This is a genomic window from Methylobacterium sp. E-025 (genome assembly GCF_022829705.1).
Taxonomy (GTDB): domain Bacteria; phylum Pseudomonadota; class Alphaproteobacteria; order Rhizobiales; family Beijerinckiaceae; genus Methylobacterium.
The window spans coordinates 113,387-169,431 of the sequence record NZ_JAKSYR010000071.1 but is presented as its reverse complement, the minus strand read 5'-3'; the positions used below and the strand labels follow the sequence as shown (position 1 = coordinate 169,431).

The 56,045-nt window shown below is 70.7% G+C and carries 53 protein-coding genes and 1 tRNA gene (2 of these 54 running past the window's edge); 17 read left to right on the top strand and 37 right to left on the bottom strand.

Features of this window, described 5'->3' with window-relative positions; genetic code table 11:
• Positions 1-365 carry the 3' end of an RNA polymerase factor sigma-32 gene (locus MKK64_RS08180; RefSeq protein WP_147728544.1) on the top strand. The gene continues 511 nt to the left of window position 1, outside the view, so 365 of the gene's 876 nt are visible here — the last part of the coding sequence; the start codon falls outside the window, past its left edge; the stop codon is at positions 363-365.
• Positions 366-478: 113 nt separating this feature from the next.
• Here the strand turns inward: MKK64_RS08180 and MKK64_RS08175 are convergent, their stop codons facing one another.
• From MKK64_RS08175 to MKK64_RS08165, 3 genes are all read right to left on the bottom strand, one after another.
• Entirely contained in the window at positions 479-1,699 is a 1,221-nt protein-coding gene (locus tag MKK64_RS08175; protein ID WP_243933376.1) for an SMP-30/gluconolactonase/LRE family protein, read from the bottom strand.
• A gap of 98 nt (positions 1,700-1,797) precedes the next feature.
• The gene (locus MKK64_RS08170) at positions 1,798-2,184 is read right to left on the bottom strand and encodes a cell division protein ZapA (protein WP_147728542.1); all 387 of its coding nucleotides are present in this window, start codon (positions 2,182-2,184) and stop codon (positions 1,798-1,800) included.
• Positions 2,185-2,254: 70 nt separating this feature from the next.
• On the bottom strand, positions 2,255-2,563 hold the full coding sequence (locus MKK64_RS08165; protein WP_243933374.1) for a DUF4164 family protein: 309 nt from the start codon (positions 2,561-2,563) through the stop codon (positions 2,255-2,257).
• Between the two features lie 417 nt (positions 2,564-2,980).
• Here MKK64_RS08165 and gap point away from each other — a divergent pair, with 417 nt between their 5' ends.
• The 6 genes from gap to MKK64_RS08135 all read left to right on the top strand — a co-directional run bounded on the left by gap (position 2,981) and on the right by MKK64_RS08135 (position 9,039).
• Entirely contained in the window at positions 2,981-3,988 is a 1,008-nt protein-coding gene (gene gap / locus MKK64_RS08160) for a type I glyceraldehyde-3-phosphate dehydrogenase (protein ID WP_147844621.1), read from the top strand.
• Positions 3,989-4,131: 143 nt separating this feature from the next.
• Positions 4,132-4,674, top strand: coding sequence for a hypothetical protein (locus MKK64_RS08155; RefSeq protein ID WP_243933373.1), 543 nt, complete (start codon positions 4,132-4,134; stop codon positions 4,672-4,674).
• A gap of 26 nt (positions 4,675-4,700) precedes the next feature.
• Entirely contained in the window at positions 4,701-5,903 is a 1,203-nt protein-coding gene (locus MKK64_RS08150) for a phosphoglycerate kinase (RefSeq protein WP_243933371.1), read from the top strand.
• Between the two features lie 98 nt (positions 5,904-6,001).
• Entirely contained in the window at positions 6,002-7,072 is a 1,071-nt protein-coding gene (gene fba, locus MKK64_RS08145; protein ID WP_147860113.1) for a class II fructose-bisphosphate aldolase, read from the top strand.
• A gap of 282 nt (positions 7,073-7,354) precedes the next feature.
• Positions 7,355-8,005 (top strand): thiamine phosphate synthase, encoded by a 651-nt coding sequence (locus MKK64_RS08140; RefSeq protein WP_243933369.1) that lies wholly within the window; start codon positions 7,355-7,357, stop codon positions 8,003-8,005.
• Positions 8,006-8,037: 32 nt separating this feature from the next.
• On the top strand, positions 8,038-9,039 hold the full coding sequence (locus MKK64_RS08135) for a tetratricopeptide repeat protein (protein ID WP_279593092.1): 1,002 nt from the start codon (positions 8,038-8,040) through the stop codon (positions 9,037-9,039).
• Between the two features lie 24 nt (positions 9,040-9,063).
• Here the strand turns inward: MKK64_RS08135 and MKK64_RS08130 are convergent, their stop codons facing one another.
• The 7 genes from MKK64_RS08130 to glgX all read right to left on the bottom strand — a co-directional run bounded on the left by MKK64_RS08130 (position 9,064) and on the right by glgX (position 18,685).
• Complete coding sequence (locus MKK64_RS08130) at positions 9,064-9,486, bottom strand: DUF779 domain-containing protein (protein ID WP_243933366.1); 423 nt, start codon at positions 9,484-9,486, stop codon at positions 9,064-9,066.
• A 206-nt stretch (positions 9,487-9,692) separates the two neighbouring features.
• Positions 9,693-11,216, bottom strand: a complete 1,524-nt coding sequence (gene adh, locus MKK64_RS08125) for an aldehyde dehydrogenase (RefSeq protein ID WP_243933358.1) — start codon at positions 11,214-11,216, stop codon at positions 9,693-9,695.
• Positions 11,217-11,401: 185 nt separating this feature from the next.
• Entirely contained in the window at positions 11,402-11,710 is a 309-nt protein-coding gene (locus MKK64_RS08120) for a plasmid stabilization protein (RefSeq protein ID WP_243933355.1), read from the bottom strand.
• A gap of 50 nt (positions 11,711-11,760) precedes the next feature.
• Positions 11,761-13,383, bottom strand: coding sequence for a hybrid sensor histidine kinase/response regulator (locus MKK64_RS08115; RefSeq protein ID WP_243933353.1), 1,623 nt, complete (start codon positions 13,381-13,383; stop codon positions 11,761-11,763).
• Between the two features lie 357 nt (positions 13,384-13,740).
• On the bottom strand, positions 13,741-15,708 hold the full coding sequence (locus MKK64_RS08110; protein ID WP_243933348.1) for an AI-2E family transporter: 1,968 nt from the start codon (positions 15,706-15,708) through the stop codon (positions 13,741-13,743).
• Between the two features lie 187 nt (positions 15,709-15,895).
• A complete protein-coding gene (locus tag MKK64_RS08105; protein WP_147728597.1) occupies positions 15,896-16,273 on the bottom strand; it encodes a response regulator in 378 nt (125 codons plus the stop codon).
• Positions 16,274-16,414: 141 nt separating this feature from the next.
• Positions 16,415-18,685 carry a glycogen debranching protein GlgX gene (gene glgX, locus MKK64_RS08100; protein WP_147844239.1) on the bottom strand — a complete coding sequence of 757 codons (2,271 nt, stop codon included), beginning with the start codon at positions 18,683-18,685 and terminating at the stop codon, positions 16,415-16,417.
• Positions 18,686-18,992: 307 nt separating this feature from the next.
• Between glgX and MKK64_RS08095 the strand changes: the two genes are divergently transcribed.
• From MKK64_RS08095 to MKK64_RS08085, 3 genes are all read left to right on the top strand, one after another.
• Positions 18,993-19,745 carry an SHOCT domain-containing protein gene (locus MKK64_RS08095; protein WP_243933346.1) on the top strand — a complete coding sequence of 251 codons (753 nt, stop codon included), beginning with the start codon at positions 18,993-18,995 and terminating at the stop codon, positions 19,743-19,745.
• A 52-nt stretch (positions 19,746-19,797) separates the two neighbouring features.
• A complete protein-coding gene (locus tag MKK64_RS08090; RefSeq protein WP_147726083.1) occupies positions 19,798-20,865 on the top strand; it encodes a spore photoproduct lyase family protein in 1,068 nt (355 codons plus the stop codon).
• 65 nt (positions 20,866-20,930) lie between these two features.
• Positions 20,931-21,395 (top strand): nucleoside deaminase, encoded by a 465-nt coding sequence (locus tag MKK64_RS08085; RefSeq protein WP_147726082.1) that lies wholly within the window; start codon positions 20,931-20,933, stop codon positions 21,393-21,395.
• Positions 21,396-21,419: 24 nt separating this feature from the next.
• On the opposite strand, the gene MKK64_RS08080 is transcribed toward MKK64_RS08085, so the two are convergent.
• The 3 genes from MKK64_RS08080 to MKK64_RS08070 form a co-directional block, all read right to left on the bottom strand.
• Positions 21,420-21,731 (bottom strand): ETC complex I subunit, encoded by a 312-nt coding sequence (locus tag MKK64_RS08080; protein ID WP_147841429.1) that lies wholly within the window; start codon positions 21,729-21,731, stop codon positions 21,420-21,422.
• Positions 21,732-21,759: 28 nt separating this feature from the next.
• A tRNA-Pro gene (locus MKK64_RS08075) sits at positions 21,760-21,836 on the bottom strand.
• A gap of 61 nt (positions 21,837-21,897) precedes the next feature.
• Positions 21,898-22,131, bottom strand: coding sequence for a hypothetical protein (locus MKK64_RS08070; protein WP_147841428.1), 234 nt, complete (start codon positions 22,129-22,131; stop codon positions 21,898-21,900).
• A gap of 260 nt (positions 22,132-22,391) precedes the next feature.
• On the opposite strand from MKK64_RS08070, the gene MKK64_RS08065 reads away from it, so the two are divergent.
• Positions 22,392-23,096 (top strand): glutathione S-transferase N-terminal domain-containing protein, encoded by a 705-nt coding sequence (locus MKK64_RS08065; RefSeq protein WP_147726072.1) that lies wholly within the window; start codon positions 22,392-22,394, stop codon positions 23,094-23,096.
• Between the two features lie 42 nt (positions 23,097-23,138).
• On the opposite strand, the gene MKK64_RS08060 is transcribed toward MKK64_RS08065, so the two are convergent.
• The 20 genes from MKK64_RS08060 to MKK64_RS07965 form a co-directional block, all read right to left on the bottom strand.
• On the bottom strand, positions 23,139-24,005 hold the full coding sequence (locus tag MKK64_RS08060) for an MBL fold metallo-hydrolase (protein WP_243933344.1): 867 nt from the start codon (positions 24,003-24,005) through the stop codon (positions 23,139-23,141).
• 67 nt (positions 24,006-24,072) lie between these two features.
• Entirely contained in the window at positions 24,073-25,083 is a 1,011-nt protein-coding gene (locus tag MKK64_RS08055) for an SDR family oxidoreductase (protein WP_243933342.1), read from the bottom strand.
• Between the two features lie 120 nt (positions 25,084-25,203).
• Positions 25,204-28,413: an efflux RND transporter permease subunit gene (locus MKK64_RS08050; protein ID WP_243933334.1), complete on the bottom strand. Its 3,210-nt coding sequence runs from the start codon at positions 28,411-28,413 to the stop codon at positions 25,204-25,206.
• Positions 28,414-28,523: 110 nt separating this feature from the next.
• Positions 28,524-29,657 (bottom strand): efflux RND transporter periplasmic adaptor subunit, encoded by a 1,134-nt coding sequence (locus MKK64_RS08045; RefSeq protein ID WP_147728428.1) that lies wholly within the window; start codon positions 29,655-29,657, stop codon positions 28,524-28,526.
• A 118-nt stretch (positions 29,658-29,775) separates the two neighbouring features.
• Entirely contained in the window at positions 29,776-30,096 is a 321-nt protein-coding gene (locus MKK64_RS08040) for a rhodanese-like domain-containing protein (protein WP_147841424.1), read from the bottom strand.
• Between the two features lie 100 nt (positions 30,097-30,196).
• Complete coding sequence (locus MKK64_RS08035) at positions 30,197-31,474, bottom strand: glycosyltransferase family 4 protein (RefSeq protein WP_243933332.1); 1,278 nt, start codon at positions 31,472-31,474, stop codon at positions 30,197-30,199.
• A 258-nt stretch (positions 31,475-31,732) separates the two neighbouring features.
• Positions 31,733-32,305 carry a GbsR/MarR family transcriptional regulator gene (locus MKK64_RS08030; protein ID WP_147859749.1) on the bottom strand — a complete coding sequence of 191 codons (573 nt, stop codon included), beginning with the start codon at positions 32,303-32,305 and terminating at the stop codon, positions 31,733-31,735.
• Between the two features lie 6 nt (positions 32,306-32,311).
• Positions 32,312-32,419 carry a DUF2474 domain-containing protein gene (locus MKK64_RS08025; RefSeq protein WP_147727815.1) on the bottom strand — a complete coding sequence of 36 codons (108 nt, stop codon included), beginning with the start codon at positions 32,417-32,419 and terminating at the stop codon, positions 32,312-32,314.
• Positions 32,420-32,427: 8 nt separating this feature from the next.
• Positions 32,428-33,435 carry a cytochrome d ubiquinol oxidase subunit II gene (gene cydB, locus MKK64_RS08020; protein WP_243933330.1) on the bottom strand — a complete coding sequence of 336 codons (1,008 nt, stop codon included), beginning with the start codon at positions 33,433-33,435 and terminating at the stop codon, positions 32,428-32,430.
• 5 nt (positions 33,436-33,440) lie between these two features.
• The gene (locus tag MKK64_RS08015) at positions 33,441-34,865 is read right to left on the bottom strand and encodes a cytochrome ubiquinol oxidase subunit I (protein WP_243933328.1); all 1,425 of its coding nucleotides are present in this window, start codon (positions 34,863-34,865) and stop codon (positions 33,441-33,443) included.
• A 290-nt stretch (positions 34,866-35,155) separates the two neighbouring features.
• A complete protein-coding gene (locus tag MKK64_RS08010) occupies positions 35,156-36,046 on the bottom strand; it encodes a LysR family transcriptional regulator (RefSeq protein WP_147727817.1) in 891 nt (296 codons plus the stop codon).
• Positions 36,047-36,334: 288 nt separating this feature from the next.
• Entirely contained in the window at positions 36,335-37,312 is a 978-nt protein-coding gene (gene trxB, locus MKK64_RS08005) for a thioredoxin-disulfide reductase (protein WP_147727818.1), read from the bottom strand.
• A 21-nt stretch (positions 37,313-37,333) separates the two neighbouring features.
• A complete protein-coding gene (locus MKK64_RS08000) occupies positions 37,334-38,371 on the bottom strand; it encodes a mitochondrial fission ELM1 family protein (RefSeq protein ID WP_243933326.1) in 1,038 nt (345 codons plus the stop codon).
• Between the two features lies 1 nt (position 38,372).
• The gene (locus MKK64_RS07995; protein WP_243933324.1) at positions 38,373-38,924 is read right to left on the bottom strand and encodes a hypothetical protein; all 552 of its coding nucleotides are present in this window, start codon (positions 38,922-38,924) and stop codon (positions 38,373-38,375) included.
• Positions 38,925-38,933: 9 nt separating this feature from the next.
• The gene (gene greA / locus MKK64_RS07990; RefSeq protein WP_187274882.1) at positions 38,934-39,410 is read right to left on the bottom strand and encodes a transcription elongation factor GreA; all 477 of its coding nucleotides are present in this window, start codon (positions 39,408-39,410) and stop codon (positions 38,934-38,936) included.
• A 131-nt stretch (positions 39,411-39,541) separates the two neighbouring features.
• On the bottom strand, positions 39,542-43,015 hold the full coding sequence (gene carB / locus MKK64_RS07985; RefSeq protein ID WP_243933322.1) for a carbamoyl-phosphate synthase large subunit: 3,474 nt from the start codon (positions 43,013-43,015) through the stop codon (positions 39,542-39,544).
• Between the two features lie 300 nt (positions 43,016-43,315).
• Positions 43,316-43,693: a hypothetical protein gene (locus tag MKK64_RS07980; protein WP_147727012.1), complete on the bottom strand. Its 378-nt coding sequence runs from the start codon at positions 43,691-43,693 to the stop codon at positions 43,316-43,318.
• A 150-nt stretch (positions 43,694-43,843) separates the two neighbouring features.
• Positions 43,844-44,818: a cysteine synthase A gene (gene cysK / locus MKK64_RS07975; RefSeq protein ID WP_243933315.1), complete on the bottom strand. Its 975-nt coding sequence runs from the start codon at positions 44,816-44,818 to the stop codon at positions 43,844-43,846.
• 243 nt (positions 44,819-45,061) lie between these two features.
• A complete protein-coding gene (locus MKK64_RS07970) occupies positions 45,062-45,217 on the bottom strand; it encodes a hypothetical protein (RefSeq protein WP_243933313.1) in 156 nt (51 codons plus the stop codon).
• Between the two features lie 98 nt (positions 45,218-45,315).
• Positions 45,316-45,822: an META domain-containing protein gene (locus MKK64_RS07965; RefSeq protein ID WP_147727014.1), complete on the bottom strand. Its 507-nt coding sequence runs from the start codon at positions 45,820-45,822 to the stop codon at positions 45,316-45,318.
• Between the two features lie 343 nt (positions 45,823-46,165).
• Here MKK64_RS07965 and MKK64_RS07960 point away from each other — a divergent pair, with 343 nt between their 5' ends.
• The 4 genes from MKK64_RS07960 (at position 46,166) to MKK64_RS07945 (ending at position 49,071) form a co-directional block, all read left to right on the top strand.
• Positions 46,166-46,435, top strand: a complete 270-nt coding sequence (locus MKK64_RS07960) for a multiprotein-bridging factor 1 family protein (protein WP_147841634.1) — start codon at positions 46,166-46,168, stop codon at positions 46,433-46,435.
• Between the two features lie 103 nt (positions 46,436-46,538).
• Positions 46,539-46,793, top strand: coding sequence for a hypothetical protein (locus MKK64_RS07955; RefSeq protein ID WP_147729894.1), 255 nt, complete (start codon positions 46,539-46,541; stop codon positions 46,791-46,793).
• 76 nt (positions 46,794-46,869) lie between these two features.
• On the top strand, positions 46,870-47,469 hold the full coding sequence (locus MKK64_RS07950) for a nitroreductase family protein (protein ID WP_243933311.1): 600 nt from the start codon (positions 46,870-46,872) through the stop codon (positions 47,467-47,469).
• A 6-nt stretch (positions 47,470-47,475) separates the two neighbouring features.
• Entirely contained in the window at positions 47,476-49,071 is a 1,596-nt protein-coding gene (locus MKK64_RS07945) for an AMP-binding protein (protein ID WP_243933303.1), read from the top strand.
• A gap of 192 nt (positions 49,072-49,263) precedes the next feature.
• Here MKK64_RS07945 and msrP read toward each other — a convergent pair whose 3' ends face one another.
• The 4 genes from msrP to MKK64_RS07925 form a co-directional block, all read right to left on the bottom strand.
• Positions 49,264-50,202, bottom strand: a complete 939-nt coding sequence (gene msrP, locus MKK64_RS07940) for a protein-methionine-sulfoxide reductase catalytic subunit MsrP (RefSeq protein ID WP_243933301.1) — start codon at positions 50,200-50,202, stop codon at positions 49,264-49,266.
• Positions 50,203-50,289: 87 nt separating this feature from the next.
• The gene (locus tag MKK64_RS07935; RefSeq protein ID WP_243933288.1) at positions 50,290-52,008 is read right to left on the bottom strand and encodes an AMP-binding protein; all 1,719 of its coding nucleotides are present in this window, start codon (positions 52,006-52,008) and stop codon (positions 50,290-50,292) included.
• A gap of 146 nt (positions 52,009-52,154) precedes the next feature.
• Positions 52,155-52,835: a hypothetical protein gene (locus MKK64_RS07930; RefSeq protein WP_243933286.1), complete on the bottom strand. Its 681-nt coding sequence runs from the start codon at positions 52,833-52,835 to the stop codon at positions 52,155-52,157.
• 30 nt (positions 52,836-52,865) lie between these two features.
• Positions 52,866-54,365, bottom strand: coding sequence for a leucyl aminopeptidase (locus MKK64_RS07925; protein ID WP_243933284.1), 1,500 nt, complete (start codon positions 54,363-54,365; stop codon positions 52,866-52,868).
• 226 nt (positions 54,366-54,591) lie between these two features.
• On the opposite strand from MKK64_RS07925, the gene lptF reads away from it, so the two are divergent.
• Together lptF and lptG are read left to right on the top strand one after the other, a co-directional pair.
• Complete coding sequence (gene lptF / locus MKK64_RS07920) at positions 54,592-55,749, top strand: LPS export ABC transporter permease LptF (RefSeq protein WP_147841627.1); 1,158 nt, start codon at positions 54,592-54,594, stop codon at positions 55,747-55,749.
• Between the two features lie 6 nt (positions 55,750-55,755).
• A protein-coding gene (gene lptG, locus MKK64_RS07915; RefSeq protein WP_243933275.1) for an LPS export ABC transporter permease LptG crosses the window boundary here: on the top strand, positions 55,756-56,045 show its 5' end (the start). The gene runs 799 nt beyond the window's last position; the window shows 290 of its 1,089 coding nt (coding positions 1-290); it begins with the start codon at positions 55,756-55,758; the stop codon falls past the right edge of the window.

The window sequence follows — 56,045 nt, the reverse complement described above, 5'->3', positions numbered from 1 at the left end:
GCCTGTCCGGCCCCGACATGTCGCTCAACGCCTCGGTCGGCGAGGAGAGCGAGGCCTCGTCCGAGCGCATGGACTTCCTCGTCGACGGCGCGGCGCTGCCCGACGAGACCGTGACCGCCACGGTCGACGGCGAGCGCCGCCATCTCTGGCTGCAGCAGGCGCTGACCGTCCTGTCCGAGCGCGAGCTGCGCATCCTGCGCGAGCGCCGTCTCGCCGAGGACCAGGCCACGCTGGAAGCCCTCGGGCATCGCCTCGGCATCTCCAAGGAGCGCGTCCGCCAGATCGAGAACCGCGCCCTGGAGAAGCTCCGCCGGGCCCTGGCCGACCGCTTCCCGCAGACGACCGGTGCCGCCTACGCCGGGTAGGACGCCTCTCCGCATCGGTGACGAGAAAGGCCCGCCCGGATGGTCGGGCCTTTCTCGTTTTCGCGACGTCCCGTCTTCCCTCCCCCTCTGCGGGGGAGGGAGAGCGTCGCCCCCTACTTCGTCGACGTGCCCGTCGAGCCGGTGGCGTCCACCGGGCCCGGCTTGATGCTCCACAGCTCGGTCGGCAGGGCCGCCGGGGCGTCGGGCTTGTAGAAGGCCGAGTCCTGAATGTGCGAGGTCGTGAACAGGATGGTGCCGTCCGGCGCCTCGGCGAAGGTGTCGGGCCAGCGCAGGCGCGGATCCTGGATAAGCACCGTCGGCTTCCCGCCCTTGGCGGACAGGTCGAGGACCTTCACCGCGTTCTCCTCCGGCGCGCTGACGTACATCCGGCCGTCGTGCCGGCTGATGATCAGGCCGTCGGCGGGGCCGTTCTCGCCCACCGTCTCGACCTTGCCCGACAGGCTCTTGTCGGTGAGCGCGCTCGGCACCACCGAAGACGTCAACCACCCGGTCAGCGCGTCGGTCGGGAGGCTGTAGAGCGTCTTGCCCTTGATCGCCTGCCAGTAGAGCGTCTTGCCGTCGGGCGAGAGCGCGATGCCGTCGGCCGCGAACTCGACGCCGCGCCCGTCGGGCCGGCGCAGGGGCTTGCCGTCGTAGGTCACGGTCACGCTCTTGTCGGGCATGGTGGTCGGGTCGCCGTCGAGCAGGCGACGGGCCTTGCCGCTGTCGAGGTCGACCACGACGAGGGCGCCGCTCGCGCCGGAATCGGTGAGGTAGGCGGTCTTGCCGTCGGGCGAGAAGCGCACGTCGTTCAGGTACGAGCCCTGGGGCGCCACCGTCTCGTCGAAGGCGATGGTGCGGGCGGGCTTGTTGGTGCTCAGGTCAATCTCGACGAGCTTCGGCCCGTCCTTGACCACCGCCGCCATCGCGGGGGCGGCCGGATCGAGCACCCAGACGTTGCCCTTCGGATCGGCGACCACGCTCTGAACGCAGATCCAGTGGTTGCGCGCGTCGACCTCGTCCTTCTTCGCGTTGCGCCACGCATTCCACTCGGCATCGGGGAACGGCGTCAGCTTGCCGTCCTTCAGCTCGGCGACCGAGATCGCGGTATCCTCGGTCCAGCGCGGGAAGTTGACGAAGATGCGCCCGTCCTTTCCGACGGTGACGCCGGTGACCTGATGCTCGAAGCTCGCCACCTTGGTCAGCGCCGGCGCGGTGCCGGGCTGGGACGCGACCGATTCCTGCGCCACGGCGGCGCCGGAGAGCGCGGTTCCGGCAAGGAGGGCGCTGCCGAGCACGAGGCCCGCGCGGATGCCGGTGATCGTCATGGTCATGGAGAACCTTTTTTCGGGGCGGCGGACGCGCCGCATCAACCCAATCAACGCAGCCGGAGCCGGCCAAGCTTCATCGGACCGGCATCGTTCCGGCACGATCAGCGATGGTCGGCGCCCGCTGGCCCGGCGGTGGCGGCGAGGGTGCGGGCCATCCGCTCGATCCGCTCGGCGGCCCGCGACACGCCGTCGGAGACGCGGGCCGACCGATCCGCCTCGACCGTCTGCGACGCGGCCACCTCGGCGCGCAGCCGCTCGGCCTCGGCCTCCGCCACCGCGAGCCGGCGCTTCAGCTCCGACACCTCGTCGGAGATGGTCAGCGCCGCCATCACCTGCAGGCGCATGTCGCCGATCTCGCCGAAGGCCTTGCGCATGTCGGCGACCCGCGCGCCGAGGTCGGCGGCGAGCGCCGCCAGATGCGCCTCCTCGCCCTCGCCGCAGGCCATGCGGTAGCTCTTGCCGTCGATGGTGACGCTGATCTGGGGCATGCGTGCTGCAGGTCGGCCGAGGACGAGGAAATCGGGACTTCGGCGGATTGGGCGCGTGCGCGCCGCCCGGTCAAGGGTCCGGGCGGGCGAGCACGGTCTCGACGGTGCCGATCGCCCGATCCAGCCGGCGGCCGACCGTGTCGGCGGCGGCCTCGACCTCGGCGAGGCGCGCGCTCGCGGCGTCGAGCGCCGCGGCGAGGCGGGCCCGGTCCTCGGCCATGATCGCGCGCTCCGCCGCGACGTCGTCGGGGTTGGCCTCGGCCTCGAGCCGGCGGGCGACCGCAGCCTCGAGTTGCAGCAGCGCCGCGTCGAGCCTGCGCAGGGCGTCGCCGGTCGGGTCGCCGGTCGGGTCGGTCGGGGGGCTTTCGGCATCGCTCATGACTGCCGGCAGGTTTCCCCCATGCCGCGATGGATTTCCAGCCGAATCTGCCGCCGACGCCCAGCCAAATCCAGTCCGGTCAGGCCGCCCGGATTGTCAGGACTTCGCACAGGCGGTCCCCGTCCTTCGCTTTGACAGCCCGGGGCACCATGTTAGAGACCCGCCGCACGCGCCTGGCCGGTTCTCGCGCGCGCTTTGTCCGGATACCCGACCCGTGCCAGTCAAGAGGCCCTCGCCCGCATCGTCCGTCTCACGGATGGTCCCCGGCGACCTGTGCCCGGGCCTCGCGTCGGTTCATCCCTGGTTCAATTCGGCGGTTCATAGAGCCGGCCGCAGCACCGGACGGCCGACGCGCCGTTCCGGTACCATCGAACGGCGCCCGCAGGTCGGCGCCTCATCTCGCGAAGGAGTCACGCCGTGACGGTGAAGGTTGCCATCAACGGGTTCGGGCGCATCGGCCGCAACGTTCTGCGCGCGATCCACGAGGCCGGCCGCAAGGACATCGAGGTCGTGGCGATCAACGACCTCGGGCCGGTCGAGACCAACGCGCACCTGCTGCGCTTCGACTCGATCCACGGCCGGTTCAACGCCAAGGTGGTGGTCGACGGCGAGTACATCATCGTCGACGGCAATCGCATCCGCGTCACCGCCGTGCGCAACCCGGCCGAGCTGCCGCACCGCGAGCTCGGCGTCGACATCGCGCTCGAGTGCACCGGCATCTTCACCTCGAAGGACAAGGCTAAGGCCCACCTGGATGCCGGCGCCAAGCGCGTCATCGTCTCGGCGCCCGCCGACGGCGCCGACCTGACGGTGGTCTACGGCGTCAACCACGACAAGCTGACGGCCGATCACCACGTGATCTCGAACGCCTCGTGCACCACCAACTGCCTCGTGCCGGTGGCGAAGGTCCTCAACGACCTCGTCGGGATCGAGCGCGGCTTCATGACCACGATCCACTCCTACACCAACGACCAGCCCTCGCTCGACCAGATGCACAAGGATCTGTACCGGGCCCGCGCCGCCGCGCTCTCGATGATCCCGACCTCGACCGGCGCCGCCAAGGCCGTCGGCCTCGTGCTGCCGGAGCTCAAGGGCAAGCTCGACGGCACCTCGATCCGCGTGCCGACCCCGAACGTCTCGGCGGTCGACCTCGTGTTCACCGCCAAGCGCGCCACCTCCGTCGAGGAGATCAACGCGGCGATCGTGGCGGCGGCCGACGGCCCGCTCAAGGGCGTGCTGGCCTACACCGACCAGCCCAACGTCTCGATCGACTTCAACCACGACCCGCACTCGTCGACCTTCCACCTCGACCAGACCAAGGTCATGGACGGCACCTTCGTGCGCATCCTCGCCTGGTACGACAACGAGTGGGGCTTCTCGAACCGCATGGCCGACACGGCCGTGGCGATGGCCAAGCTGATCTGACGAGCCGATCTGATCCGTCTCCCCCGGCCGGCTCGCGGACACCCCGCGGGCCGGCGGTTTCGCGACCCGGCCCGACCATCCGCGAAAAGCCGCGCCCCGCCGGGCCGCCCTCCGAACCGCAGACGAGAAAGGGTCCGTGACGAATGACCGACGCCCCCAAGACCGCGACCGGGCAGGACTTCATCCCGACGACGACTTCGCCCGTCGACACCCGGCCCGTCGACACCCGGCCTGTCGACACCCGGCCTGTCGAGGCCAAGCCCGTCGAGGCCAAGCCCGCGGCCGCCGGTCCGGCCGGCGCGACGCCGATCGCCGCCAACCAGCTGTTCGACCAGCTCGCGCGGATCGAGGACAAGACCTCGCGGATCGAGGACAAGTACGCCCGCTCGGAGTCGCTGCTGACCCGGGTCGAGGACAAGGTCGAGGGCGCCTCGAACCGCATGAACGAGGCGGCCCGCCAGTCCGACCTCGCGGCGCTCCGCTCGGAGATGCGCGGCCTGACCGAGCGCCTGCGGCGCCTGCCCGGCACCGGCGCCCTCGTGCTCACCGCGATCATCACCGCCGTGCTGACCGTCGTGCTGATGATCGCCGTGCAGCGGCTCAACCTCGACAGCCTGCTGCCGCCGCGCGCGAACGCGACCGCCGCGGCGCCGGCCCCCGCCCCCGCCCCTTCGCCCGCGCGCTGACCGAAAGCCGACCGGAGCCCGACCGCATGACCGCCTTCCGCACCCTCGACGATGCCGGCCCGCTCGCCGGCAAGCGCGTCCTGCTCCGCGTCGACCTCAACGTCCCGATGGAGGCCGGCCGCGTCACCGACGCGACCCGGATCGAGCGCGTGGTGCCGACGATCCGCGAGATCGCGGGCCAGGGCGGCAAGGTCGTGCTGCTCGCCCATTTCGGCCGGCCGAAGGGCAAGCGCGAGGCCAAGGACTCGCTCCGGCCCGTCGTCGCCACCCTGTCGGACAAGCTCGGAAGCCCGGTGGCCTTCGCCGAGGATTGCGTCGGCGAGGCCGCCGCGACCGCCGTCGCCGCGATGCGGGACGGCGACGTGCTGCTGCTGGAGAACACCCGCTACCACGCCGGCGAGGAGAAGAACGACGCGGCCTTCGCCGACGCGCTTGCGACGAACGGCGACGTCTACGTCAACGAGGCGTTCTCGGCCGCCCACCGGGCGCACGCCTCGACGGAAGGCCTCGCCCACCGCCTGCCGGCCTATGCCGGACGCCTGATGCAGGCCGAGCTCGATGCCCTGACCAAGGGTCTCGAGGCGCCCAAGCGCCCGGTGATCGCGCTCGTCGCAGGTGCCAAGGTCTCGTCGAAGATCGACCTGTTGGAGAACCTCGTCACCAAGGTCGACATGCTGGTGATCGGCGGCGGCATGGCCAACACCTTCCTGCACGCGCAGGGCAAGGCGGTCGGCAAGTCGCTGTGCGAGAAGGACCTCGCCGAGACCGCCCTGCGCATCCTGGCCGCGGCCGAGTCCGCGAAATGCCGGATCATCCTGCCGGTCGACGCGGTCGTCGCCTCCGAGTTCAAGGCGAATGCCGCCAACGAGACGGTGCCCGTCGACGCGGTGCCTGAGGGCGGCATGATCCTCGACGCCGGCCCGAGATCGGTCGCCGAGATCGACGCGGCGATCGACGAAGCCGCGACCCTGGTCTGGAACGGCCCGCTCGGCGCCTTCGAGATGACGCCGTTCGATGCCGCCACGGTCGCCGCGGCGCGGCACGCGGCCGAGCGCACCACGGCCGGCAAGCTGGTCTCGGTCGCCGGCGGCGGCGATACCGTGGCCGCCCTGAACCATGCCGGCGTGTCGGAGCGATTCTCCTACATCTCGACCGCCGGCGGCGCCTTCCTCGAATGGCTGGAGGGCAAGACCCTGCCCGGCGTCGAGGCGCTGCGCGCCAAGGACTGAGCCGCGAAACGATTTCGCGCCGCCCCACGCGATCCAGGCGTGCCGTGGCGGCGTTCTTCCCCCACAGACCCGAACAGAGCTTAGACGGAGCACGGACGATGGCGCGGATCACGTTGAGGCAGCTTCTCGATCACGCCGCCGAGTACGGCTACGGCGTGCCGGCCTTCAACATGAACAATATGGAGCAGGGGCTCGCCATCATGGCGGCCGCCGACGCCACCGATTCCCCGGTGATCCTGCAGGCGAGCAAGGGCGCCCGCGCCTACGCCAACGACATCGTCCTGGCCAAGCTCATCGACGGGCTCGTCGAGATCTACCCGCACATCCCCGTCTGCATGCATCTCGACCACGGCAGCGACGAGGCCACCTGCGCCACCGCGATCCAGTACGGCTTCACCTCGGTGATGATGGACGGGTCGCTCAAGGCCGACGGCAAGACCCCGGCCGACTACGCCTACAACGTCGGCATCACCCACAAGGTGTCGGAGATGGCGCACTGGGCCGGCGTCTCGGTGGAGGGCGAGCTCGGCGTGCTCGGCTCCCTCGAGAGCGGCGAGGGCGAGGCCGAGGACGGCCACGGCGCGGAAGGGGTGCTCAGCCACGACCAGCTCCTCACCGACCCGGACGAGGCGGTGAAGTTCGTCGCCGCCACGAAGGTCGACGCGCTCGCGGTCGCGATGGGCACCAGCCACGGCGCCTACAAGTTCACCCGCCAGCCCGACGGCGACGTGCTCGCGATGAACGTCATCGAGGAGATCCACCGCCGCCTGCCGACGACCCACCTCGTGATGCACGGCTCGTCCTCGGTGCCGCAGGAGCTTCAGGACATCATCAACCGGTACGGCGGCCAGATGAAGCCGACCTGGGGCGTGCCGGTCGCCGAGATCCAGCGCGGGATCAAGCACGGCGTGCGCAAGATCAACATCGACACCGACAACCGCATGGCGCTGACCGGCCAGATCCGGAAGGTGCTGGCCGAGAATCCGTCCGAGTTCGATCCGCGCAAGTACCTCAAGCCCGCCATGGAGGCGATGACCAAGCTGTGCAAGCAGCGCTTCGAGGAGTTCGGCACCGCCGGCCAGGGCTCGAAGATCCGCCCGATCTCGGTCTCGGCCATGGCCAAGCGCTACGCCAACGGCTCGCTCGACCCGAAGATCACCGCGAACTGAGGCGACCCGTCTTCGTTCCAGGCGATCGGAGAGACGAGCTCCACCCGATCGCCCCATACCCGTCATTCCGGGGCGCCGAAGGGCGAACCCGGAATCCGGATCCGCCGACGGAGCCGAACCGATGGCGTCCTGTGGTTCTGGATTCCAAGCTCTGCCGCGCAGCCCCGGAATGACGAGCGGGCCTGACAAGGTCTGCGCAGGACGTCGGGATCAATCGCCTTCGCAGCCCCTGAAACGTCCCTCTCCGCTTCCCCGACGCGCTGCGCGGCGGTATCAGGGCGCATGACCGACGCACCCCGCCTCACCCTGCTGACGCCGCATCGCGTCGGGCCCGAGCATGTCGACGCGCTGCTGCCCGCGCTCGAGCGCGCCTGCGGCGCCGGCGACGTGGCCGCGGTGATCCTGCGGCTGGCGCCGTCCGATGAGCGCAGCCTGATCGCCCTGGTCAAGCGCGTCGCCCCCGCCGTGCAGGCGGCTGGGGCGGCCCTGGTCGTCGCCGCGGCGGGCTTCCCGGGCGACCTCGTCAGCGTCTCGGCCCGCGGCGGCGCCGACGGCATCCACGTCGACAAGCCCGAGGACGGCACGCTGCAGGAGCTGCGCGGGCGCCTGCGCGACGGCCGGATCCTCGGCGTTGGCGGGATCGAGACCCGGCACGCGGCGATGGATGCGGGCGAGGCGGGCATCGACTACCTGATGTTCGGCGGCCTCTACCCGGACGGCGTCGCCGCCGAACCCGAGGCTGTGCGTGAGCGCACCGCGTGGTGGGCCGAGATCTTCGAGACCCCATGCATCGGCGTCGCCTGCGCCGAGACCGAGATCGCCGGGCTCGCGCCCACCGGCGCCGAGTTCGTCGGGCTGGAGAGCGGCCTGTGGATGGACGATCCCGCACGCATCGCGACGCTGCAGACGTCGCTGTCGGAGGTCGCCTCGTGAGGCGATTCCGCGCCCTCGGATTCGCGCTGCTCATGGCCGGGGGGGCCGTCTCCACCGGCGGCCCCGCCCTCGCGTCCCCCGGCACGGTCGAGCCGGCCAAGACGCCGGGCACCGATCCGGTGAAGCCGCCGATGCGCGAACTGCCGACCCCCTACACCATCGGCTATTCCGGCGGCGCCCGCCCGCCGCCGACCGACCGCACGCCGGACTTCGCCTACGGCGCCTATCAGCGCGGGCAGTACGTGACCGCGTTCCGGGAGGCGACGAAGCGGATCGAGGCCGACCGCAAGGACGCGGCGGCGATGACGCTGCTCGGCGAGTTGTACAACCAGGGCCTCGGCATCAAGCCGGATCCGGTAAAGGCCGCCGACTGGTACCGCCTCGCCGCGGCGCAGGGCGAGCCCGGGGCGATGTCCTCGCTCGGGCTGATGTCCCTCGACGGGCGCGGCGTGCCCAAGGACCCGAAGGCCGGCCGGCGCTGGCTGGAGCAGGCGGCCGAGCACGGCTCGCCGACCGCGGCCTACAACTTCGCGCTGCTGCTGCTCGGCAGCGGCAGCGAGGCCGACCTGGCACGCGCGGCGACGATGTTCCGCAAGGCCGCCGACGGCGAGATCGGCCCGGCCCAGCACGATCTCGGGGTGCTCTACCTGCAGGGCCGCGGCGTGCCGCAGGACGCGACCAAGGCGGCCGAGCTGTTCCGGCGGGCGGCCGACAACGGCGACCTCGCCGGGGAGGTCGAGTTCGCGATCCTGCTGTTCAACGGCAAGGGCCTTACGAAGGACGAGGGACGCGCCGCCCGCTACTTCCTGCACGCGGCCGCCCGCGGCAACGCCATCGCCCAGAACCGCGTCGCACGGCTCTACGCCACCGGGCGCGGCGTGCCGAAGAACCCGGTCGAGGCCGCGGCCTGGAACCTCACGGCGGCCGGCCAGGGGCTGTCGGATGCCTGGCTCGACCAGGCGCTCGCCGGGCTCACCGCCGACGAGCGCACCCGCGCCGAAAGGCTGGCCGGCGACCGGTCCGAGGCGCGCTGAGCCCGCGCGGACCGGCGGCGGCGCTCAGAGCTTGCAGGCGCCGTCCAGAGCCGCGTTCTCGGCTGCGGTGAACAGGCGCGAGCGGATGTGGAAGCGCTTCTCGCGGCCGTTCTCGAGGGAGAACATGCCGCCGCGCCCGGGCACCACGTCGAGCATGATGTGGGTGTGCTTCCAGACCGCGAATTGCGGGCGGCTGATGTAGAAGTCCGCGCCGCCGACCTGGCCGAGATGGACGTCGCCGTCGCCGGTGATGAAGTCGCCGACGCCGTAGCACATCGGCGAGGAGCCGTCGCAGCATCCGCCCGACTGGTGGAACATCACTGGGCCGTGCTCGGCCCGCAGCTCCGCGATCAGCTCGAGGGCGGCAGGCGTCGCGGTGACCCGCAACGGCGTGCCGTCGACGCCCGCCTGCTCGGCGGTGGTCTCGGTCGTCGCGGTCTCCGTCATGCGTCGCTCCCGTTCGCCGTGATCGCCCGGCTCGATCCTATGTGGATCGCGCCGCGCCGAAATGCAGGGGGCCCGCGCCGGGCGGCGATCGGCGCCGGCAAAAAGCCCCGGCCGTCGCGGGCCGGGGCAAGGTCGTCTCGGGCGACGTCGTCTTGCGGTCGAGACCGAAGCCCCGGCCTTGGCGGCCGGGGCGGTTTCTCTTAGGCCTAGAAGAAGCCGAGCTTCTTGGCCGAGTAGCTCACCAGCATGTTCTTGGTCTGCTGGTAGTGGTCGAGCATCATGCGGTGGTTCTCGCGGCCGATGCCGGACTGCTTGTAGCCGCCGAACGCCGCGTGGGCCGGGTAGGCGTGGTAGCAGTTGGTCCAGACGCGGCCGGCCTGGATCGAGCGGCCGAAGCGGTAGGCGCGGGTGCCGTCGCGGGTCCACACGCCGGCGCCGAGGCCGTAGAGCGTGTCGTTGGCGATGGCGAGCGCGTCGGCGTCGTCCTTGAAGGTCGTCACCGAGAGCACCGGCCCGAAGATCTCCTCCTGGAAGATCCGCATCTTGTTGTGGCCCTGGAGCACCGTCGGCTGCACGTAGAAGCCGTCGGCCAGATCGCCGTCCTTCACGTTGCGCGCGCCGCCGGTGAGCACCTGCGCGCCCTCCTGCCGGCCGATGTCGATGTAGGAGAGGATCTTCTCCATCTGCTCGGACGAGGCCTGCGCGCCGATCATCGTCGTGGGATCGAGGGGCGAGCCCTGGGTGATCGCCTCGACGCGCTTGACCGCGCGCTCCATGAACCGGTCGTAGATCGACTCGTGCACGAGCGCGCGGCTCGGGCAGGTGCAGACCTCGCCCTGGTTGAGGGCGAACATGGTGAAGCCTTCGAGCGCCTTGTCGAGGAAGTCGTCGTCCTCGTTGGCCACGTCCGCGAAGAAGATGTTCGGCGACTTGCCGCCGAGCTCCAGCGTCACCGGGATCAGGTTCTGCGAGGCGTACTGCATGATCAGCCGGCCCGTCGTCGTCTCGCCGGTGAAGGCGATCTTGGCGATGCGGGGCGAGGAGGCGAGCGGCTTGCCGCATTCCAGGCCGAAGCCGTTGATGACGTTGAGCGTGCCCGGCGGCAGCAGGTCGGCGATCAGCTCCAGCACCACGAGGATCGAGGCCGGGGTCTGCTCGGCCGGCTTCAGCACGATGCAGTTGCCGGCGGCGAGCGCCGGGGCGACCTTCCACACCGCCATCAGGATCGGGAAGTTCCACGGGATGATCTGGCCGACGACGCCCAGCGGCTCGTGGAAGTGGTAGGCGACCGTGTCGTGGTCGATCTCGGAGATGCCGCCTTCCTGGGCGCGGATGCAGCCGGCGAAGTAGCGGAAGTGGTCGATGGCGAGCGGGATGTCGGCGTTCACCGTCTCGCGGATCGGCTTGCCGTTGTCCCAGGTCTCGGCCAGCGCGATCAGGTCGAGGTTCTCCTCCATCCGGTCGGCGATCTTGTTGAGGATGCGGGCGCGCTCGCCGGCCGAGGTGCGGCCCCAGGCCTCCTTGGCGGCGTGGGCGGCGTCGAGCGCCTTCTCCACGTCCTGCGCGTCCGAGCGGGCGACCTCGCAGATGACCCGGCCGGTGATCGGCGAGGTGTTCTCGAAGTAGCGGCCGTTCGCCGGCGCGACCCACTGCCCGCCGATGAAGTTGTCGTAGCGGGCCGAGAACGGCGACTTGGTCTTGGCGTCGGCCAGGAATTCCGGCTTGTTCATGGTGCTGTTCCTCCGTGCGGTTCCGGCATGGCGTGCCGGCCTTTTTCGGCTTCTCGCTGGCCGATCGCAGCCAAAGCCAGTTGGGAGGCCTTGGCAAGTTGGACTTTTGGCCAACCAGGTCCGCGAGTGCTCGTCGGAGGGTAGCCGGATCGCCGCCGTTTGGCGACCGCCGCCGGCAGCAGGGGTCAGCCGCCGCGATTCGCCTTGCGGGTGGCGGCCGCCTTCCTGGCGGAGGCGGAGCGCTCTTCCGGCGTGCGCGCGGCCGAGGCCTTGCCGCCCTTCTCCCCGCCCGCATGCGCCGCCGGGTGGCCGGTGGCCTTGCCCCGGCCGGAGCCGCCGGGCTTCTTGCCGCCGCCGTCGTCCTTGTTGACCGTCGCCCAGGCGCGGGCCTCGGCCGCCTCCTCGGACACGCCGCGCTTCTCGTACGAGTCGGCGATGTGCTCGGCCTTCCGCACCTGCTTGTCGGTGTACTTGCCCTTGTCGCCCTGCGGCATGATCGACCTCGCGTCTCCGCCCGATTCACCCGTCCGCCGACGCGACGTCCTCAGCCGGTCCCGGTCGGCCCGTCGAGGACGGCGCGCACGCGACGGATCAGGTCCGTGCGGCGGTAGGGCTTGTTCAACACGTCGAACTCGGATCCCCCCGCGTCGGTTCGCTCCAGGCTCGCCTCGGCGTAGCCGGTGGTGAGCAGCACCTTGAGCCGCGGCTGCCGGCGCCGCGCCTCGCGGGCGAGCATCACCCCGTTCATACCGCCGGGCATGATCAGGTCGGTGAAGATCATGTCGATGCGGTCGTTGCCGTCGAGGATCTCCAGGGCCTCGCGCCCGTTCCCGGCCATCAGCGTGACGTAGCCGAAGTCGCGCAGGATCGTCCGGGCGAGCTCGGCCACGTCCTCGCGGTCGTCGACGATCAGGATGGTCTCGGTGCCCTGGCGCTCGATGGCGCGGGCCGCCGGCTTCGGCGCCTCCTTCACCCCGGTCTCGGTCACCGGGAACGACAGGCGCACGGTGGTGCCCTCCCCCTGGACCGATTCGATCTGGGCCGCGCCGCCCGACTGCTTGGCGAAGCCGTAGACCATCGAGAGGCCGAGCCCGGTGCCCTTGCCCTCCTCCTTGGTGGTGAAGAACGGGTCCATCACCCGCGCCAGCACCGAGGGCGGCATGCCGGTGCCGGTGTCGGTGATCGAGACCCGGACGTAGCGGCCGGCGCGCAAGGGGCCGGTCCCGGTGATGTCGCGCTCGGACACGTCGAGGTTCTCGGTGACGATGCGGATGCGGCCGCCCTCCGGCATCGCGTCGCGGGCGTTAATCATCACGTTGAGCAGCGCGACCTCGGCCTGGGTCGGGTCGACCCGGCAGTTCCACAGGTCCGGCGCCGGGTCGTAGTCGACGGTGATCGCTTCGCCGACGGAGCGGGCGACCATGTCGCGCATGCCCTCGATCAGGGCGTTGAGGTTGACCGCGCGGCCTTCCAGCCGCTGCTTGCGCGAGAAGGCGAGGAGCTGCTGCGTCAGCGTCGTGGCGCGCTGCGCGGCCTGGCGGATGTTGTCGGCGGCACGCCCGAGGCGGCCCTTGTCGGCATCCGGCTTCTCGAGCCCGGCGCTGAGGATGTCGACGTAGCCGACGATGACCTGGAGCAGGTTGTTGAAATCGTGCGCGATGCCGCCGGTGAGCTGGCCGAGCGCCTCCATCTTCTGGGCCTGGCCCAGGGCCTCCTCGGCGTCGCGGCGGCGCGACACGTCGAGCTGCGAGGCGAAGAAGTACAGCAGCTCCCCCGAGGTGTCGTAGAGCGGCGAGACGAACAGCGCGTTCCAGAAGGTCGAGCCGTCCTTGCGGTAGTTCAGGATCTCGGTGCTGTACTCGCGCCGCTCGTCGATCGCCGCGCGTACCTGCGCGACCGCCTCGCGGTCGGTCTCCGGTCCCTGCAGGAAGCGGCAGTTGCGGCCGACGATCTCCTCGCGGCTGTAGCCGGACATCGCGATGAAGGCGTTGTTGGCGAAGATGATCGGGTTGTCGGACTGGCGCGGGTCCGTCACCGTCATCGGCATGCGCGTCGTCTCGACGGCCGCGAAGAAGATCTCGTTGCGCGGGTCCGACATGGCGGAGACGGACCCGGTGCCGACACGGGTGGTGCGGCCGGTCGGCGGTGTCTCGGGCGTCTGGGTCATGTCGACGGGGTCTCATCCTTCGGCATCGGTCGGCCGCTTCACCGCTTCGTTCGACGCCGGCGAGCCGCTGCGCCTGCGCAAAAGCGTTCTGGCGCACGATCCGGATCGACACCACCGCGATAACGCCAGGGGGCGCCCGGGCGATCCCGGCATTCTGGCGAAGGTCAGGCCCGCGCCGAAGCCGAAAGCGCGGATGCCGCCCGGCGAGCCGGTCTCGCGCATCGGCGAAGGCGTGAAAACCCGCTTCGCCGCCCAGCCGTCGCGCCGGCCGGTGCACGACGTCGACCACATCGTCGACCGCGACGCGCACGGAATCGCGATCGAGCAGTCGGGCCGCGCGACGACCGACCGCTGCCGCTACTCGGCGGCCTGCGGCAGGCTGGGCTCGGATCGCGCGGCCGGTTGCGACGGCGCCGCCGCCGGCATCCGCGAGACCGCGATGGCGTTCTCGATCGCGTCGTTGAGCGTCGTGACCAGGAAGTCGGCCGAGGTCGCCCGGCGCAGGCGATCGAGGGTGGCGGGATCGCGCTCGCCCCAGAACCCGACGAGGACGCTGACGCCCGGCACCGCGGCGCGCGCCTGCCGCACGGTGAAGCGAATCTGCGACAGGCTCACCGGCTCGAGATAGGAGAAGCAGATCATCGCCAGGCTGCCGACATCCTTCGGCCGCGCGCCGGCGCGGATCGCGGACATCGCGATCACCTCGGAGCGCAGGCCGTGGCGGTCGAGGGTCTGGCTCAGCATCAGCGTCGCCGCCTCGTCGAACGGGCCGCGGCTCGAGACGCAGAGCACCGGCACCGCGCCGCGCCAGGCCGGCGCGAGGTCCGACGGCTTGAGCACGACGGCGGCGACCTTGCGGTCCGGCCCCGCCGCGGCGACGGCGGCGGCGGCCTCGGAGCTCCCGGTGCGGGCCTTGCCCCTGCCGGGGCGCCGGGCCACCGGCATGGTGCCGAGCCGCGCGACCACGGTGCGGATCGCGGCGCCGACCTCGCCCTGGCGCTCCCGGTCGAGCGTCCCGCGCGACAGGTCCTCCTGCGCCAGCCTGAGGCCGGCGAGCACGACCTCGTCGTAGTAGGTGACGAGCGCCCGCTCCTTGAGGAACTGCCGGCCCTGGTCGATCGCCTCGGCCGGGTCGTTGGCGAGCATGCGCTGGTAGAAGATCTCCGGCGGATCGAGCGCCGGCTGGTCGCCGAGCAGCACGTCGAGATACCAGAGCCGGTCGACGTGGCGGCCGAGCACAACGAGGCAGACGGTGAGCGGGGTGGCGAGCACGAGGCCGATCGGCCCCCACAGGAAGGTCCAGATCGTCGCCGAGAGGATGACCGCGATCGGCGAGAGCCCGGTGGAGTGCCCGTAGAGCAGCGGCTCGATCACGTGGCCGGCGATCGGCTCAACCACGAGGAACAGGGCCGCGGTGGCGATCACCATGGTCCAGCCCGGATCGACCGAGGCCGCCAGCACCAGCGGCAGCAGGGCGCTGATCGCGGCGCCGATATAGGGCACGAAGCGCAGGATCGCCGCGAGCACCCCGAACAAGGTCGGGCTCGGCACGCCGATCAGCCACAGCCCGACGCCGATCACCACGCCGAAGGCGACGTTGAGGGCGAGCTGCGCCAGGAAGAACCGGCTGAGGCGGCGCGCCGCGTCGTCGATCGCCGCGGTGGTGCGGCGCAGGTCGCCCGAGCCGCCGGCCAGCCGGATCATCCGGTTCCGCAGATCCTCGCGCTGGAGCAGGATGAAGATCGTGAAGATCAGGATCAGGCCGGTGGTGGCCAGCGGGTGCAGGATCGGCCCGGCGAAGGTCTGGAGGTTCTCGACGAAGCCGGCCCGCGCCGCGCGGATCTCGACGGTGAGCGGATGCCCGGCGGTGCCCGGATCGCCCTTCAGCTCGGGCGGCGGCGGCGGCGACAGGGTCGCGCTCAGGTCTTGGAACACGTCGACGATTCGCGACAGCGTGCCGGTGTCGGCGGTCGCCCCGCGCAGAGACTTGATCTTGTCCTGCATCACCAGGGAATAGCGCGGCAGGTCGGACACGAGCTGGCCGCCCTCGCGCGCGATCAGGGTTCCGATCCCGAACAGCGCGCCGAACACCACCACGACGACGAGCAGCACCGCCGGCACCCGCGGCACGCGGATATGCCCGAGCAGGCGCACCGCCGGCACCAGGACGAAGCTCAGCAGGATCGCGAGCGTCACCGGCACGAGGATGTCGCGCCCGAAATACAGCGCCGCCATCACCGCGACGACGAGGAGGAACGAGGCCAGCGCGACGAAGACCGGCAGGCCGTTCTTGAGGCGCTGCGCGGTGACGGGATCGTCGCTCATGGGATTACGCTCCGGTTACGCTGAAGTCCGCCGCCGCCTCTTCCCTCCCCCCTGCGGGAGAGGGTGGCCCGCGAAGCGGGTCGGGAGAAGGGAGCGCGTTGTCCGGAGAGGTCGCTCCCCTCTCCCGACCCTCGCCGACGCGAGGCCCACCCTCCCCCGCTCCAGGGGGAGGGAAGAATGGCCCGCCTCAGGCCGACGCCGTCTCGCCCAACGCCGCGCTGATCTGGCTGAGCAGCTTCGAGAAATCGACGGGCTTCGGGTGGTAGTCGTCGCAGCCGGCCTGGATCGCCTTGTCGCGGTCGCCCGACATGGCGTGGGCGGTGAGCGCGATGATCGGGATGCCGCGGGTGTCGCTGCCGGACTTCAGCGCGCGCGCCGCCGACCAGCCGTCGAGGATCGGCAGGTTCATGTCGAGCAGGATCACGTCGGGGCGCCCCGAGCGCGCCTGCTGCACCCCGGCCTCGCCGTCATGGGCCAGGATCACCTCGTACCCGCGACGCTTGAGCCGGCGGGACAGGAAATCCCAGATCTCCTCGTGATCTTCGACCAGCAGTATCTTGGGCATGGATGATGGATCCCTCGACGCATGACCGTCAGACGCGTCGCCGCCGCGCGTCGATACCCAACGCACGGCGGCCCGCGATCGTCCGATTTTTGTATTCAGCCCCTCGTGGCAGATCGTCCACCCGAGGGGAAGACGCCGAAATCAGCGATCGGATTCGTCGAGGTGGAAGTGGACCTCGTGGATATTGGCCCGCTCGAAGGCCTGCATCACGTGCTGGTAGGACCGCTCCATCTCCGTCACCGCGTCGCCGGGCGTGTCGTCCGGCTTCAGCACGAACATCAGCATCGAGCGGCCGGTGACGTCGTAGCGCTCGCCCGAGGCGAAGCTCGCGATTTCCTGGCTGTCGGGCAGGTTGGTGTCGAGCAGGCGCGTCCAGGCCGATCCGCCGACCGATTCCGGCAGGGTGAACTGCACGAGGTCGTGGTAGGCGTTGTACATGATGAGCAGGGTGGCATCGCCGCCGCGGCGGTGAACGCCGGTCGCCTGGGCCCGCCCGTCGAGCAGCACCGCGAGCGAACGCGCGCCACCGTCGGTCCAGTTCTCGGACCCCATCTCGGCCCCGTCCGGGCGCAGCCAAGTCACGTCCTTGACGCCGAACTCCTCGTCGTACCGGCCCGTGAGGAAGCGGCCGCGGCTCAGGATCGGCAGCGCGTTGCGCAGCAGGATCAGGCGTTGGGTGAACTCGGCGAGATCGCGCTCCTCGGCGCCGATCGCCCCCCAGTCGATCCACGACACCTCGTTGTCCTGGCAGTAGGCGTTGTTGTTGCCCTTCTGCGTTCGCGCGAACTCGTCGCCGGCCAGCAGCATCGGCGTGCCGTGCGACAGGAACAGGGTTGCCAGCATGTTGCGCATCTGGCGCAGGCGCACGGCGCGGATCGCTGGGTCGTCGGTCGGTCCCTCGACGCCGTAATTGTACGAGAGGTTGTGAGAATGGCCGTCGCGGTTGTTCTCGCCGTTGGCCTCGTTGTGCTTGTCGTTGTAGGCGACCGTGTCGTGCAGGGTGAAGCCGTCATGCGCGGTGAGGAAGTTCACCGAGGCCCAGGGCTTGCGCCCGCGCTTGTTGAACTTGTCGGCCGAGCCGGTGATGCGGTTGGCGAGATCGGGCAGCAGACCCTCGTCGCCCTTCCAGTAGCCGCGGACGTCGTCGCGGAAGCGGTCGTTCCACTCGGCCCAGCCCGGCGGGAAGCCGCCGACCTGGTAGCCGCCCGGGCCGCAATCCCACGGCTCGGCGATGAGCTTCACGTCGTTCAGCACCGGGTCCTGGCGGCAGGCGTCGAGGAAGCCGCCGCCCTCGTCGAAGCCGTGCGGCTCGCGGCCCAGGATGGTGGCGAGGTCGAAGCGGAAGCCGTCGACGCGCATCTCGGTCGCCCAGTAGCGCAGGCTGTCCATGACGAGTTGCAGCACGCGCGGATGCGAGAGGTTGAAGGTGTTCCCGGTGCCGGTGTCGTTGATGTAGTAGCGCTCCTGCCCCGGCAGCAGCCGGTAGTAGGAGGCGTTGTCGATCCCCTTGAACGACAGGGTCGGGCCCTTCTCGTTGCCCTCGGCGGTGTGGTTGTAGACCACGTCGAGGATCACCTCGAGGCCGGCGCCGTGCAGGCGCGCGACCATCTCCTTGAACTCGGAGAAGGCGAAGTCCGGCACCGCCGCGTAGCGCCGCGCGGGGGTGAAAAACGAGATCGTGTTGTAGCCCCAGTAATTGACCAGGTTCTTTTCCTGCAGGTAGTCGTCCTGCACGAAGGCGTGGACCGGCAGCAGCTCCACCGCGGTGACGCCGAGGCTCTTGATGTAGTCGAGCACGTCGGGGTTGCCGAGGCCCGCATAGGTGCCGCGCAGGCGCTCGGACACCCGCGGATGGTTCTTGGTCAGGCCCTTCACGTGGGCCTCGTAGATGATGGTCTTCTCCCAGGGGATGTTCGGCTTGCGGTAGGCGCCCCAGGTGAAGGCCGGGTCGATGACCTGGCTGCGACGGGTGAACGGCGCGCTGTCGCGCTCGTCGAAGGTCAGGTCGTCGCCGGTCTCCATCTGGTAGCCGAACAGGGCCGGGTTCCAGGTGATCGAGCCGACGAGCCCCTTGGCGTAGGGGTCGATCAGCAGCTTGTTGTGGTTGAAGCGGTGCCCGGCCTTGGGCTCGTAGGGGCCGTGGACGCGGTAGCCGTAGATCGTGCCGGGGCGCGCGTCGGGCAGGTACCCGTGCCAGACCTCGTCGGTGTATTCGGGCAGCGCGATCCGCTCGATCTCCTTCTCGCCGGACTCGTCGAACAGGCAGAGCTCGACCTTGGTCGCATGGGCGGAGAAGACGGCGAAGTTCACGCCGAGGCCGTCCCAGGTCGCGCCGCGGGGATAGGGCTTGCCTTCCTGGATGCGCGAACGAACGGGACGGGTCGAGGCTGCGTAGCGGTTATGGTCGGCCATGTTCACTCCGGCGGCCGGGGCCGCATCACGACGACCGCTGCCTGACGCTCGGCAGCGGGGCCCCCGGGCCATTTTGTGAACGTGCGTCCGTGGGCGAAGCTCCGCCGTGCGCGAAATTTTTGCAGCGCAGCGAGGGGTGCCGAAGGTTCGGGCGGAAACCGTTCGCGGGCCTGGCATTTTTGCGCAGCCCGGGTTCTTCCACCGCTCCGCCGACCGCGGCATAGTGCGGGCTCGCCCCGGGCGCGAGGCCCGGCACACGCGGCCCCCAGCAGCGCCTCGGCGCATCGCGTCCCCCGGAGCAGCCCGCATGACCCTTGAGGCACACAACGACGAGGGCCCCGACCACGCCTCCGGGCTGCAGATCGTGGCGGATCGCCACGGCGTCAGCCTCGAAGCGGTGCGCCATCTGATGCGGGCGCTGGAGGCCGGCAACGGCACGATGGCGCAGTTCGACCACCCGGAGCTCGGCGGCATGGGCCAGTGGTTCTCCGGCGGCATGGTCATGGTCGGGCGGATGTTCGACGCGGAGCTGAAGGCCCGCGTCGCCGGCCTCTGCGCCGAGCTGGCCGACGCCCTGCCCCCGGGCGGCTGGAGCGGGAGCGGCCGGGCCGCGGGCGGCCGCGGCGGCGGCGAGTGGTGGCCGGCGGGCCTCGGCCGGCCGTCGAGCGCGGGCGCCCAGAACGGCCTGCGCTATGCCTACTTCCCGGAGACGCGGCGCCTGGCGATCGAGTCCGACGCCGGGGTCGCGCTCTACGACACCGGCGAGCACCAGATCTCGGGGGTCTCCCAGTCCGACGGTGCCCTGCGCTTCACCGGGCCGCAGGGCAGCATCGCCCTCGATACGCTGCGCCGCCTCGCGCCGGACGCGCCGACGCCCGCGCGCGACGCTTCTCCCGCTTCGGCCCCCGCCCCCGCTTCCATCCCTACCGCGCCGCCGGACTCGTCGGGCGACGGGGACGTGTTCACGAAGATCGAGCGGCTCGCCGAGCTTCACGGCCGCGGGGTGCTGACCGAGGCCGAGTTCGCCGAGAAGAAGGCCGACCTGCTCTCGCGGCTCTGAGCCGGCGCCCCATATCGCAGGGGCGGCCGCGTTCCGGGCCGCCGGACCCCGCATGGCCTCGATCGGCGACCTCCTCGACATCTCCACGATCTATCACGAGCCCGCGGTGGAGACGTTTCCGCGCGGGCGCGAGATCCTGGCGCGCTACCCGGACGCGACGCGCATCCCGGTGCCCTCGCACTGGAACATCCCGGCGCTCCACGGCAACGAGGGCTCGGTCGAGGACTGGGTCCGGATCAAGCGCTCGACGCTGGTGCTCGGGGTGAAGAAGGGGCTGACGATGCGGCCCAACGGCCGCAGCGCCCACTTCATCGCGCCCTCGACCTCGAACGGCTGCGCCATGGCCTGCGCCTACTGCTACGTGCCGCGGCGCAAGGGGTTTTCCAACCCGATCTCGCTGTTCGTGAACGTCGAGGCCGCCTGCGCGGCGATCGCGCGGCATGCCCGGAAGCAGGGCGCGCTGCCGGAGCCCGACACCATCGATCCCGCCGCCTGGGTCTACGACATCGGCGAGAACGGCGACCTCTCGGTCGACGCGGCGATCTGCGACAACGTCCGCGACCTCGTCGCGCTGTTCCGCACCCTGCCCAACGCCAAGGGCTCGTTCGCGACCAAGGCGGTGAACCGCGACCTGCTCGCCTACGACCCGCAGGGGCGCACCCGCATCCGATTCTCGCTGATGCCGGCACGGATCGCCAAGGTGGTCGACGTGCGCACGACGCCGATCGCCGAGCGGATCGCGGCGATCGACGACTTCGTAGCCGCGGGCTACGAGGTCCACGTCAACTTCTCGCCGGTCATTCTCTACGAGGGCTGGGAGGCGGATTGGCGGGCCTTGTTCGCCGAGATCGACGGCACGCTGTCGGACGCCGCCAAGGCCCAGCTCAAGTGCGAGATCATCCTGCTGACCCACAATGCCGGCCTGCACGCGGTCAATCTCGGCTGGCACCCGCGCGCCGAGGAGCTGCTGTGGCGGCCCGACATCCAGGAGGCCAAGGTCTCCGAAGGCGGCGGCGCCAACGTCCGCTACCGCGCCGGCTGGAAGGGCCGCTGGCTCACCCGCTTCAAGGCGGTGCTCGCGGAGACGATGCCGTACTGCACCGTGCGCTACGCGTTCTGAGCGGCGGGATCGAACCGTTCTCCGCCCCTGGGCGTTCCCGACCGCATCCGGGAGGACCGACCATCATGAGCGATCACGCACGGTACCTGAGCGAGGCGGTGCAGCTGGCCGCCGACAACGTCTGCGACGGCGGCACGCCCTACGGCGCCGTCCTCGTGCGCGGCGACGAGGTCCTGGCTCGGGTCGCCAACAACGTCCACACCACCAACGACCCGACCGGGCATGCCGAGATGGTGGCGCTGCGCGAGGCGAGCCGGCGCCTCAACAGCCGCGACCTGTCCGGCAGCGTGATGTACGCCAGCGGCCAGCCCTGCCCGATGTGCCACGCCGCGATGCGGCTGTCGGGCATCCGCGAGGGCTACTTCGCCAACGCCGCCGCCACGGCCGGCGAGTTCGGGCTGCTCGGCGCCGAGATCTACGCCGAGCTGTGCCGCCCGCTCGACGCGCAGCCGATGCGGCTGAAGCACCTCGACGTGCCGGACGCGACCGCGCCCTACGCGGCCTGGAAGGCGCGCAAGGACGAGGCCTGAGCCGATCGGCTCGGCGCGTCCCGGTCAGTGCGTCCAGGGCGCCGTGCGGTTGAACTTGAAATTGTCGGAGTAGGACAGCCCCTTGCGCGGGGGGGCCGTCTTCGGCTCCTCGACGCGGTAGGCGATGCCGGCCTTCTTGGCGTAGGCGACCGCATCCTCGAGGGACTCGAACTTGAGGTGGACCTGCTGCAGCATGTCGCCCGAGCCGGTCCAGCCCATCAGCGGGTCGGTCTCGCGCGGCGCGGTCTGGTCGAACTCGAGGTGCCAGACCTTGGTCCGGGCCGTCCCCGACTGGGACGCGTCCTTCGACGGCTGGAAGATGCGGGCGCTCGACATGGCCTTCAGACACCGCTCCGGAAATCGATGGTCGGGGCGATAGGATTCGAACCTACGACCCCCTGGTCCCAAACCAGGTGCGCTACCAGACTGCGCTACACCCCGACATGCCATCGGTCTTACGGGGTCGCCGGGGCGCGGGCAAGGTTCGATCGGTGTCGCGGCCCTAGACGCGGATGTCGAGGACTGTCCGCTCCATCGCGTCGGACGCGCGCAGGACTGCCGCGTTGGCTGCGAAGGCGGCCTTGTCCTCGATCAGCTGGACGGCCGTGCTCGACAGGTCGACCTGAGCCGCGCTCGGAAGGCTCGTCCCGATCTCGGCCACGCGCGTGGCGGTCGACTCGAACCTCTGCGACGCGGCAGCAAGGCCGGCACTGCTGATCGACGTCGCGCTGATCATGACCCGCCTCCCCGATGACGCGACTCAAACCATGGCGGGCCTGAAGGAAACGGCCGAGGATTGCCGCGCATTTGATCGATGGCGGCGTGAAGACGAAGATACGATTGCGAAAGGCCGACGGCCAACGTGGTCCTTGCGGTATGACCGATGCGCGGGCGGTCCCAGAGGCGCCCCGTGCCGAACGCCGCTTGATCCGCGGCGCATCCGACCCACCTGCGGCATCGAGGGCGCGACGGTCCACGTCACCTGAGGATGTTTCGATGATCGATCTCTACTACTGGCCGACCCCGAACGGTCACAAGGTGACGATGTTCCTCGAGGAGGTCGGCCTCCCCTACACGATCAAGCCGGTCAACATCGGCAAGGGCGAGCAGTTCGATCCCGGCTTCCTGAAGATCGCGCCGAACAACCGCATGCCGGCGATCGTCGACCACGCGCCGGCCGACGGCGGCGCGCCGATCACGCTGTTCGAGTCGGGCGCAATCCTGCTGTACCTCGCCGAGAAGACCGGCCGGTTCCTGGCCACGGACCTCCGCGGCCGGCAGGAGGCGCTGCAATGGCTGTTCTGGCAGATGGGGGGCCTCGGCCCGATGCTCGGCCAGAACCACCACTTCTCGCAATACGCCCCCGAGAAGATCCCCTACGCGATCAACCGCTACGTCAACGAGACCAACCGGCTCTACGGCGTCCTCGACCGACGGCTCGCCGACCGCGACTTCGTCGCCGGCGATTACGGCATCGCCGACATGGCGGCCTATCCCTGGATCGTCCCGTGGGAGAAGCAGGGCCAGACCCTCGACGATCACCCGAACCTGAAGCGCTGGTTCCACGCCATCGCCGAGCGCCCCGCCACCAAGGCCGCCTACGCCCGCGCCCCGGAGGTCAACCCCGACCACGGCAAGACCATGAGCGAGGACGCCAAGAAGGTGATGTTCGGGCAGACGGCGGGGAACACCAAGCGCTGACGCGCACCTCCCTCCCCCCTTTGCGGGGGGAGGAAAGCGGCGTTACCGCCGCAGGCCGTCCAACCGCACCGGCGCCGCGTGCGGCCGCGTCGCCAGCATCTCGTCGATCAGCGCCAGGACCTCGGCACGCCCGCAATTGGCGGCGGGCTCGAACGGGGTCCAGGTCTGGGTGAAGTCGAGGCGGGCGAACACGTCGCGGTAATGGCGAAGTTCGTTCGTCGTCAGCGGCACGCCGCGCACGAAGGCCTTGTGCGCCGAGATCGTCACGGCGCGGCGGAAATCCTCCGGGTCCAGCTCGAACTTCAAAGCGTCGCCGCAGAAGCAGATCTTCCGCCGGCGATCGAACAGCACGGCGTGGCCGTCGAAGTGGCCGGCGGTGCGGTGGAGCTCGAGGCCCGGCAGCGGCTCGAGGAAGTCGTCGTAGGGCCACGAGACCTGCAGCGCGGCGCTCCAGGTGAAGTCGGCGGCGGGCAGGCACAGCTCCGGGTCGAACCGGTCCTGCAGCTGCACCAGCCCCCCGTAGGCGTGCGGGTGCGAGGCCGAGAGCACCTGCATGCCGCCCAAAGCGGCGATGTGGTCGAGCGCCGCCTCGCTGAAGACCGGGCAGCCCTCGAAGCCCATGTTGCCGGCCTCCGTGCAGATCAGGTAGCTCGACGGGCCGATGCCCGAGACCGGCTCGTTCCAGAACCGCCAGACGCCCGGCTCAAGCTCCTGCCAATGGCAGGGAAAGCGCGCCTGCGCCTCGCGCTTCGTCCAGAAGCGCCAGCCGTCCTGCGGCACGACGTGGCGGGCGTCGAGGCACATCGGGCAGGCCGGCGGGGTCTCGAAGTGGCGCTGCCAGAAGCCGCAATTGTCGCAGACGTAGGCCGGCAGATCGAGGGCGCCGGCAAAGGGCAGGTATCCGGGCACGCGTCGCCTCGTGGCAGTGGGGATGGTGCGGGGTTCCTATCAGGCGCCCCGCCGGAACGGGAGCCCGTCAGGGCCGCGGCAGCAGCCGCCGCGGGGAACGCGCCACCGCCGCGGCGCTCGCGAGCCCCGCCAGGGCGATTCCGGCCAGGCCCGCCATCAGCAGGTCGCGCTCCCGGCTGGTCCAGAACGCGGAACGGGTGCGCTTGGTCCGGGCGCCGAAGCGCCCGTCGATGCCGACGTCGCCCGGCACCGGGGCGTCGAGGTTGCCGGCCCGGTACGGCAGGTCCTCGTCGGCCATCTGCTTGGGCCACATCTCGGCGGCCTTCCGGTCGGCATAGCCCGGGACCAGGGCCTGGGCCGCCGCCATCATCACCGTGCTGCGGCCGACCCAGATCTCGCGGCGCGGATGCTCGGCGGCGTAGACGATCGCCTCGGCGCAAAGGCGCGAATCGTAGACCGGGTCCGGCGCATTCTGGTCGCGGCCGGTCCGGTTGCGGGTCCAGCGGTACTGCGGGGTGTTCACCGCCGGCAGGTAGATCACGCTGAGCGAGACCGCGGACTTGTCGTGGAGCAGCTCGCAGCGCAGCGAGTCGGTGAAGCCCGAGACGGCGAACTTCGCCGCGCAGTACGGCGCCTGCAGCGCCGCGGCGCGGTAGCCCAGCCCGGACGAGACCTGGATGATCGCCCCGCGGTCGCGCGGCTTCATGAAGCGCAGGGCGGCGAGCGTGCCGTAGACCTGGCTGAGATAGGTCGTCTCGGTGACGCGGCGGTACTCGGCCGGCGTGATCCGGTCGGCCCGGCTCACCACCGTCGACATAGCATTGTTGACCCAGGCGCGGACCGGCCCGAGCTCGGCTTCGATCCGGGCGGCGGCAGCGTCGACCGCCTCGGCATCCGACACGTCGGCCGAGATCGTCAGCACCGGGCGTCCGTAAGCCGCGAGGGCGGCGGCGGTCGCGCGCAGCCGGCCTTCATCGCGGGCGATCACCGCCACCGACCAGCCGCGGGACGCGAACAGGTGGGCAGTGGCCAGGCCGATCCCGGCGGTGCCCCCTGTGACGACTGCGACCCGTGCCATGCGCGACTTCCCCCGACGTACCGCAGCGACAAGCGGTTGCGGCGCAAACGGTTGCGGCCCGCAGGCCGTGCCCAATGGACACGCCCTGCGGGCCGCGAAGGTCGCCGGCGCCGGGCCGGATCAGGAATGCGCGGGCGCCGCGTGCGCCGGGGCGCCGCCGTGGCCGTCGTCGGTGGTCTTGCCGCGCTTCTTGCCCACCCAGATCACGATGTTCCGGATCATCACGTAGAAGACCGGCGTCAGGAACAGGCCGAAGAAGGTCGCGCCGATCATCCCGAAGAACACCGCGGTGCCCAGCGCCTGGCGCATCTCGGCGCCGGGGCCGGTGGCGATCACCAGCGGCAGCACGCCGAGGATGAAGGCGAAGGCGGTCATCAGGATCGGGCGCAGGCGCAGGCGGCAGGCCTGGATCGCGGCGGCGACGGGGCCCTTGTGCTCCGCCTCCTCGATGTCGTGGGCGAACTCGACGATCAGGATGGCGTTCTTCGCCGCGAGACCGATCAGCACGATCAGGCCGATCTGGGTCAGGATGTTGTTGTCCTGCCCGCGCAGCTGCACGCCGAACAAGGCGGCCAGCACCCCGGTCGGCACCACCATCAGGATCGAGATCGGCAGCGCCCAGCTCTCGTACTGCGCGGCGAGCACCAGGAACACCAGCAGGATGCCCAGCGCGAACACGTAGACCGCCGTGTTTCCGGTGGCCTTCTGCTGGTAGGCGATCTCGGTCCAGTCGTAGGCGTAGCCCTCGGGCAGCGCCTTGGCGGCGATCTCCTCCATGGCGGTGAGCGCCTGTCCGGTCGAGACGCCGGGCTTGGCCACGCCCTGCACCGGCACCGAGTAGTACAGGTTGAACCGCTGCACGATCTGCGGGCCGGCGACGGTGCGCAGCGAGCCCAGGGTCCCCAGCGGCACCAGCGCGCCGGTGGAGGAGCGGACCTTGATCTGCGAGATGTCCTGCTGCGAGGTCCGGTAGGCGGCATCGGATTGCAGGCGCACCTGGTAGATGCGGCCGAGCGTGTTGAAGTCGTTGACGTAGGCGCCGCCCAGGTCCGCCTGCACCGAGGCGAAGACGTTGGCCAGCGGCACGTTCAGCATCCGCGCGATCGTGCGGTCGATGTCGAGGTAGAGCTGCGGCGTGTCGTTGCCGAAGGTGGTGAACACCCGCTGCACGTCGCTGCTCTGGTTGGCCTGGCCGATCAGCTCGCCGGCGGCGGCCAGCAGCGGCCCGGTCTCCGAGGATTGCCGGCTCTCGACCTGCATCTTGAAGCCGCCGCCGTTGCCGAGGCCGCGCACCGGCGGCGGCGGGATGACGATGACCCGCGCCTCCTGGATGTTGGCGGTGGCCTTCAGCACCTCGCCGGTGATCACCGCCGCGCTGCGCCCGTGGGTGGCGCGCTCCTTGGCGCCGGCCAGCGTGATGAACATCACGCCGGAGTTGGTGGTATTGGTGAAGGTCGCGCCGTCGAAGCCGGCGATGATGACGGTGTTGGTCACGCCGTCGATCTTGCGCGCTTCCGCGGCCGCCCGGTTCACCGTCTCGGTGGTGCGGTCGAGCGAGGCGCCGGCCGGCAGCTGGACCACGCCGATGAGGTAGCCCTGGTCCTGGTCGGGGATGAAGCCCGTCGGCGTCGTCTGCACGAGGTGGATCGTGCCGAAGATGACGAAGCCGTAGAACACCATCACGGCGACGATGCCGACGCTGTAGCCGGTGAGCAGGCCGACGACCCGGGCGTAGCCGTTCGAGAGCGCCTCGAAGCCGCGGTTGAACAGGTCGGCGAGCCAGGCGATGAACCGCGTGAGGAAGAACTTCGGCTGCTTGCGGGCGTGGTGGGGCACCAGGAGCAGCTTGCAAAGTGCCGGCGACAGGGTCAGCGAGTTGAAGGCGGAGATGATCGTCGAGGCGGCGATCGTCAGCGCGAACTGCTTGTAGAACTGGCCCGAGATGCCGGGGATGAAGGCGGTCGGGATGAACACCGCGGCCAGCACGAGCGCGATGGCGACGACGGCCGAGCCGACCTCGTCCATGGTCTTGTGCGCGGCCTCGCCCGGCGACAGCCCCTCCTCCATGTTGCGCTCGACGTTCTCGACCACGACGATCGCGTCGTCGACGACGATGCCGATGGCGAGCACCAGCCCGAACAGGGTGAGGTTGTTCAGCGAGAACCCGAAGGCCGACATCGCCGCGAAGGTGCCGACGAGCGAGACGGGGATCGCGATCACCGGGATCAGCGCCGTGCGCCAGCTCTGGAGGAACACCAGGATCACGATCACCACGAGGCCGACGGCCTCGAACAGGGTCTTGTAGACCTCCTGGATCGACTCCTCGATGAACTCGGTCGGGTTGTAGGCGATGCGGTACTCGACGTCGGGCGGGAAGTTCTTCTTCAGGTTCTCCATCACCTTCTTGACGGAGGCCGCGGCGTCGAGCGCGTTGGTGCCCGGGCGCTGGAACGCGCCGATGCCCACCGCCGGCGTCGCGTTCAGGAAGGAGTTGGTGGTGTAGTCCTTCTGGCCCATCTCGGTGCGGGCGACGTCCTTCACCCGCACCAGGCGGCCGTTGGTCGCCTTGACGATGACGTCGGCGAACTCCTCCGGCGTCTGGAAGCGCCCCTGCGACTGCACCACGAGCTGGAACGCCTCGCCGGTCTGGGCGGGCGGCGCGTTGAGCGCGCCGGCGGCGACCTGCACGTTCTGCTCCTGCAGCGCCGTGGTCACGTCGGTGGTGGAGAGCCCGTAGGCGGCGAGCTTGTTCGGGTCGAGCCAGATGCGCTCGGCGTACTCGTTGCCGCCGAAGATCGTGATGTCGCCGACGCCGTCCAGGCGCAGCATCTCGTCACGGATGTTCAGGTAGATGTAGTTGGCTAGGTAGTTCTGGTCGTAGGTCTTGTTCGGCGAGAGCAGGTGCACGACCAGCATCAGGTCGGGCGAGGCCTTGCGCACGGTGACGCCGAGGTTGCGCACGTCCGGCGGCAGGCGCGGCTGCGCCACCGAGAGCCGGTTCTGCACCAGCACGTTGGCGATATCGAGGTTGGTGCCGACCTTGAAGGTGACGGTCAGCAGCATGTTGCCGTCGTTGGTCGACAGCGACGTCATGTAGAGCATGTTGTCGACGCCGTTCACCTCCTGCTCGATCGGCGTCGCGATCGTCGCGGCCACCGTCTCGGCGTTGGCGCCGGGGAAGCTCGCGCGCACGGTGACCGTGGGCGGGACGATCTCGGGATATTGCGAGACCGGCAAGCTCTCGTAGGCGACGAAGCCGAGGAGCAGGAAGATGATCGACGTGACCGACGCGAAGATCGGCCGATCGACGAAGAAGTGGGCAAAACGCATCGGTCAAACCTCTGGGTCGCCGCCCCTCGCGGAGCCGGCGACCGGCGTCGTCGATGGCGCCGCACCGGTCGGGACCGGTGCCGCTCGTACGCTCGAGACCGCGGACGGCCTCAGGTCTTGCTCGGCGGCAGCGTGATCGATTCCGGCGAGACCTTGGCGCCGGGGCGCACGCGGGAGGTGCCGTTGACCACGATGGTCTCGTCGCCCTTCAGGCCGTCGCGGATCACGCGGTAGCCGTCGACCTTGGGGCCGAGCTTCACGTCCTTGGCCGTCACCGTCCCGTCCTCGCCGACGAGGTAGACGATGCGCTTGTCCTGGTTGGCGGCGACCGCCTCGTCCGGGATCATGACGCCCTGGAACGGCTTCGTCGCGGGCATCGAGACGATGCCGAACAGGCCCGGCTTGATGAAGCCGTCGGCGTTCTCGACCGTGGCGCGCAGGAGGATCGTGCCGGTGGAGTTGTCGACGCGGTTGTCGACGAAGTCGAGGGTGCCCTTGCGGGTCGGCTTGGCCTCGCCCGACAGGGCGATCAGGATCGGGACGCCCTTGCCGCGCTGGGTCTGGCCCATGCCGATGCCGAGCGAGCCCTGGTACTTCAGGAACGACTTCTCGTCGACGGTGAAGGAGAAGTAGATCGGATCGAGCGAGACGATCGTGGTCAGCATCGTCTGGTCGGTGATGACGATGTTGCCCTCGGTCACGAGGCGCTGGCTGATCCGCCCGTTGATCGGCGACTTCACTTCCGAGAAGTCGAAGTTCAACTGGGCGTTGCGGAGCGCCGCCTCGGCGCTGTCGACGTCGGCCTGCGCGGTCTGCGAGGCCTGGCGGCGCTGGTCGGTGACCTGCTCGGAGATGTTGCCGCCCTTCGACAGGGTCTGCGCGCGCTCCAGGTCGGTCTGCGAGAACGAGAGGCGGGCCTTGGCCGAGGTCAGCGAGGCCTGCGCCTGCTCCAGGGCCGCCTTGTAGGGCCGCCGGTCGATGACGAAGAGCACGTCGCCCTTCTTCACCGTGGCGCCGTCCGTGAAGTTGATCTTCTCGAGGTAGCCCGTCACCCGCGCGCGGACCTCGACGAACTCGATCGGGTCGAAGCGGCCGGTATACTGGTCCTGCTCGATGATCTCGCGGACCACGGGCTTGGCGACCGTCACCTTCGGCGGCGGGCCGCCCGGCGCCTGGGCACGGGCCTGCGGCGCGGCGAGCGCCGCGGCGATCACGATGAGGCTTGCGAGCCGACGCTTGTACATGGATGGTTCCCCAGCAGCCCGCCACCTATTCCCCGCAGCGCGCACAGGTTGTGCGACACCGCACATGGCTTCGCCGCGACCGACCGGGCGACGCGCATGCGGCCGTGCTTCGACGGGTCTACTCAATCGCTTCACCGGCCGACGACCAGTCGCGATAGCCGCCCTTGTAGTGTTCCGTGAGGCCGAGCCCGGTCTGCTGCATCGCGTTGAGCGCGTGGACCGAGCGCACGCCGGAGCCGCAGGAGAAGACCGCGCGGCGCCCGTCCGCCTCGATCAGAGCGGCCACCGCCGCCGGATCGAAGCTCGAAAGCGGGTGCATCACCGCTCCGGGGATGTGGCCGTTCTCGTATTCGTGCGGCTCGCGCACGTCGATCACCAGCATCGACCCGTCGGCGAGACCCTGCTTGATCGCATCGCGGTCGAGGTCGACAACACGCATCGAACGATTCCCTGGAAGAGAGGCCGGCCGCGCGGGCTGACGCTTTTCCTTATTCGTCAGCCGTCCGCGGTGCAACACGCCGCCGAAGGCGCGCCGCGGATCAGAGCGCATCGAGCAGCGCGTCGGCCTGCTCGAAATGCGCCGCCCAGGTCGGCGCGGCGTAGCCGTCGAGACGCTGGGCCAGCGTCTGGCGAAGCCCGGAGCCCGGCCGGCTCAGATCCTCGACCGCCCGCCCCCAGCCGAGGCCGTCGAGGGGGTCGAGGAAGGCGGCGAAGCCCTCGGCGATCTCGCGGTGGACCGGAATTCCGGAGGCGACCACCGGCACGCCGGACGCCGCCGCCTCCACGATCGGGATGCCGTAGCCTTCGGTGAAGGACGGCATCAGCAGCGCCGTGCAGCTCCGCGTGAGCGCGGCGAGGCCGTGGGTCGAGAGCCCGGAGACCTCGACGACGTGCGGGCGGATCGCCTCGCAGCGCTCCAGCAGGTCGACGACGTTCTCGGCCTCCCAGCCGCGGCGCCCGACCAGCACGAGCCGGGGCGTGGCCGGGCCGTGGCGCTCGGCGAGCTCCCGCCAGAGATGGAGCAGCAGCAGATGGTTCTTGCGCGGCTCGATCGTGCCGCAGACGAGGAAGGTCGGCCGGTCGGGAACGAAGCGCGGGCCGTCGCGCCCGAAGGCCGGCTCGACGCCGAGATGCCCGACCGCGAGCGGCGGACGCCCGAACCCGTCGGCGGCGAGGTGCGCCAGCGTCCGCTCGCCGGTATCGGCGGAATTCACGACGATGGCGGCCGCGTGCCGGCCGATGGTCCGCAGGCGCCGGCGATGGCGCTCGGCCTCGCCGGGCCGGCCGTATTCGGGATGGGTGATCGGGATCAGGTCGTGGACGAAGAACGCCGGCCGCACGTCGGTGCGGGTGTAGAGCCAGTCGAAGCGCTCCGGCTTGTCGAGGCGCAGGTGCGAGGTGTGCAGGTAGAGGCTGGCCTCCGGCAGGGCCGAGATCGGTGCGGCGCGCAGGATCCCGAGCACGGTCTCGGCCTGGATGCGCCGTCGGCGGATCGTGCCGGACCGCTGGTCGCGCCCGGCGACGGCCTCCGCCGGGCGGCCGGTGAGCCGTGCCTCGAGGCGGCGGTAGACCGGATCGGATTCGGCCACCACGTCCTCGGTCCAGCCGTCCGCGACCGCGTCGACGATGCGGGACGCGTGGTCCCGGTCGAGGATGCGCGGCCCGAGGCCGGTCGAGACCAGCCCGAAGCGCGCGCCGGCGCCGTCGAGCACGTGGCGGGCATAGGCGAGGTCGACCCGGTCGATCCCGGACGGGCTCGCATGGCGCAGGCGGGTGACGAGGCGGGTGAGGTCGAAGGCGATCGGCCGTGTCGACATGATGCTCCGGATTGCGGCCCCCATGCGGGCCGGCCGCGTGTTACCGGGCCGAGGCGCGGAGGGCCAGCCGGTGCGATGCCTCGGGTTCGAACCGTTGGCCGATCGGGAACCGGTCGCGGTCGGCATATCGCAAGCCGGACGACGAGGAACGGGAGCCTGCGCCGGGGGCGGCCGCCGCCCGCCGCCGGCGACGGATGAAGGCTCTCGCGGCACGCGACGGACCGACCGCCGGGTTGCGCGCCCGGCTCCGGGCAGCCGTCAGCCGATCGACGCCTTTCCTCGTGCCGCCCGTCCCGGCAGGAAGCGATCCTTCATCTCCAGCACCTTCTGCACCTGGGCCCCGAGCGTCAGAAGCTGCACGAGGCGTTGCGTGTCGAGGCGGCGCACGTCGCCGTACCAGCCGGCGAACAACTCGAAGAGATCGCGCATCTCGGTCAGGCGTTGCTGGGCGTAGCGTTCGTCGTCATCGCTCGGCGCCTCCATCAGCAGCTCGCGCAGCAGCGTCAGCGTCGGGTCGATCTCGCGCTTCTTGCGCTCCTCCACCAGGGTCCGGACGATCTGCCAGATGTCCTCCGGCGTCGAGAAGTAGTCGCGGCGGTCGCCGGGCCTGTGCTGAAGGCGGACGAGGCTCCAGGCCTGGAGCTCCTTGAGCCCCATGCTCACGTTCGAGCGGGACAGGCCGAGCTTGTCCACGATCTCCTCGGCATTGAGCCCCTGCGGCGACACGAACAGCAGCGCGTAGATCTGGCCGACCGTGCGATTGATGCCCCAGCGGGAGCCCATCTCGCCGAAATGCAGCACGAAGGCTTGCACGAGGGGAGGAAGCTGCATCGCCCGCTATGCCTTGAGCCAGAGGCGCAGCACGAAGGCGATCCCGCCGACGACGACGACCCCGCCGATCCAGAGGGCCACGAACCAGCCGAGCCGGCCGGCCCAACGCGGCATCAGCCCGCTCACTGGTAGCCGTCCGCGCCGACCTTGCCCCGGAAGACCCAGTACGCGTAGGCGGTGTAGGCGAGGATGACCGGAATGAGGACGCCCGCGCCGACCAGCATGAAGATCTGCGAGGATCTCGGCGAGGCCGCCTCCCAGATCGTCACCCGGCCGGGGACGATGTCGGGATAGATGCTGATTCCCAGACCGACATACGACAGGCCGAACAGCCCGAGCGCCAGCAGGAACGGCGCCCGCTCGGCCCCGCGCATGAGCGTCCGGAAGAACAGGACGCTGCCGAGCACGACCAGCAACGGCACCTGAGCCGTCAGCAACACGTTCGGCCAGGCGAACCAGCGGGCGGCGAAGGCGGCGTCGAGCAGCGGGGTCGCCGCGCTCACGGCCGCGATGCAGGCGATGGTGGCGATCCCGAACCGGAACGCCATGCGTCGGCCGAGTTCGCGCGTCGTTCCCTCGGTCCGCATCACGAGCCACGTGGCGCCCAAGAGCGCGTAGCCCAGCACGAGGCTGATCCCGGTGAACAGGCTGAACGGCGTCAGCCAGTCCCACCGCCCGCCGCCGTAGCCGCGCCCGGTGACGGCGATGCCCTGGAGGAGAGCGCCCAGGGCGATGCCCTGCGCCAGGGCGGCGACCAGCGAGCCGCCCGCGAAGGCGACGTCCCAGAAGGCGCGATGGCGGGGATCGCGCCAGCGGAATTCGAAGGCCACGCCTCGGAAGACCAGGCCCAGCAGCATGGCGACGATCGGTGCGTAGAGGGCGGGCAGGATGATCGCGTAGGCGAGCGGGAACGCAGCGAAGAGGCCGCCGCCGCCGAGCACCAGCCACGTCTCGTTGCCATCCCAGACGGGCGCGATCGAGTTCATGGCGACGTTGCGTTCCTCCCCGGCCCGGAGGCTGGGAAACAGCAGCCCGACGCCGAGATCGAAGCCGTCCATCACCACGTAGGCGAAGACCGCGAACGCGATCACGAAGGCCCAGACCGTGGAGAGATCGAAGGCGGCGTTCATGGCTCCTACTCCGCTGGCTTCAGATGGCGATCGGGATCGACGGCGGGCGCGGGCGTGAGGCCGGCGGCGCGGATCGGCAGGCCGACCTCGGGGCCTTCCTCGCCGCGATGGGGCGCATGCGCCATCAGCCGCAGGATGTAGAGGATCCCCATGCCGAAGACCGAAAGGTAGATCACGACGAAGGCGAGCAGCGAGCTCGCGACGGCCGGCACCTGCAGCGGAGACGCGGATTGCGCGGTGCGCAGCAGGCCGTAGACCGTGAAGGGCTGGCGGCCCACCTCCGTCGTGATCCAGCCGGCCAGCACCGCCACGAAGCCCGCGGGCCCCATCGTCACCGCGACGCGGTGCAGCCAGGTCGTCTCGTAGAGGCGCCCGCGCCACCGCGCCCACAGGCTCCACAGGCCGACGCCCAGCATCGCGACGCCGAGCCCGACCATGATGCGGAACGACCAGAACACGATCGGCACCGGCGGCCAATTCGCGCGCGGGACGCTGTCGAGCCCGTCGAGGGCTGCGTCGAGCGAATGCTTCAGGATCAGCGACGAGAGCTTGGGCACCTCCAGCGCGTAGCGGACGGTCGCCGCGTCCTGGTCCGGCAGGCCGAACAGGATGAGCGGAGCCCCGTCCGGATGACCGCGGAAGTGGCCCTCCATCGCCATGACCTTGGCCGGTTGATGCGCGAGCGTGTTCAGGCCGTGGGCATCGCCCGCGAGGATCTGGAGCGGCGCGACGCAGGCCAGCATCCACATCGCCATGGAGAACATGGTGCGGGCGCCCGCATTGGCGCGGTCCCGCAGCAGGTGCCAGGCACCCACGCCGCCGACCACGAGCGCCGTCGTCAGGTAGGCGGCCAGCACCATGTGCACGAGCCGATACGGGAACGACGGGTTGAAGACGATCGCCCACCAATCGAGGGGCACGAACTGACCTTGCGCATTCGTGCCGTACCCGGCTGGCGTCTGCATCCAGGAATTGACGGATACGATCCAGAACGCCGAGAAGCCGGTGCCGACCGCCACCATCAGGGTCGCCAGCATGTGCAGGCCGCGGCCGACCTTCTTCATGCCGAACAGCATCACGCCGAGAAAGCCGGCCTCCAGGAAGAAGGCCGACATGACCTCGTAGGCCATCAACGGCCCGAGCACCGGGCCGGTCCTGTCGGAATAGACCGACCAGTTGGTGCCGAACTGATAGCTCATCACCAGGCCGGAGACGACGCCCATCGCGAAAGCGATGGCGAAGATCTTGAGCCAGTAGTGGAAGAGATTGATGAACACCTCGCGGCCGGTCGCCAGCCACAGACCTTCGAGCACCGCGAGGTAGCTCGCCAGCCCGATCGAGAAGGCCGGGAAGACGATGTGGAAGGCGACGGTGAAGCCGAACTGCGCCCGCGCAAGCGTCAGCGCGTCGATCTCGGATAGGAGAGACATGCCCGCGGCCTCGTCGATCTCGTCATTTCAGGAATTACCGAAATGACGATGAGAATGCAAGCCTAGACGACGCACAAGGATAGGTCGGATGTCGCATCAACGGATGCCGCCGGGACCACGGGCCTGCGGGCGGGCGCCGGAGGTACGCGCCATCGCCGACGCCGCGATCCGACGACGAAGCCCCGACCCGCCGGCCTCCTCCGATCCGGCCGGCTTCGGGGGGCGCTTCGGAGCCCGTTCGACGACGGGCGCCGCCGAGCCGCCTCGGAAGGGCGGTGGCGGCCGGCACCTCAGTACGTCCAGCGCTGCGCCTTCGAGACGAGGAAGTCGCGGAACGCCTGAACGCGGGCGACCGTGCGCATCTCCTCGGCGTAGACGAGATAGCTCTCCAGCGTCGGCATCTCGCTGTCGCGCAGCACCTGGACGAGGTGGTCGTCGCCGTCGACCGCGTAGTCCGGCAGGATGCCGATGCCGGCGCCGGTCTCCATCGCCCGCTGCAGCGCGCCGATGTTGTTGACGGTGAAGGCGACCGGGCGGCGCTCGCGGCCCTCGCGGCCGACATTGGCGAGCCAGTGCGCCGCCAGCAGGTAGGACGGCTCGTTGCCGCCGAAGGAGACGAGGCGGTGCTCGTCGAGGTCCTCGACGGTCTTGGGCTCGCCGAACCGCTTGACGTAATCTTGGCTGGCGAAGGCGTGGTAGTGCACCGTGAACAGCCGGCGCTGGATCAGGTCGGGCTGGGCCGGCCGGCGCATGCGGATCGCGACGTCGGCCTCGCGCATGGCGAGGTCGAGCTCCTCGTTGGTCAGGATCAGCTCGATCCGCACGTCCGGGTAGAGGTCGAGGAATTCGGCGACGCGCTGGGCGAGCCACGCGGTGCCCAGCCCCACGGTGGTGGTTACCTTGAGGTCGCCCGACGGCCGCTCGCTGGTCTCGACGAGGCGGGCGCGGGTGTTCTCCAGCCGGAGCTTCATGTCGCGCGCGGCGCGGAACAGAAGGTCGCCCTGCTCGGTCAGGATCAGGCCGCGGGCGTGGCGGTGGAACAGGGGCGCCTTCAGCTCGCGCTCCAGGGCGCTGATCTGGCGGCTCACCGCGGATTGGCTCAGGCCGATGTCGTCGCCGGCACGGGTGAAGCTGCCGGCTTCCGCGACGTTGAGGAAGATCCGGATCTTGTCCCAATCCACGGCGAGACTCCCTCACGCACCCAGACGACGCCGAGGCACGCGCGCCCCATTCCGGCCACCCGCGCCGTCGACCGACGCGGGCGTTTCCCGGCCCCGCTGCGACGCATCGGACCCGGCTGCGGTCGAACGGGCCCGGCCTCGTCGCGACGCCCGTCACTCATGCGTCCTGAGCATGGTCACGCGCAAGGCGCCGCAAAAAGAAAATGTTGACAGATCCTCGGCGCGGGGCCGAACCGCGCAGTCCTCACCCGCCTGAACGGGGATTCGGGCCGGTGGACGAGCTCGCGCCTACTCGGCGGCGGCCTGTCGCGGGCTCTCGCCGATGTCGAGGTTGGCGAGGTACTTCTCCGCTTCCAGCGCAGCCATGCAGCCCATGCCGGCCGCGGTGATCGCCTGGCGGTAGACGTCGTCGGTGACGTCGCCGGCCGCGAACACGCCGGGAATCTCGGTCTCGGCGGTGCCGGGGCGGACGCTGAGGTAGCCGCCGTGGCGCATCGCGAGCTGGCCCTCGAACACCTCGGTCGCCGGCTTGTGGCCGATCGCGACGAACACGCCGTCGACCGGCACCGCGCTGGCCTCGCCGGTGCGGGTGTCCTTGAGGCGCAGGTGCGTCACCGACGGCGCGGGCGTGGTGGTGCCGCAGATCTCGTCGATCTCGCGGTTCCACAGCACCTCGACGTTCGGATGCTTGAACAGGCGCTCCTGCAGGATGCGCTCGGCGCGGAAGCTGTCCCGGCGGTGGATCACCGTGACCTTCGAGGCGAGGTTGGCGAGGTACAGGGCCTCCTCGACGGCCGTGTTGCCGCCGCCGACCACCGCCACCGGCTTGCCGCGGAAGAAGAAGCCGTCGCAGGTGGCGCAGGCCGAGACGCCCCCGCCCTGGAACTTGGCCTCCGACGGCAGGCCGAGCCACTTCGCCTGGGCGCCGGTGGCGATGATCAGCGCGTCGCAGGAATAGGTCTCGCCGGAATCGGCCTCGAGCCGGAACGGGCGCACCTTGAGGTCGACCTTGGTGATGTACTCCGACAGGATCGTGGTGCCGACATGCTCGGCCTGGAGCCGCATCTGCTCCATCAGCCACGGCCCCTGGATCGCCTCGGCGAAGCCCGGATAGTTCTCGACGTCGGTGGTGATCATCAGCTGGCCGCCGGGCTGGAAGCCCGAGATCAGCAGCGGCTGCACCATGGCGCGGGCCGCGTAGATCGCGGCCGTGTAACCGGCCGGCCCCGAACCGACGATGATCAGCCTGGAATGGGTGTGGGCCATGACGTCCTCGAATCCCTCGCTCTAAGCCTCGGCGGCGTGCCGGCCGGCCGGCAGACCGCCCTGTGCCGCCCGGAAGGCGGCGTAGCCGTCGGCGAGCGCCTGGGCGATCACCGGCGTGGCGTTGATCGGCTTGTAGGCCAGCGGCTCCAACCGCCCGGTAAACGGCCGCAAGGCGCCGGCCATCGCCAGCCCCGCGAACATCCGCCGGTGGCGGATATAGGTACGCGGCAGGTCGAACAGCAGGACCGGCGCGCCGGTGGACACCGCCTCGCTGACCATGTTCGCCGAATCGGAGGTGACCACCACTGCGTCGGCCAGCGCCAGCATCGCCACGTAGGGGTTGTCGCTGCCGCCGTCCCAGAGGAAGCCGCCGGTCTCCGAGACGAGGGTGCGGATCGCGTCGCGCAGGGGGGCCGGCGTGCGGCGCGAGACGGTGACCATCAGCCGGCAGCCCGAGCCGGCGAGCTTGCGCAGGTCGTCGACCAGGCGCTGCATGTCGAGGGCGCGATAGCTCAGGTGCCGGCTGTCCCCACCGATCAGCACCGCGACCCGCGGCCCGTCGAGCGCCGTCAGCCGGGGGTCCGGCCGCGCGCGGGCGGCCGCGATCCGCTCGGCGGTGACGAGGTGCGGCGCGGTCAGCGTGGTGAAGACGTTGGGGCCGCGCAGGTCGTCGTAGTCGGGCACCCAGATGAAGTCGGCGCTGTCGTGCCCGGTGCGCGGGTCCTTCAGGAAGGCGGTGAAGGTGCGTCCCGGCGCGGCCCGGCGCATCGCGCGGAGATAAGGCACCGCGCGCCGCCCGGAGGCGATCAGGATGTCGGGATAGGGCCCGGCCAGCGCGCCGCGGCTGCGATACGGGCCCTGGCGCGGGTCGATCGGCCCCCACGGCGCCGTCCAGCCGAACGGGCCGCGCGACGGCACCCGGCGGATCTCGTAGGACAGGCGAAGGGTCTCGGCGATGCCGACGCACTGGTTCTCGTCGCCGGCCTTGCCGTCGGTGACGATCCAGGCGCGGGCGCCGGAAAGCGCCGGGGCGGCGTGCGTCTCGGAGGGGGGGATCACGTCAGTCGACGGGCAGGTTGCGGACGAGCCAGTCGGCGTAGATGTCGGCGATGGCGGTCACGCGGCGGCGCTCGGATTGCGGATCGTACCACGCCCCGCCGAAGCTCGAGGGGGTGGCGGTGAGCTGCGGATGGCGCCCGAGGATCGCGCCGTCGCGGGCGACCAGCAGCGCCTCGCCGTCGAGGTAGTCGTTCTGCGAGCCGCCCCCGAAGCCGGAGCGGCCGCTGTTGTTGCCGCCGGCGTAGGGCCGCAGCGAGAAGCCGCGGACCAGGACCACGAGGCTCGGGCCGCAGCCGCCGAGGCGGGCCGCGAAGCGGCTGCGCAGGGCCGCGGTCAGGTCGGCGCGCAGCGCCTCGGCCTCTGCCCCGGCGCCGAGCGCCACGAGCGGGCGAACGTCGACGCGGACGTCGGAGAAGCGGTCGCCCCGCAGGCTCGGAAAATCGCCGGCCGAGGCCGGGGCGGCGACGGCCGAAGCGGTCACGGCCAGGGCGGTCACGGCCGGTGCGGCCAGAGCCGGGTGGGCCAGCAGCCCGGCGATCCAGCGTCGCGCCATCCGCACCGGTCAGCCCCCGTACCGGATGCCGACGACCTCGTAGGACTTGCCGCCGCCAGGCGTCGTCACCTCGACGGAATCGCCGACGCCCTTGCCGATCAGCGCCCGCGCGATCGGCGAGGTGATCGAGACCCGGCCCGAATGCACGTCGGCCTCGGGCTCGCCGACGATCTGGTAGGTCTTCTCTTCCTCGGTATCGTCATCGACGAGCTTCACGGTCGCGCCGAACTTGATCTTGTCGCCCGAGAGCTTGGTGACGTCGATGATCTCGGCGCGCGCGATCAGGCTCTCCAGCTCGAGCACGCGGCCCTCGTTGTGGGACTGCGCCTCCTTGGCGGCGTGATACTCGGCGTTCTCGGAGAGGTCGCCGTGCGCGCGCGCCTCGGAGATCGCCGCGACGATGCGCGGGCGCTCCACCTGCTGGCGGTGCTTCAGCTCCTCTTCCATGGCTGCGAAGCCACGCACCGTGATCGGAACCTTGTCTATCGCCATCGTCTCGCGCCACAATGAAGAGGCCCGGCCGGACGCGGGGATGCCGCGCCCTCCGGGCCAGATTCCAAAACCTGTCCGAGCGCAGGGTCCGCGATCGGTCAGAAACGTCGTGTCGCCGCCCGGCTTCAGGCTGCGAAGTATTCCTGCAGGGCGCGGACCCGAAGGTCACCTTCGAGATAGGCCTGAATGCCCTCGGCCGCCGCCATCGCTCCGGCCAGAGTGGTGTAGTACGGCACCTTATGCAAGAGGGCCGCCCGGCGGAGCGAGCGCGAGTCCGACAGCGCGCCGGCCCCCTCGGTGGTGTTCAGGACGAGCTGGATGTCACCGTTCTTGATCGAGTCGACCACGTGCGGCCGGCCTTCGAGCACCTTGTTCACCCGGTCGCAGGCGACGCCGTTCTCGACGAGGTAGCGCTGGGTGCCACCGGTCGCCACGATCGCGAAGCCGAGCCCGGCCAGCAGCCGGATCGAGGGCAGGATGCGCGCCTTGTCGCCGTCGCGCACCGAGACGAACACCGTCCCCGAGCGCGGCACCTTGGTGCCCGAGCCGAGCTGGCTCTTGGCGAAGGCGACGCCGAAGCCGGCATCGAGCCCGATGACCTCGCCGGTGGAGCGCATCTCAGGCCCGAGCAGCACGTCGACGCCGGGGAAGCGCGCGAACGGGAACACCGCCTCCTTCACCGCGATGTGGTTGAGGACCTTCTTCTTCAGCCCGAACGCGGCCAGGGCCTCGCCAGCCATGACCCGGGCGGCGATCTTGGCGATCGGCTCGCCGATCACCTTGGCGACGAACGGCACCGTGCGGGACGCGCGCGGGTTCACCTCCAGCACGTAGATCGTGCCGTCCTTGATCGCGTACTGCACGTTCATCAGGCCGCCGACCCTCAGCGCCAGCGCCATCGCCTTGGTCTGGCGCTCCAGCTCGGCGATGATCTCGGGCGAGAGCGAGCGCGAGGGCAGCGAGCAGGCCGAGTCGCCGGAATGGATGCCGGCCTCCTCGATGTGCTCCATGATCCCGGCGATGAACACGTCGGTGCCGTCGCAGACCGCGTCGACGTCGATCTCGACCGCATCCGACAGGTAGCGGTCGAACAGCAGCGGGTTCTTGCCGAGCACCGTGTTGATCTGGCCGGTCTTGTCGTTGGGGTAGCGCGACTTGACCTCGGACGGGATCAGGCTCGGCAGGGTGTCGAGCAGGTAGTCGGCGAACTGGGTCTCGTCGCGGATGATCGCCATGGCGCGGCCGCCGAGCACGTAGCTCGGGCGCACCACGAAGGGCAGGCCGAGGTCGGCCGCGACCATCCGGCCCTGCTCGACCGAGTAGGCGATGCCGTTCTTGGGCTGCTTCATCCCGAGCTTGTCGAGGAGCCGCTTGAACTGGTCGCGGTCCTCGGCGAGGTCGATCGCGTCCGGCGAGGTGCCGAGGATCGGCACGCCGGCGGCTTCGAGCGCGCGGGCGAGCTTCAGCGGGGTCTGGCCGCCGAACTGGACGATGACCCCGTGCAGGGTGCCGTTCTGCCGCTCGGTCTCGATGATCTCGAGCACGTCCTCCTGCGTCAGCGGCTCGAAGTAGAGCCGGTCGGAGGTGTCGTAATCGGTCGAGACCGTCTCCGGGTTGCAGTTGACCATGATGGTCTCGTAGCCCGCCTCCGACAGCGCGTAGCAGGCGTGGCAGCAGCAATAGTCGAACTCGATGCCCTGGCCGATCCGGTTCGGGCCGCCGCCGAGGATGATGACCTTCCTGGCCGCGGTCGGCTGGGCCTCGTCGGCGACCGTGCCGGCGAAGGGGGCGACGTAGGTCGAGTACATGTAGGCGGTCGGCGCCTTGAACTCGGCGGCGCAGGTGTCGATCCGCTTGAACACCGGCCGCACCTTCAGCGCGCGGCGCGCCTCGCGCACCGACGGCTCGTCGGTTCCGGCGAGGACGGCCAGGCGCGCGTCGGAGAAGCCCGCGGCCTTGAGCTGGCGGAACGCGCCCGGCGTCGCCGGCAGGCCGTGCGCCTTGACCCGGTTCTCCAGGTCGATGATGCCCTGCAGCTGCTCCAGGAACCACGGGTCGATCTTGCACGAGGCGTGGACCTCCGCATGGCTCACCCCGAGGCGCAACGCCTGCGCGACGTTGAGCAGCCGGTCCGGCGTCGGCGTGCCGATCGCCGCCTTGATCGCGTTGTGGTCGTCGCCCTTGCCGAGCCCCTCGATCTCGATCTCGTCGAGGCCGGTGAGCCCGGTCTCGAGGGAGCGCAGGGCCTTCTGCAGCGATTCGGCGAAGCACCGGCCGATCGCCATCGCCTCGCCGACCGACTTCATCGCGGTGGTCAGCGTCGGCTCGGCGCCGGGGAACTTCTCGAACGCGAAGCGGGGGATCTTGGTGACGACGTAGTCGATCGTCGGCTCGAACGAGGCCGGGGTCGCGCCGCCGGTGATGTCGTTGGCGATCTCGTCGAGGGTGTAGCCGACGGCCAGCTTGGCCGCGACCTTGGCGATCGGGAAGCCGGTGGCCTTCGACGCCAGCGCCGAGGAGCGCGACACGCGCGGGTTCATCTCGATGACGATCATCCGGCCGGTGGCCGGGTCGATGGCGAACTGCACGTTCGAGCCGCCGGTCTCGACGCCGATCTCGCGCAGCACCGCGAGGGATGCGTCGCGCATCACCTGGTATTCCTTGTCGGTCAGCGTCAGCGCCGGCGCGACGGTGATGGAATCGCCGGTGTGGACGCCCATCGGGTCGATGTTCTCGATCGAGCAGACGATGATGCAGTTGTCCGCCTTGTCGCGGACGACCTCCATCTCGTACTCCTTCCAGCCGAGCACCGATTCCTCGATCAGCACCTCGTTGGTCGGCGACGCGTCGATGCCGCGCTCGACGATGTCGAGGAATTCCTCGCGGTTGTAGGCGATGCCGCCGCCGGTGCCGCCCATGGTGAAGGACGGCCGGATGATCGCCGGCAGGCCGACCTCGGCGAGCGCGATCAGGGCCTGGCCCAGCGCGTGCTCGATGTAGCGCTTGCGCCGGTCGCCCTCGCCCGCATGCCAGGTCTTCTCGAAGGCGGCGACCGCCGAGTCCCGGTCGGCACCCGCAGGCCACTGCGCCTCGATGCGGGCGATCTCGGCGAGGCGCCTGTCGCGGTCGGCCTTCTTCGGCACCGAGGCGTTGGCGAGCTCCGATTTCGGCGTCTCGAGGCCGATCTTGGTCATCGCGTCGCGGAAGAGATGGCGGTCCTCGGCCTTGTCGATGGCCTCGGCCGTCGCGCCGATCATCTGCACGCCGTACTTCTCCAGCACGCCCATGCGCTGGAGCGAGAGCGCGCAGTTCAGCGCGGTCTGGCCGCCCATGGTCGGCAGGATCGCGTCCGGCCGCTCCTTCTCGATGATCTTGGCGACGATCTCCGGGGTGATCGGCTCGACGTAGGTCGCATCCGCCATGTCCGGGTCGGTCATGATGGTGGCCGGGTTCGAGTTGACCAGCACGATCCGGTAGCCCTCCTCGCGGAGCGCCTTGCAGGCCTGGGTGCCGGAATAGTCGAACTCGCAGGCCTGCCCGATGATGATCGGCCCCGCACCGACGATGAGGATCGAGGAGATATCGGTGCGCTTCGGCATCGGACGCCTTGGATGCGCTCACGCGTGCCCGACCGCGCAGCCCGGCTCTCGGGGCGGCGCGGATGGGCGCAGGCGGCGGGATTGTCGTTGAGACCCGCGTCTACACGCAGCCGGAGGCGTTTGAAAGGGCGTGTGCACGCATGGTTGGGCCGTCCCGAAACCGGGGACGCGTTTCCGACCCGGCCGGGATGGGTTCAAGCCCTCTCAACGCTCGACCGTATGATGCGCCCCCCCTCCCGCACGCGGGAAGAGGGATCGCTTGGCTGTCGAAGCAGGAGCGGAGAAACCGCCCTGCTCGCGTCAGAGGCCGGCGTAGAGCGCGGCGACGGCGCGGTCGATCGAGAGGTAGAACACGCCGAAGGCGACCAGCGCCGCGACCGCGAACTCCATGGCGACGCTCGGAAGCGTCTGCGAGCGGCGGATCACCTCGCGGCCGAAGACCAGCGAGACCCAGGCCAGCGTCAGCAGCGCCGGCATCACGAACAGGTAGGAGACCGTGCTCTCGATATGGTCGAGGCCGTTGGCCGGGTCGAGGATCGCGCGGATGTTGCGCACCCACGGCGCGTAGCAGGCGGCGTAGAGCGTGGTCAGCCACGACAGGCCGACGGCGACCCCGAGATGGAAGCTGAAGATGCGGTGCAGACGGGAGAAGTCGTCGCGCGCGTCGTCGAAGGTCATTCGTCAGCCCCGTTCATCGTCGAGATCGGCCCGGCGACGATCGTTGCGGCGTCGTCGTTAACGGGCGGTTGACGACGGGATGGGGGACGATCCTGTGTTTTGTGTGACGCCGGGCCCCAGGCCCGGCGCCCAAATCGTGGCAGTCCCGGTCTAGCCGACGCCCTCGAACAGCGCCGAGGAGATGTAGCGCTCGGCGAACGAGCACGCGACCGTGACGATGCGCTTGCCCTTGAACTCCGGCCGGCTCGCCAGCTCCAGCGCCGCCGCGACGTTGCCGCCGGTGGAGATGCCGCCGGGGATGCCCTCGAGGCGGGCGAGCTCGCGGGCGGTCTCGAACGCCTGCTGGTTCGAGACGGTGATCACGCCGTCGACGATCGCGCGGTCGAGGTTGTCCGGGATGAAGCCGGCGCCGATGCCCTGGATCTTGTGCGGCCCCGGCTGCCCGCCGGAGATGACCGGCGAATCCGTCGGCTCGACCGCGAACACCTTCAGGTTCGGCAGGCGCGGCTTCAGCACCGAGCCGACGCCGGTGATCGTCCCGCCGGTGCCGACGCCGGCCACGAACGCGTCGAGCTGGCCGTCGGTGTCGTTCCAGATCTCTTCCGCCGTCGTCTTGCGGTGGATCTCCGGGTTGGCGGGGTTCGAGAATTGCTGCGGCATCACCGAGCCGGGGATCTCGCCGAGCAGCTCCTCGGCCTTGGCGATGGCGCCCTTCATGCCCTGCGGGCCGGGCGTCAGCGCCAGCTCGGCGCCGAGGAAGGCCAGCATCTTGCGGCGCTCGAGCGACATCGTCTCGGGCATCACCAGGATCAGGCGGTAGCCGCGGGCGGCGGCCACGAACGCCAGCGCGATGCCGGTGTTGCCGGAGGTGGGCTCGACCAGGGTGCCGCCGAGCTTCAGCTTGCCCGAGGCCTCCAGCGCGTCGATCATGTTGACGCCGATGCGGTCCTTCACGCTGGCGATCGGGTTGAAGAACTCGAGCTTCAGCAGGATCTCGGCGTCGATGCCGCGCGCCTGCGGCAGGCGGTTCAGGCGGACGAGCGGCGTGTTGCCGATCGTCTCGGTGATCGAGCCGTAGACGCGGCCATGGCCGGGCTTGCGGGCTGGGGTCTCGACAGATGCCATGGTCGCGAATCTCCGAAGGACGCTCAGGTGACGGCGCGCCGGGCCGCCCGCGCGGGGGCGGGACCGGGCGTTTCCGGAGCCGGGATATCGCGTGCGGCGGGCGGGGGCAATCGGGCCAAGTGCCGGATACGGCGATCGTTTTCTCCCGCGGCGGCGTGCCTCGCCGAAGCGTGGAAGATCGCTTCTGCGCGCCCGGCGATACGGGGAAGATCGTTCTTCGCCGGCCGGGTCGCGGCGGCTGCGTCAGCGGCCGCCGAGCGCGAGAAGGAGGCCGAGGAGCGGCACGGCGGCTGCGATCCAGGCCGCGCCGGGGTGGAAGCTCGGCGGCGCGACGTAGCGGGAGGCGTCGTGCACGCCCGCGCGGAGGGTCGCTCGCCCGAGACCGATCTTTGCCGTCATGCGCCCCTCCGACCGTGAACCGGATCGAAGAAGGCGCGGGGGCGTCTCAAGGCCTGGTGAATCGGGCCCGGCCGCGTGGAAGCGTGGTCAACGGCGCCTTAAAGCGCGCGGTCGAACTTCAGCTCGCCGTTGGGGCTCTTCAGCACGAGCTGCGAGCCGACCATGTCCCACTGCGCCGCCGTGCGGAGCGCCACGAAGTAAGCCTGCTCGGTCGCCTGGAGGCTCTTGTCGCAGGACTTCTTGGTGAGGGCGAGCGGGCCGACCGCGAGGTGCTGCTCCTTGAGCGGGAAGGCGGTCGCCGCGAAGGTGTTGCAGCCGCCGTAGCCGCGGGCGCGGTACTGCTTGTCGATGATGAAGCTCGGCCGGTCGGTGCCGCCGAACGGCTTGCCGTTGATGCTCACCGCGGTCCAGGTCGAGTCCAGCGGAAACACCTTCTCGGTCTGCTTGGCGCCGGGGATGTACTGCTCTTTCTTGTCCTCGCCGCCGGGCCGGCGGTTGCCCTTGCCGAAGCCGCTGATCGAATTCTGCGCCCTCGTCTCGGTCGCCGTGGTGAGAACCAGCGCACCGGCGGCGCAGGCCAGAGCGGCGATCAGCATCGGTTTCATGGTACGCCCCTTGTCCCTCGTTTCCGGTGCGCCACCCTCGGGATGCCTTGCAGACATTCGGGAGCCCGTGCCTGGGCCCGTGGCGGCGCGCGGAAGCGCCAATGCGATAGGATTTCAGCACAATTGTGGTCAAGGCGGCCGCAGGCGGGCTTTTGTCGGCGTCCCGCGCGAAGTTCGCCGGCCCGTCCGCAGGATTCGGGGCCGTTCGCGAGAACTCTGAAACGATCCGCGTTCCGCTCCGTTGTCACGCACCGGATGGCGGTCGGCCAGATCGGCGAATCGAGGAGAGTTCGGCTTGGCGGGATCTGACGAAGGTGGGCAGAGCGGCGCTGCCCCGAGGCCGTTGAGCCCGGTCCAGTCGCGGGCGGCGCGGGGGCTGCTCGGCTGGTCCGAGGCGGACCTGGCCGCCAAGGCCGGGCTCGATGCGGGCTTCGTGCGCGACTTCGAGGCCGGCACCGGCGATCCGCCCTCGGGCCAGGTCGAGGTCCTGCGCAGCGCCCTGATGACGGCCGGCGTCGCCTTCAGCGAGGACGGCAGCTCCGGCGTCCGGCTCACGCAGACCGGCGGCGAGGGCACCCGGCTCGACGCCCTGACCACCGAGAACGACCGCTGACCCGGACGCGGGGGCGCCGTCGGCCCCCGCGCTCCCGTGCCGCCTATGCAGCGACACCGCGTCGGCTCAGGATCGCACGATCCGAGGGCGCGGGGTGCGGGCGATGGCGGACCACAAGGCCGAGCTCCGCGAGACCCTGCGCAAGATGGAGGTCGCGACCGGCGAGGCGGCCGCGGCCTGCCTTCCGCGCCTCGTGGCGCGGCTGCGCCACCACGAGACCCGGCTTCCCGGTCATCCGCTGATCCGCCCGTGGCGACGCTGGCGCATCCGCCGCCTCGCCGATGCTGTCGAGGAGGCGCGCTGGCACGTTGAGCAGGGGCGGCTCGCCCGGATGGGCGGGCTGTCCGGCCGCCGCTAGGCCGATCTTGCGGACAGGGCCGCCGCTCGTGCAAAGGGATGCCACGAGTGCGCCGCACCATCCGGAGACAACGCCCGTGACCGCAGACAACCCGCGCCGGCCCGACCACGCGGTCGATCCAATCTTCGTCGATCGCCGCTCCCCCCGCCTGTTCACCGGCGAGGCGGTGCCCGAGGCGGAGCTGATGCGGATGTTCGAGGCGGCGCGCTGGTCGCCCTCCTCCTACAATTCTCAGCCCTGGCGCTTCCTCTACGCTCTGCGCGACGACGCGAACTGGGAGACGTTCTACGGCCTGATCCTGCCGGGCAACCAGAAATGGGCAATTGGCACCGGCGCACTGGTGTTCCTCGTCTCCAGCGAGCGCATGAAGGTCGGCGACGAGCTCAAGCCGGCGGGGAGCCATGCGCTCGATGCCGGCGCCGCCTCGCTCGCCTTCCAGCTCCAGGCCAACCGCCAGGGCTGGCACGTCCACGGCATGGGCGGCTTCGACCGCGCGCGGGCGCCGGGCGTGCTCAACGTGCCGGAGCACCACACCATCCAGGCCGCCTACGGCGTCGGCCGCGCGGTGGCGCCGGAACACCTCGACGACGAGCAGCGTGCCAAGGAGGCCCATAACGGCCGGCGCCCGATCACCGACTTCGTCTTCTCCGGCGGCTTCCCCGCGACCGGCGGCTAGACGCGGGTGGACGCGCCCGAGGCCGGCTTCCGCTGGGACATCCCGGCCCGGTACAACATCGGCGTCGACGTCTGCGACCGCTGGGGCACCGCCGAGCCGGAACGCCCGGCGATCCTGGAGGTCGCCGCCGACGGCACCGTCGCGACCACGACGTTCGGGCGGCTTCGCACGGACTCGGATCGGCTCGCCGGAGCGCTCGCCGGCCGCGGGATCGGCCCGGGCGACCGCGTCGCGGTGCTGCTGCCGCAATCGGCCGCCGTGATGGTGGCGCACGCCGCCGCCTACAAGCTCGGCGCCATCGCGCTGCCGCTGGCCGGCCTGTTCGGCCCGGAGGCGCTGGCCTACCGCCTCGCCGACTCCGGCGCCCGCGCCTGCATCACCGACGCGGCCGGGCTGGCCAAGCTCGAGCCGATCCGCGGGCAGCTGCCGGAGCTGTCCCTGCTGGTCTCGGTCGACGGCGCCTCGGGCGACGCGCCCGGCCTCGCCGACCTGCTCGCGGCCGCCGCACCCGACTTCTCGGCCCACGACACCGGCCCCGACGACCCGGCGTTGATGATCTACACCTCCGGCACCACGGGACAGGCGAAGGGCGCCCTGCACGGGCACCGGGTGCTGCTCGGCCACCTGCCCGGCTTCGACCGGATGCATGCCTTTCCGCCGCGCCCCGGCGACCTGATGTGGACGCCCTCGGACTGGGCCTGGGCCGGCGGCCTGCTCAACGTGCTGATGCCGGCGCTGCGCCACGGCGTGCCGGTGGTGGCCCGCGCCGCCCGGTTCGAGGCCGACGCCGCCTTCCGGCTGATCGAGCGCTTACGGATCACCAACGCCTTCCTCGCGCCGACCGCCCTGCGGATGCTGCGCGCGGTCGAGGCGCCGCGCACGCGCTACGACCTCTCGTCGCTGCGCAACGTCGCCTCGGCCGGCGAGGCGCTCGGCGCCGACACCTATCGCTGGGCGGAGGACGCGCTCGGGCTCGCCGTCGGCGAGGCCTACGGGCAGACCGAATGCAACCTCGTGCTCGCGGCCGCGCCGGCGGAAGGGATCGGCCGGGCGGGCTCGGCCGGCAAGCCGGTGCCGGGCCACCGCGTCGCGATCCTGCGGCCCGACGGCAGCGAGGCCGGCACGGACGAGCCGGGCGAGATCGCCGTCGCCCGCCCCGATCCGGTGATGTTCCTGCGCTACTGGAACCAGCCCGAGGCGACCGCGCGCAAGTTTTCCGGCGACTGGATGCTCACCGGCGACCAGGCCCGGCGCGACGCGGACGGCTACGTCCACTTCGTCGGCCGCGACGACGACCTGATCACCTCGGCGGCCTACCGGATCGGCCCCGCTGAGATCGAGGCCTGCCTGTGCGCCCACCCGGCCGTGGCGCTCGCCGCCGCGGTCGGCAAGCCCGATCCGCTGCGCACGGAGATCGTGAAGGCCTTCCTCGTCCTGCGCCCGGGCTACGCCGCCTCGCCGGCGCTCGCCGACGAGATCCAGGCCTTCGTGCGCACGCGGCTCTCGGCCCACGAGTACCCGCGCGAGATCGCCTTTCGCGACGCCCTGCCGATGACCACCACCGGCAAGATCATCCGCCGGGCGCTGCGCGACGCGGAGTGAGGCGGATGGCCTCCCTCCCCCCTCTGCGGGGGAGGGTGGGCCTCGCGTCAGCGAGGGTCGGGAGAGGGGAGCGACCTCTCTGGACAGCGCGCTCCCCTCTCCCGACCCGCTTCGCGGGCCACCATCCCCCGCAGAGGGGGGAGGGAAGAGCCCTGTCGAGACTTCAGCGGCTTCCCCGGACGGGGTTTCGCCTCACACGAACAGCTGCTCGCCCTGCAGGTCCTTGTACAGCCCCGCCACCTGCTCGCCGTAGCCGTTGTAGATCAGCGTCGGGACGCGGGTGTCGGTGCCGAGCACGCGCTCGCTCGCCTGGCTCCAGCGCGGGTGCGGCACCGCCGGGTTGACGTTGGCCCAGAAGCCGTACTCGGACGGGCCGAGCGCCTCCCAGAAGGTCTTCGGCCGCTCGGCCACGAACGAGACCTTCACGATCGACTTGATCGACTTGAACCCGTACTTCCACGGCAGCGCGAGGCGGATCGGCGCGCCGAACTGGTTCGGCAGCGCCTTGCCGTAGATGCCGGTGGCGACGAAGGCGAGGTCGTTGCCGGCCTCCGCCATCGTCAGCCCCTCGACGTAAGGCCACGGGTAGAAGGTGCGCTGGCCCGGCGCCATCTTGCGGTCGAGGAAGGTCGTCAGCTGGACGTACTTCGCCCCCGAGGCGGGCTTGGCCAGCGCCACGAGCTTGGACAGCGGGAAACCGGTCCACGGCACCGCCATCGACCACGCCTCGACGCAACGGTGGCGGTAGAGCCGCTCCTCCAGCCCGATCTTGCGGATCAGGTCCTCGACGCCGAGCTCGAACGGCTTCTCGACGAGGCCGTCGATCTTGATCGTCCATGGGCTGGTCTTGAGCGCGTCGGCGGCCGGCAGCACGGTCTTCGAGGTGCCGAACTCGTAGAAGTTGTTGTAGTCGCCGCTGAAGGCCTCCGGCGTCAGCGGGCGGTCGAGGGCGTAGGCGTCGTTGCGCTTGGCCGGATAGGGCCCCGTGTCGGCGAAGGCCCGCCCGCCCAGCATCGCCGCCGCGGCGAGCCCGGCGGAGCCGCCAAGCAGCGCCCGCCGGTCGAGGAACACGGATTCCGGGGTAACGAGGTGCTCGGGAATCTCCCAGCCGCGCAACCGCTTGATCAGCATCGTCGTCTCCGCACTGTCCTGCCCGCCACGTGTCGCGACCGTCCCCTCGAGGGGCCGGTGGACCGCTGCGCGCGTCTTGTTCGCCGTCTACGGCGGAGGGGTTACCTCCGTTTCGGATCCGGTCGGCGGCGCTTCGTCGCGGAGCATCCGGCGCAGGACCTTGCCGACGTTGGTCTTCGGCAGGCTCTGGTGCAGCACGACCCTGCGCGGCACCTTGTAGCCGGTGAGCTGGGTCCGGGCATGCGCGCGGATCGCCTCGGCGGTGAGCGCGGGGTCGCGCAGGACGACGTGGGCCACCACCATCTCGCCGGTCTCGGCGTGGGGCGCGCCGACCACGGCGCATTCGAGCACGCCGGGATGGGCCGACAGCACGTCCTCGACCTCGTTCGGGTAGACGTTGAAGCCGGAGACGAGGATCATGTCCTTCATCCGGTCGACGATCCGCACCTGCCCGTCCGCCTCCATCACGGCGATGTCGCCCGTGCGGAAGAACCCGTCCGCGGTGGTCGCCGCGGCGGTCTCGTCGGGGCGCTTCCAGTAGCCCTTCATCACCTGCGGCCCGTGCACGCAGATCTCGCCGGGGGTGCCGGCGGGCACCGGCATCCCGTCCGAGCCGCGGATCGACACGTCGGTCGAGGGCAGCGGATAGCCGATCGTGCCGGACCACGCCGCGAGGCGATACGGGTTGACGCAGACCACCGGCGAGGTCTCCGATAGGCCGTAGCCCTCGATGATGGTCTTGCCGGTGATCGCCTTCCAGCGCGCGGCGACCGCGCTCTGCACCGCCATGCCGCCGGCTACCACGTAGTCGAGCTGCGAGAAGTCGACCGTGCCGATCTTCGGGTGGTTGTTCAGCAGGTTGAAGAGCGTGTTGACGCCGGAGAAGTGAGTGAACCGGGTCCTCGACAGCGTCCTCACGAAGCCGTCGCCGTCGCGCGGGTTCGGGATCAGGAGGCAGCTCCCGCCGGTGCGCATGAAGAAGAAGAAGCAGCAGGTCAGCGCGAAGATGTGATACAGCGGCAGCGCCGTGACCATCACCCGGCCGGGCTCGTCGAGGCCCTCGAACCAGACCTCGCTCTGGACGACGTTCACCATGATGTTGCGGTGGGTCAGCATCGCCGCCTTGGCGACGCCGGTGGTGCCGCCGGTGTATTGCAGGAAGGCGAGGTCGTCCTGCGTCACGGCGGCCTTCGGCGCCGTCAGCCCCCTGCCCTGGCGCATTACCGCATCGAGCCGCACCGCCTTGCCCGCCGGCAGGACGAAGGCCGGCACAGCCTTCTTCAGGTGGCGGGAGGCCAGGTCGATCACCCGGCCCTTGAGCCCGAGGCCGTCGCCCGGACCGGCGAGCACCACGCGGTCGAGGGCGATCCCGGGCAGCGCCTCGGCGACGGTGTGGGCGAAGTTCTCGAGCACGAACAGGATGCGGGCGCCGGAATCGTTGAGCTGCGCCGACAGCTCGCGCGGCGTGTAGAGCGGGTTGATGTTCACCACCGTGCCGCCGGCGACCAGCACCCCGAAGATCGCCACCGCGTAGGCCGGCACGTTCGGCATCATGATCGCGACGCGGTCGCCCTTGGCGAGGCCCTGGGCGGCGAGCCACGCGGCGACGGCACGACTGGCGCTCCCGAGCGCGGCATAGGTCATCGAGGAGCCGAAGCACGTCAGCGCCGGCCGGTCGGCGAAGCGCGCCGTGCTGGTCTCGAACAGGTCGACGAGGGTGCCGAGGCTGTCGGCGTCGATCTCCGCCGGCATGCCCGGCGGGTAGGCGGCGAGCCATGGGCGCGGTGCCCGGCTGTCCTGGATCACGGCGTTTCTCCATCGCGCGCGGCATTCGCGGCCACGCTTATCGGCTTTGTGCGTTCGCTCCCCTTGGCCCGGACTGTGGGGGATCGCTCCGCCCGCGGCAAGCAAGCGCCGGCGCCGAGGGTCCGCCGCGGCTGACAGCGCGGCCGTTATGGTGCGGCGATGCGGGTGCGCAGGCGGAAGGCCGAGACGACGGCGTGCGGCAGGGCGGCCGCCATGACCAGGAGCGCGGCGATGCCGGCCTCCCGCGCGGTGAACGCCCGGTGCGGCCACGGCCCCGCGCCCTCGCTCCTCGCGAGCCCGAGCAGGGCGGCGGCGAACCATAGGGAAAGGACGCTGCAGAAGGCCAGCCCGATGCGGGCGCGCCAGCCGTCGCGCGGGCGGAGGCGCCCGCTGGCGAGCCAGCCGAACAGGCCGAGGATCGCGCCGAAGGCGATCGCCCCGACCGCGGCCCCGAGGGCGTAGGCGAGCCAGAGCGGCTGGCCGGTCAGGAACGCCATGCTGCCGCTGCCGTAGGCGCCGCGCAGGATCACGCCGCCGAAGGTCGGGTACGACCCGGCCGCCAGCAGCGCCGCGATCCCGACGGCGCACCAGGCGACGCGGCGCGGCAACCCGGCCGGCCCCGGCGCCGCGGCCGTCGCGACGAGGCGGGCGACGCCGTAGACCAGGGCGAAGGCGAACAGGGGATAGCTGTCGAGGAAGAACCCGTAGGCGCGCGGCGCCAGCCAATCCGGCAGGTCGGAGCGCTGGCTGATCCCGGCCGCGGCGACGAGACCGAGGCAGAGCAACGCCGCCGCCACGGGTGCGGCCGCGAGGGTTGTCCTGCGCATCGGGCGCTCCGCCGTGACGCGGCCGGGCCGCTACTTCGCCTCGTAGTGGTCGCGCACCAGCCGGTCCAGCAGGCGCACGCCCCAGCCGGCGCCCCAGCTCTTGTTGATCTCGCTCGCGGTCGAGGACATGCCGACGCCCGCGATGTCGAGATGCGCCCACGGCACGTCGTTGACGTAGCGCTTGATGAAGGCCGCCGCCGTCGCGGCGCCGCCGTGGCGGCCGCCGGTGTTCTTCATGTCGGCGAACTTCGAGTCGATCGCCTTGTCGTAGGCGGGGATGAGCGGCATCCGCCAGACCTTCTCGCCGACCGCCTCGCCGGTGGCGTGGATCTTCGCCGCCAGGTCGTCGTCGTTCGAGAACAGGCCGGCGATGTCCTGGCCCAGCGCCACGATGATCGCGCCGGTGAGCGTGGCGAGGTCGATCATGAACTTCGGCTTGTAGGCGCCCTGCACGTGCCAGATCACGTCGGCGAGGACGAGGCGGCCTTCCGCGTCGGTGTTGATCACCTCGATGGTCTGGCCCGACATCGAGGTGACGATGTCGGACGGCCGGTAGGAGGCGCCGTCGGGCATGTTCTCGACGATGCCGATGGCGCCGACCACGTTGACCCGCGCCTTGCGGGCGGCGAGCGCGTGCAGGGTGCCGACGACGGCGGCCGCGCCGCCCATGTCGCCCTTCATGTCCTCCATGCCGCCGGCCGACTTGATCGAGATGCCGCCGGAATCGAACACCACGCCCTTGCCGATGAAGGCCACCGGCGCCTCGCCGGCCGGGCCGCCGTTCCAGCGCATCACCACGACCCGCGGCTCGCGCACCGAGCCCTGCGCCACGGCCAGCAGCGCGCCCATGCCGAGCTCGCGCATCCGGGCCGGCTCCAGCACCTCGACCTCGACGCCGAGCCTGGTCAGCTCGGAGGCGCGACGGGCGAACTCTTCCGGCGTCAGGACGTTCGGCGGCTCGTTGATCAGGTCGCGGGCCAGCGTCACGCCCTCGGCGACGGCGGTACTCGCCTGCGCCGCGGCCTCGGCCTCGGCGTGGCCGGCGAGCATCAAGGTCAGCGTGGTCGCGGCCTTGGTGTCCTCGGCGTCGGGCTTCTTCTTGGTCTTGTAGCGGTCGAAGCCGTAGCTGCGCAGGCGCGCGCCGAGGGCGAAGTCGGCGGCGTTCGCCGCCGCGATCGCGGCGTTCGGCCAGTCGAGCACCACGCGGGCTTCGCGGCCCGAGACCTTGCCCGCGGTGAAGCCGCCGAGGACCGGCCAGTCGATCTTGGCGCGGTCCTTGTCGGTGCCGAGGCCGACCACCACCAGCCGATCGGCGTCGACGCCGGCCGGCGCCGGCAGCACCAGCGCGCTCGAGGCCCGCGCCTTGAACTTCTCGCTGCCGGCGGCGCGGGCGATCAGGTCGATGCCGCCCTGGCCGAGCGCATCCCGCGCGCCCGCGCCGAGCACGAGGTCGTCGCCGACGAACACCACGAGGTCCCCGGATCCGCCCCGGCCGAGGGGGGCGAAATGGATGGTGATGCCGTCCGACATGGCGTTGCCTTCTGCCCTGTTCCGCTGTCACGAGCGTGCTCGACAGCCGCACGCCCATCGGTGCCCTGTGTAGCCGGTGAGGCGGAGAACGCAACGCGACCCGGGCGCCCTCGAAAGGCCCCAGTTCACGCGCCATCGGAAAGGACGGCCGGGCGATCCGGCGACGGGGCCCCAGACCGTGCGGCCGGGCGCGGCGACGGGCGGGCATGGCGGAAGTAGGGGTTCGATGACGCAGATCGCGCGCTACATCTTCCGCATCGCGCTCGGGGCCTTCCTCGCCTGCCTCGTCGGCCTCACCGGCACGATCTGGGTGACGCAGGCGCTGCGCGAGCTCGACCTGATCACGGCCAAGGGCCAGACCGTGCTGGTCTTCCTGTTCATCACCGGCCTGTCGCTGCCGACCCTCGTCGTTGTGATCGCGCCGGTGGCCCTGTTCATCGCCGTCGTCTACGCGCTCAACCGCCTCAACGGCGATTCCGAGCTGATCGTGATGTCGGCGGCCGGGATGAAGCCGCGCGCGATCCTGCGGCCGTTCCTCACGCTGGCCTTCGCGGTGAGCGCGCTGGTCGGGTTCGTGACCATCGTGGTGATGCCGGCGAGCTTCCAGGAGCTGCGCGACGTGATCACCCGCGTGCGCGGCGACTTCATCGCCAACGTCGTCAAGGAAGGGCAGTTCACCCAGCTCGACAACGGCATCACCTTCCACTTCCGCGAGCGCGGCCCCGGCGGCGCCCTGCTCGGCCTGTTCATCCAGGACCGGCGCGAAGCCGGCAAGACCAAGGTCTACCTTGCCGAGCGCGGCAACGCGATCGACGTGGACGGCGGCAGCTACCTCGCCCTGCAGAACGGCAGCGTGCACCAGCAGCAGAAGGATTCGCGGGACAGCTCGATCCTGACCTTCGAGCGCTACACGATCGACCTCGCGGCCTTCGCGCCGCCCGACGGCGACACGGTGTACAAGCCGCGCGAGCGCTCGACCGCGCAGCTGCTCTTCCCCGACAAGACCGAGGGCTACTTCCAGCTGCAGAAGGGCCGCTTCCGCGCCGAGCTGCACGACCGGCTCTCGGCCTGGCTCTACCCGCTCGCCCTGGTCTTCATCGCGTTCGCGGCGCTCGGCGACCCGCGCACCACCCGACAGGGCCGGGCCGGCGCGGTCGCGAGCGCGGTCATCGCGGTCATCGCCCTGCGCATCGCCGGCTTCACCGCGACCAGCGCGGCGACCCGCAGCGCCGGGGCGGTGGCGGCGATCTACGCGGTGCCGCTGCTGGCGATCGCGCTGTCGTCGCTGATCATCTTCCAGGGCCCGGCGGTGCGCGCCCTCAACGGCCGCCTCGCGGCCGCCGTGCGGGGGCGGTTCCGCGCGCCCCGCCTCGCCGCCGGCTGAAACCGCATGCTGATCGGGTTCACCCTCGGGCGCTACTTCGCGGCCCGCTTCGCGCGCACCGTGCTCGGCGTGTTCATCACGGTGTTCGCGCTGGTCTACACCCTCGATTTCGTGGAGCTGCTGCGCCGCGCCGGCGACGCGGAGGGCGCGTCCACAGGTTTGATGGCCCAGCTCTCGCTCTACCGCACGCCCGCGGTGGCCGAGGGCGTGCTGCCCTTCGCCGTGCTGTTCGGCTCGATGGCGGCCATGCTCCAGCTCTCGCGCAAGCTCGAGCTGGTGGTGGCGCGCGCCGCCGG

Excerpts from the sequence above, each read along its gene's own strand:
- MKK64_RS08175 (WP_243933376.1), bottom strand. The coding sequence starts at position 1,699 with ATGACCATGACGATCACCGGCATCCGCGCGGGCCTCGTGCTCGGCAGC.
- MKK64_RS08170 (WP_147728542.1), bottom strand. The coding sequence starts at position 2,184 with ATGCCCCAGATCAGCGTCACCATCGACGGCAAGAGCTACCGCATGGCC.
- MKK64_RS08165 (WP_243933374.1), bottom strand. The coding sequence starts at position 2,563 with ATGAGCGATGCCGAAAGCCCCCCGACCGACCCGACCGGCGACCCGACC.
- MKK64_RS08155 (WP_243933373.1), top strand. The coding sequence starts at position 4,132 with ATGACCGACGCCCCCAAGACCGCGACCGGGCAGGACTTCATCCCGACG.
- MKK64_RS08150 (WP_243933371.1), top strand. The coding sequence starts at position 4,701 with ATGACCGCCTTCCGCACCCTCGACGATGCCGGCCCGCTCGCCGGCAAG.
- fba (WP_147860113.1), top strand. The coding sequence starts at position 6,002 with ATGGCGCGGATCACGTTGAGGCAGCTTCTCGATCACGCCGCCGAGTAC.
- MKK64_RS08140 (WP_243933369.1), top strand. The coding sequence starts at position 7,355 with ATGACCGACGCACCCCGCCTCACCCTGCTGACGCCGCATCGCGTCGGG.
- MKK64_RS08135 (WP_279593092.1), top strand. The coding sequence starts at position 8,038 with ATGGCCGGGGGGGCCGTCTCCACCGGCGGCCCCGCCCTCGCGTCCCCC.
- MKK64_RS08130 (WP_243933366.1), bottom strand. The coding sequence starts at position 9,486 with ATGACGGAGACCGCGACGACCGAGACCACCGCCGAGCAGGCGGGCGTC.
- adh (WP_243933358.1), bottom strand. The coding sequence starts at position 11,216 with ATGAACAAGCCGGAATTCCTGGCCGACGCCAAGACCAAGTCGCCGTTC.
- MKK64_RS08120 (WP_243933355.1), bottom strand. The coding sequence starts at position 11,710 with ATGCCGCAGGGCGACAAGGGCAAGTACACCGACAAGCAGGTGCGGAAG.
- MKK64_RS08115 (WP_243933353.1), bottom strand. The coding sequence starts at position 13,383 with ATGACCCAGACGCCCGAGACACCGCCGACCGGCCGCACCACCCGTGTC.
- MKK64_RS08110 (WP_243933348.1), bottom strand. The coding sequence starts at position 15,708 with ATGAGCGACGATCCCGTCACCGCGCAGCGCCTCAAGAACGGCCTGCCG.
- MKK64_RS08105 (WP_147728597.1), bottom strand. The coding sequence starts at position 16,273 with ATGCCCAAGATACTGCTGGTCGAAGATCACGAGGAGATCTGGGATTTC.
- glgX (WP_147844239.1), bottom strand. The coding sequence starts at position 18,685 with ATGGCCGACCATAACCGCTACGCAGCCTCGACCCGTCCCGTTCGTTCG.
- MKK64_RS08095 (WP_243933346.1), top strand. The coding sequence starts at position 18,993 with ATGACCCTTGAGGCACACAACGACGAGGGCCCCGACCACGCCTCCGGG.
- MKK64_RS08090 (WP_147726083.1), top strand. The coding sequence starts at position 19,798 with ATGGCCTCGATCGGCGACCTCCTCGACATCTCCACGATCTATCACGAG.
- MKK64_RS08085 (WP_147726082.1), top strand. The coding sequence starts at position 20,931 with ATGAGCGATCACGCACGGTACCTGAGCGAGGCGGTGCAGCTGGCCGCC.
- MKK64_RS08080 (WP_147841429.1), bottom strand. The coding sequence starts at position 21,731 with ATGTCGAGCGCCCGCATCTTCCAGCCGTCGAAGGACGCGTCCCAGTCG.
- MKK64_RS08070 (WP_147841428.1), bottom strand. The coding sequence starts at position 22,131 with ATGATCAGCGCGACGTCGATCAGCAGTGCCGGCCTTGCTGCCGCGTCG.
- MKK64_RS08065 (WP_147726072.1), top strand. The coding sequence starts at position 22,392 with ATGATCGATCTCTACTACTGGCCGACCCCGAACGGTCACAAGGTGACG.
- MKK64_RS08055 (WP_243933342.1), bottom strand. The coding sequence starts at position 25,083 with ATGGCACGGGTCGCAGTCGTCACAGGGGGCACCGCCGGGATCGGCCTG.
- MKK64_RS08050 (WP_243933334.1), bottom strand. The coding sequence starts at position 28,413 with ATGCGTTTTGCCCACTTCTTCGTCGATCGGCCGATCTTCGCGTCGGTC.
- MKK64_RS08045 (WP_147728428.1), bottom strand. The coding sequence starts at position 29,657 with ATGTACAAGCGTCGGCTCGCAAGCCTCATCGTGATCGCCGCGGCGCTC.
- MKK64_RS08040 (WP_147841424.1), bottom strand. The coding sequence starts at position 30,096 with ATGCGTGTTGTCGACCTCGACCGCGATGCGATCAAGCAGGGTCTCGCC.
- MKK64_RS08035 (WP_243933332.1), bottom strand. The coding sequence starts at position 31,474 with ATGTCGACACGGCCGATCGCCTTCGACCTCACCCGCCTCGTCACCCGC.
- MKK64_RS08030 (WP_147859749.1), bottom strand. The coding sequence starts at position 32,305 with ATGCAGCTTCCTCCCCTCGTGCAAGCCTTCGTGCTGCATTTCGGCGAG.
- MKK64_RS08025 (WP_147727815.1), bottom strand. The coding sequence starts at position 32,419 with ATGCCGCGTTGGGCCGGCCGGCTCGGCTGGTTCGTGGCCCTCTGGATC.
- cydB (WP_243933330.1), bottom strand. The coding sequence starts at position 33,435 with ATGAACGCCGCCTTCGATCTCTCCACGGTCTGGGCCTTCGTGATCGCG.
- MKK64_RS08015 (WP_243933328.1), bottom strand. The coding sequence starts at position 34,865 with ATGTCTCTCCTATCCGAGATCGACGCGCTGACGCTTGCGCGGGCGCAG.
- trxB (WP_147727818.1), bottom strand. The coding sequence starts at position 37,312 with ATGGCCCACACCCATTCCAGGCTGATCATCGTCGGTTCGGGGCCGGCC.
- MKK64_RS07995 (WP_243933324.1), bottom strand. The coding sequence starts at position 38,924 with ATGGCGCGACGCTGGATCGCCGGGCTGCTGGCCCACCCGGCTCTGGCC.
- carB (WP_243933322.1), bottom strand. The coding sequence starts at position 43,015 with ATGCCGAAGCGCACCGATATCTCCTCGATCCTCATCGTCGGTGCGGGG.
- MKK64_RS07980 (WP_147727012.1), bottom strand. The coding sequence starts at position 43,693 with ATGACCTTCGACGACGCGCGCGACGACTTCTCCCGTCTGCACCGCATC.
- cysK (WP_243933315.1), bottom strand. The coding sequence starts at position 44,818 with ATGGCATCTGTCGAGACCCCAGCCCGCAAGCCCGGCCATGGCCGCGTC.
- MKK64_RS07970 (WP_243933313.1), bottom strand. The coding sequence starts at position 45,217 with ATGACGGCAAAGATCGGTCTCGGGCGAGCGACCCTCCGCGCGGGCGTG.
- MKK64_RS07965 (WP_147727014.1), bottom strand. The coding sequence starts at position 45,822 with ATGAAACCGATGCTGATCGCCGCTCTGGCCTGCGCCGCCGGTGCGCTG.
- MKK64_RS07955 (WP_147729894.1), top strand. The coding sequence starts at position 46,539 with ATGGCGGACCACAAGGCCGAGCTCCGCGAGACCCTGCGCAAGATGGAG.
- msrP (WP_243933301.1), bottom strand. The coding sequence starts at position 50,202 with ATGCTGATCAAGCGGTTGCGCGGCTGGGAGATTCCCGAGCACCTCGTT.
- MKK64_RS07930 (WP_243933286.1), bottom strand. The coding sequence starts at position 52,835 with ATGCGCAGGACAACCCTCGCGGCCGCACCCGTGGCGGCGGCGTTGCTC.
- MKK64_RS07925 (WP_243933284.1), bottom strand. The coding sequence starts at position 54,365 with ATGTCGGACGGCATCACCATCCATTTCGCCCCCCTCGGCCGGGGCGGA.
- lptF (WP_147841627.1), top strand. The coding sequence starts at position 54,592 with ATGACGCAGATCGCGCGCTACATCTTCCGCATCGCGCTCGGGGCCTTC.